This window comes from Pseudomonas sp. CC120222-01a (genome assembly GCF_003097235.1).
Taxonomy (GTDB): Bacteria; Pseudomonadota; Gammaproteobacteria; order Pseudomonadales; family Pseudomonadaceae; genus Aquipseudomonas.
Genome location: NZ_QEQQ01000008.1, coordinates 1 through 56570 on the forward strand (window position 1 = coordinate 1; position 56570 = coordinate 56570).

The 56570-nt window shown below is 63.9% G+C and carries 51 protein-coding genes and 2 pseudogenes (1 of these 53 running past the window's edge); 22 read left to right on the forward strand and 31 right to left on the reverse strand.

The window, feature by feature from the left end; all coding sequences use genetic code 11:
- The 11 genes from tssI to tssB all read right to left on the reverse strand — a co-directional run.
- Positions 1 to 1550, reverse strand: a 1550-nt coding sequence (gene tssI / locus N430_RS12410) for a type VI secretion system tip protein TssI/VgrG (RefSeq protein ID WP_116583641.1), incomplete at its 3' end; no start/stop codon positions are given.
- Between the two features lie 73 nt (positions 1551 to 1623).
- Positions 1624 to 2139, reverse strand: a complete 516-nt coding sequence (locus N430_RS12415; protein ID WP_110637686.1) for an Hcp family type VI secretion system effector — start codon at positions 2137 to 2139, stop codon at positions 1624 to 1626.
- A 112-nt stretch (positions 2140 to 2251) separates the two neighbouring features.
- Positions 2252 to 3097 carry a type IVB secretion system protein IcmH/DotU gene (icmH, locus tag N430_RS12420; RefSeq protein WP_110637685.1) on the reverse strand — a complete coding sequence of 282 codons (846 nt, stop codon included), beginning with the start codon at positions 3095 to 3097 and terminating at the stop codon, positions 2252 to 2254.
- Position 3098: 1 nt separating this feature from the next.
- Positions 3099 to 4436, reverse strand: coding sequence for a type VI secretion system baseplate subunit TssK (gene tssK / locus N430_RS12425; RefSeq protein WP_110637684.1), 1338 nt, complete (start codon positions 4434 to 4436; stop codon positions 3099 to 3101).
- A gap of 46 nt (positions 4437 to 4482) precedes the next feature.
- Complete coding sequence (tssJ, locus tag N430_RS12430) at positions 4483 to 5238, reverse strand: type VI secretion system lipoprotein TssJ (RefSeq protein ID WP_110637683.1); 756 nt, start codon at positions 5236 to 5238, stop codon at positions 4483 to 4485.
- Positions 5239 to 5240: 2 nt separating this feature from the next.
- The gene (locus tag N430_RS12435; protein ID WP_110637682.1) at positions 5241 to 5810 is read right to left on the reverse strand and encodes an FHA domain-containing protein; all 570 of its coding nucleotides are present in this window, start codon (positions 5808 to 5810) and stop codon (positions 5241 to 5243) included.
- Positions 5807 to 6823: a type VI secretion system baseplate subunit TssG gene (tssG, locus tag N430_RS12440; protein WP_110637681.1), complete on the reverse strand. Its 1017-nt coding sequence runs from the start codon at positions 6821 to 6823 to the stop codon at positions 5807 to 5809. Before tssG ends, N430_RS12435 begins: the two co-directional genes overlap by 4 nt.
- Positions 6787 to 8553: a type VI secretion system baseplate subunit TssF gene (gene tssF, locus N430_RS12445; RefSeq protein ID WP_110637680.1), complete on the reverse strand. Its 1767-nt coding sequence runs from the start codon at positions 8551 to 8553 to the stop codon at positions 6787 to 6789. The genes tssG and tssF overlap by 37 nt, the downstream gene beginning before the upstream one ends.
- A gap of 2 nt (positions 8554 to 8555) precedes the next feature.
- Entirely contained in the window at positions 8556 to 8966 is a 411-nt protein-coding gene (gene tssE, locus N430_RS12450) for a type VI secretion system baseplate subunit TssE (RefSeq protein WP_110637679.1), read from the reverse strand.
- Complete coding sequence (tssC, locus tag N430_RS12455; RefSeq protein ID WP_110637678.1) at positions 8963 to 10453, reverse strand: type VI secretion system contractile sheath large subunit; 1491 nt, start codon at positions 10451 to 10453, stop codon at positions 8963 to 8965. The genes tssE and tssC overlap by 4 nt, the downstream gene beginning before the upstream one ends.
- An 18-nt stretch (positions 10454 to 10471) precedes the next feature.
- Entirely contained in the window at positions 10472 to 10975 is a 504-nt protein-coding gene (tssB, locus tag N430_RS12460; RefSeq protein ID WP_110637677.1) for a type VI secretion system contractile sheath small subunit, read from the reverse strand.
- Positions 10976 to 11317: 342 nt separating this feature from the next.
- Here tssB and vasI point away from each other — a divergent pair, with 342 nt between their 5' ends.
- The 3 genes from vasI to tssM are packed head-to-tail and all read left to right on the forward strand — an operon-like array spanning position 11318 to position 16994.
- Positions 11318 to 11971, forward strand: coding sequence for a type VI secretion system-associated protein VasI (gene vasI, locus N430_RS12465; protein WP_110637676.1), 654 nt, complete (start codon positions 11318 to 11320; stop codon positions 11969 to 11971).
- Positions 11959 to 13425 carry a type VI secretion system protein TssA gene (tssA, locus tag N430_RS12470; RefSeq protein WP_110637675.1) on the forward strand — a complete coding sequence of 489 codons (1467 nt, stop codon included), beginning with the start codon at positions 11959 to 11961 and terminating at the stop codon, positions 13423 to 13425. The genes vasI and tssA overlap by 13 nt, the downstream gene beginning before the upstream one ends.
- Positions 13422 to 16994 carry a type VI secretion system membrane subunit TssM gene (gene tssM, locus N430_RS12475; protein ID WP_110637674.1) on the forward strand — a complete coding sequence of 1191 codons (3573 nt, stop codon included), beginning with the start codon at positions 13422 to 13424 and terminating at the stop codon, positions 16992 to 16994. The genes tssA and tssM overlap by 4 nt, the downstream gene beginning before the upstream one ends.
- An 18-nt stretch (positions 16995 to 17012) precedes the next feature.
- On the opposite strand, the gene N430_RS12480 is transcribed toward tssM, so the two are convergent.
- Genes N430_RS12480 through galB form a run of 3 tightly spaced genes read right to left on the reverse strand, consistent with a single transcriptional unit; the run spans position 17013 to position 19542 of the window.
- Positions 17013 to 18092 carry a 4-oxalomesaconate tautomerase gene (locus N430_RS12480; protein WP_110637673.1) on the reverse strand — a complete coding sequence of 360 codons (1080 nt, stop codon included), beginning with the start codon at positions 18090 to 18092 and terminating at the stop codon, positions 17013 to 17015.
- Positions 18093 to 18094: 2 nt separating this feature from the next.
- Complete coding sequence (locus N430_RS12485) at positions 18095 to 18811, reverse strand: 4-carboxy-4-hydroxy-2-oxoadipate aldolase/oxaloacetate decarboxylase (RefSeq protein ID WP_110637672.1); 717 nt, start codon at positions 18809 to 18811, stop codon at positions 18095 to 18097.
- A complete protein-coding gene (galB, locus tag N430_RS12490; RefSeq protein ID WP_110637671.1) occupies positions 18808 to 19542 on the reverse strand; it encodes a 4-oxalmesaconate hydratase in 735 nt (244 codons plus the stop codon). The genes N430_RS12485 and galB overlap by 4 nt, the downstream gene beginning before the upstream one ends.
- Before the next feature lie 150 nt (positions 19543 to 19692).
- Between galB and N430_RS12495 the strand changes: the two genes are divergently transcribed.
- Entirely contained in the window at positions 19693 to 20886 is a 1194-nt protein-coding gene (locus tag N430_RS12495; RefSeq protein ID WP_110637670.1) for a LysR family transcriptional regulator, read from the forward strand.
- 332 nt (positions 20887 to 21218) lie between these two features.
- Here the strand turns inward: N430_RS12495 and N430_RS12510 are convergent, their stop codons facing one another.
- Positions 21219 to 22475 (reverse strand): gallate dioxygenase, encoded by a 1257-nt coding sequence (locus N430_RS12510; RefSeq protein ID WP_110637669.1) that lies wholly within the window; start codon positions 22473 to 22475, stop codon positions 21219 to 21221.
- A gap of 21 nt (positions 22476 to 22496) precedes the next feature.
- Positions 22497 to 23846: an aromatic acid/H+ symport family MFS transporter gene (locus N430_RS12515; protein ID WP_110637668.1), complete on the reverse strand. Its 1350-nt coding sequence runs from the start codon at positions 23844 to 23846 to the stop codon at positions 22497 to 22499.
- A 330-nt stretch (positions 23847 to 24176) separates the two neighbouring features.
- On the opposite strand from N430_RS12515, the gene N430_RS12520 reads away from it, so the two are divergent.
- The gene (locus N430_RS12520; RefSeq protein ID WP_110637667.1) at positions 24177 to 25160 is read left to right on the forward strand and encodes a DNA-binding protein; all 984 of its coding nucleotides are present in this window, start codon (positions 24177 to 24179) and stop codon (positions 25158 to 25160) included.
- A gap of 125 nt (positions 25161 to 25285) precedes the next feature.
- On the opposite strand, the pseudogene N430_RS12525 reads toward N430_RS12520, so the two are convergent.
- Positions 25286 to 25417, reverse strand: a pseudogene (locus tag N430_RS12525) (DUF305 domain-containing protein); the annotation flags it as partial.
- A 2-nt stretch (positions 25418 to 25419) separates the two neighbouring features.
- Positions 25420 to 25926: a GNAT family N-acetyltransferase gene (locus N430_RS12530; RefSeq protein WP_110637666.1), complete on the reverse strand. Its 507-nt coding sequence runs from the start codon at positions 25924 to 25926 to the stop codon at positions 25420 to 25422.
- Positions 25927 to 26036: 110 nt separating this feature from the next.
- Here N430_RS12530 and dksA point away from each other — a divergent pair, with 110 nt between their 5' ends.
- On the forward strand, positions 26037 to 26444 hold the full coding sequence (gene dksA / locus N430_RS12535) for an RNA polymerase-binding protein DksA (protein WP_110637694.1): 408 nt from the start codon (positions 26037 to 26039) through the stop codon (positions 26442 to 26444).
- Here the strand turns inward: dksA and N430_RS12540 are convergent.
- Positions 26441 to 27154, reverse strand: coding sequence for an MgtC/SapB family protein (locus tag N430_RS12540; RefSeq protein WP_110637665.1), 714 nt, complete (start codon positions 27152 to 27154; stop codon positions 26441 to 26443). The two genes, dksA and N430_RS12540, sit on opposite strands and share 4 nt — an antisense overlap.
- Before the next feature lie 384 nt (positions 27155 to 27538).
- Between N430_RS12540 and N430_RS12545 the strand changes: the two genes are divergently transcribed.
- Entirely contained in the window at positions 27539 to 28012 is a 474-nt protein-coding gene (locus tag N430_RS12545) for a sterol desaturase family protein (RefSeq protein WP_110637664.1), read from the forward strand.
- Here the strand turns inward: N430_RS12545 and N430_RS12550 are convergent.
- The gene (locus N430_RS12550; RefSeq protein ID WP_110637663.1) at positions 27969 to 28856 is read right to left on the reverse strand and encodes a bile acid:sodium symporter family protein; all 888 of its coding nucleotides are present in this window, start codon (positions 28854 to 28856) and stop codon (positions 27969 to 27971) included. The genes N430_RS12545 and N430_RS12550 overlap by 44 nt on opposite strands.
- Before the next feature lie 192 nt (positions 28857 to 29048).
- Between N430_RS12550 and N430_RS12555 the strand changes: the two genes are divergently transcribed.
- The 9 genes from N430_RS12555 (at position 29049) to N430_RS12595 (ending at position 37572) form a co-directional block, all read left to right on the forward strand.
- Positions 29049 to 29930 carry a Dyp-type peroxidase gene (locus N430_RS12555; RefSeq protein ID WP_110637662.1) on the forward strand — a complete coding sequence of 294 codons (882 nt, stop codon included), beginning with the start codon at positions 29049 to 29051 and terminating at the stop codon, positions 29928 to 29930.
- A gap of 89 nt (positions 29931 to 30019) precedes the next feature.
- Positions 30020 to 30928 carry an aldo/keto reductase gene (locus N430_RS12560; RefSeq protein ID WP_110637661.1) on the forward strand — a complete coding sequence of 303 codons (909 nt, stop codon included), beginning with the start codon at positions 30020 to 30022 and terminating at the stop codon, positions 30926 to 30928.
- 4 nt (positions 30929 to 30932) lie between these two features.
- Complete coding sequence (locus tag N430_RS12565) at positions 30933 to 32231, forward strand: NTP/NDP exchange transporter (RefSeq protein ID WP_110637660.1); 1299 nt, start codon at positions 30933 to 30935, stop codon at positions 32229 to 32231.
- 112 nt (positions 32232 to 32343) lie between these two features.
- Complete coding sequence (locus N430_RS12570; protein ID WP_110637659.1) at positions 32344 to 32523, forward strand: general stress protein; 180 nt, start codon at positions 32344 to 32346, stop codon at positions 32521 to 32523.
- A gap of 62 nt (positions 32524 to 32585) precedes the next feature.
- On the forward strand, positions 32586 to 33914 hold the full coding sequence (locus tag N430_RS12575; protein ID WP_110637658.1) for an iron-containing redox enzyme family protein: 1329 nt from the start codon (positions 32586 to 32588) through the stop codon (positions 33912 to 33914).
- Complete coding sequence (locus N430_RS12580) at positions 33914 to 34867, forward strand: class I SAM-dependent methyltransferase (RefSeq protein ID WP_110637657.1); 954 nt, start codon at positions 33914 to 33916, stop codon at positions 34865 to 34867. The genes N430_RS12575 and N430_RS12580 overlap by 1 nt, the downstream gene beginning before the upstream one ends.
- Before the next feature lie 6 nt (positions 34868 to 34873).
- Positions 34874 to 35995 carry a carboxylate-amine ligase gene (locus tag N430_RS12585; RefSeq protein WP_110637656.1) on the forward strand — a complete coding sequence of 374 codons (1122 nt, stop codon included), beginning with the start codon at positions 34874 to 34876 and terminating at the stop codon, positions 35993 to 35995.
- A 51-nt stretch (positions 35996 to 36046) separates the two neighbouring features.
- Positions 36047 to 36637, forward strand: a complete 591-nt coding sequence (locus N430_RS12590) for a nucleosidase (RefSeq protein WP_110637693.1) — start codon at positions 36047 to 36049, stop codon at positions 36635 to 36637.
- Positions 36638 to 36723: 86 nt separating this feature from the next.
- The gene (locus tag N430_RS12595) at positions 36724 to 37572 is read left to right on the forward strand and encodes a Ku protein (protein WP_110637655.1); all 849 of its coding nucleotides are present in this window, start codon (positions 36724 to 36726) and stop codon (positions 37570 to 37572) included.
- Positions 37573 to 37816: 244 nt separating this feature from the next.
- On the opposite strand, the pseudogene N430_RS12600 reads toward N430_RS12595, so the two are convergent.
- The 4 genes and pseudogenes from N430_RS12600 to ligD all read right to left on the reverse strand — a co-directional run.
- Positions 37817 to 37903 (reverse strand): annotated as a pseudogene (locus N430_RS12600) (SAM-dependent methyltransferase); the annotation flags it as partial.
- 11 nt (positions 37904 to 37914) lie between these two features.
- Entirely contained in the window at positions 37915 to 38670 is a 756-nt protein-coding gene (locus tag N430_RS12605) for a PIG-L deacetylase family protein (RefSeq protein ID WP_110637654.1), read from the reverse strand.
- Positions 38667 to 39710, reverse strand: a complete 1044-nt coding sequence (locus tag N430_RS12610) for an acyl-CoA dehydrogenase (protein WP_110637653.1) — start codon at positions 39708 to 39710, stop codon at positions 38667 to 38669. The genes N430_RS12605 and N430_RS12610 overlap by 4 nt, the downstream gene beginning before the upstream one ends.
- A complete protein-coding gene (gene ligD / locus N430_RS12615) occupies positions 39707 to 42205 on the reverse strand; it encodes a DNA ligase D (RefSeq protein WP_110637652.1) in 2499 nt (832 codons plus the stop codon). Before ligD ends, N430_RS12610 begins: the two co-directional genes overlap by 4 nt.
- Positions 42206 to 42332: 127 nt before the next feature.
- On the opposite strand from ligD, the gene N430_RS12620 reads away from it, so the two are divergent.
- The gene (locus N430_RS12620; protein ID WP_110637651.1) at positions 42333 to 42794 is read left to right on the forward strand and encodes a phosphotransferase system, HPr-related protein; all 462 of its coding nucleotides are present in this window, start codon (positions 42333 to 42335) and stop codon (positions 42792 to 42794) included.
- Positions 42795 to 42934: 140 nt separating this feature from the next.
- Here N430_RS12620 and N430_RS12625 read toward each other — a convergent pair whose 3' ends face one another.
- From N430_RS12625 to N430_RS12635, 3 genes are read right to left on the reverse strand one after another with little or no spacing between them, the layout of a single operon-like run.
- The gene (locus tag N430_RS12625) at positions 42935 to 43882 is read right to left on the reverse strand and encodes a lysylphosphatidylglycerol synthase domain-containing protein (protein ID WP_110637650.1); all 948 of its coding nucleotides are present in this window, start codon (positions 43880 to 43882) and stop codon (positions 42935 to 42937) included.
- Positions 43882 to 45084, reverse strand: a complete 1203-nt coding sequence (gene clsB, locus N430_RS12630; protein WP_110637649.1) for a cardiolipin synthase ClsB — start codon at positions 45082 to 45084, stop codon at positions 43882 to 43884. The genes N430_RS12625 and clsB overlap by 1 nt, the downstream gene beginning before the upstream one ends.
- On the reverse strand, positions 45081 to 45866 hold the full coding sequence (locus N430_RS12635; protein WP_110637648.1) for an endonuclease/exonuclease/phosphatase family protein: 786 nt from the start codon (positions 45864 to 45866) through the stop codon (positions 45081 to 45083). Before N430_RS12635 ends, clsB begins: the two co-directional genes overlap by 4 nt.
- 170 nt (positions 45867 to 46036) lie before the next feature.
- Here N430_RS12635 and N430_RS12640 point away from each other — a divergent pair, with 170 nt between their 5' ends.
- On the forward strand, positions 46037 to 46411 hold the full coding sequence (locus N430_RS12640; protein WP_110637647.1) for a low affinity iron permease family protein: 375 nt from the start codon (positions 46037 to 46039) through the stop codon (positions 46409 to 46411).
- Between the two features lie 22 nt (positions 46412 to 46433).
- On the forward strand, positions 46434 to 46985 hold the full coding sequence (locus N430_RS12645) for an ATP-dependent Clp protease proteolytic subunit (RefSeq protein WP_110637646.1): 552 nt from the start codon (positions 46434 to 46436) through the stop codon (positions 46983 to 46985).
- A gap of 21 nt (positions 46986 to 47006) precedes the next feature.
- Here N430_RS12645 and N430_RS12650 read toward each other — a convergent pair whose 3' ends face one another.
- A complete protein-coding gene (locus N430_RS12650; RefSeq protein ID WP_110637645.1) occupies positions 47007 to 50771 on the reverse strand; it encodes a CheR family methyltransferase in 3765 nt (1254 codons plus the stop codon).
- Between the two features lie 310 nt (positions 50772 to 51081).
- Between N430_RS12650 and N430_RS12655 the strand changes: the two genes are divergently transcribed.
- Both N430_RS12655 and N430_RS12660 read left to right on the forward strand, forming a co-directional pair.
- Positions 51082 to 51297 (forward strand): general stress protein, encoded by a 216-nt coding sequence (locus N430_RS12655; RefSeq protein ID WP_103447403.1) that lies wholly within the window; start codon positions 51082 to 51084, stop codon positions 51295 to 51297.
- A gap of 137 nt (positions 51298 to 51434) precedes the next feature.
- Positions 51435 to 51704 carry a DUF6555 family protein gene (locus tag N430_RS12660; protein ID WP_110637644.1) on the forward strand — a complete coding sequence of 90 codons (270 nt, stop codon included), beginning with the start codon at positions 51435 to 51437 and terminating at the stop codon, positions 51702 to 51704.
- A 4-nt stretch (positions 51705 to 51708) separates the two neighbouring features.
- On the opposite strand, the gene N430_RS12665 is transcribed toward N430_RS12660, so the two are convergent.
- Positions 51709 to 52323: a response regulator transcription factor gene (locus N430_RS12665; protein WP_110637643.1), complete on the reverse strand. Its 615-nt coding sequence runs from the start codon at positions 52321 to 52323 to the stop codon at positions 51709 to 51711.
- Between the two features lie 116 nt (positions 52324 to 52439).
- Here N430_RS12665 and N430_RS12670 point away from each other — a divergent pair, with 116 nt between their 5' ends.
- On the forward strand, positions 52440 to 54101 hold the full coding sequence (locus tag N430_RS12670) for a hybrid sensor histidine kinase/response regulator (RefSeq protein WP_110637642.1): 1662 nt from the start codon (positions 52440 to 52442) through the stop codon (positions 54099 to 54101).
- On the opposite strand, the gene N430_RS12675 is transcribed toward N430_RS12670, so the two are convergent.
- Positions 54088 to 54387 (reverse strand): hypothetical protein, encoded by a 300-nt coding sequence (locus tag N430_RS12675; RefSeq protein WP_110637641.1) that lies wholly within the window; start codon positions 54385 to 54387, stop codon positions 54088 to 54090. The two genes, N430_RS12670 and N430_RS12675, sit on opposite strands and share 14 nt — an antisense overlap.
- A 212-nt stretch (positions 54388 to 54599) precedes the next feature.
- On the reverse strand, positions 54600 to 56570 hold the 3' portion of the coding sequence (gene paaZ, locus N430_RS12680) for a phenylacetic acid degradation bifunctional protein PaaZ (RefSeq protein ID WP_110637640.1). It continues 78 nt past the right edge of the window; only the last 1971 of its 2049 coding nucleotides appear in the window; its start codon lies beyond the right edge, outside the window — the gene reads right to left on this strand; the stop codon is at positions 54600 to 54602.

Genomic DNA, 56570 nt, shown 5'->3' on the forward strand with positions numbered 1-56570 from the left:
TCCTGCCGCCCCAGTTCATCCTCGAAACGCAGCTCGTTGTAGCCATCACCCTTGTGGGTCTGGCTCTTGATGGTCATGCGGGTCTTGTGTTCCGGCAGGTCGTATGGCGGCAGCTGGTTACCGCAGTAGGTGCGACCGGTGATGATCGGCTGATCAGGGTCGCCGTTGAGGTACTGGACGATCACCTCCTGGCCGATGCGTGGGATGGCCATCGATCCCCAGCTGCCGCCAGCCCAGCCTTGTGACACGCGTACCCAGCAGGAACTGAACTCGTTGCTTTTGCTCTCCCGGTCCCAGGGAAAGCTGACCTTGACCCGGCCCCACTGGTCGCAAAAGATCTCCTCGCCGGGCGGACCGACCACGGTGGCCATGTGTGGGCCGTCGACACGCGGACGGGGCAAGGGCGCCGGCCGCCATTCGGCCATGCCGGGGACCAGTACCGCGTTTTGCACGTAATGGGTGCCTTGCTTGGCGTCGGCGGCGCCTTCCTGCAGGCTGGTGAACTGGCTGCCTTCGTGGTGGGCGCTGATCACCCGCCAGAGCACATTGAGGTTTTCGCGCGGGTGGCCGGTGAGGGTGAAGGCCTGGCCTGGTTGCAGGCGTACGTCGTCGCCTGTGACTTCGGCAATGCGGGCGTCGTGGCGCAAGCCGGTCAGACGGGTCTGGGTGAAGGAGATGCCGACTGCTTCGCGCTTGTAGCGCCCGGGGTAGTCGAAACGCTCGTAGTCCATGGACTGATGCACTTCGCCCTTGGCGCTGGCTTGCTGATCCAGACGATAGGCCGGGTGGGTGAAGGTATAATCACGCTGGGCCTGGCGCGCAGTGCGCACGTTCTCGCTGTAGTAGAAGCGCCGCAGGCAGGGCTGCGCCTGGTCGCCACCGCTGTTGACGTGGTAAAGCACAGGCTCCGAGTGGATTGCATCCTCTGCTTCGTAGGCGCCTTTGTGCTTGTCCTTGATCTGAATGGGACCCTGTCTGATCAGGCCCAGTGATAACAAGCAGTCGGTGATGATCAGCTTGTGCTGCTTGGGGCTGTGCTCGAAGCTGTAGACAAAACCTTCCTCTGCAGCGAGGCGGGCAATGAAATCGAGGTCGGTCTCCCCAGCCTGGACGCAGAACTCGCGGATCTGGTGCTCACGGACTGTGCTCAGGTCGAAGCGCAGGATGCCCTGGCGCTGGAGCATCAGTTCGAGAATCTTCGGCACGGTCTTCTGCTGAAAGATGCGCCAGTTCGAGCGCAGCCCGGCGCGGGCCAGCTGTGGTTCGACCAGGGCGTGATAACGGGTGCGGTGGAAGCCGCTATCGCCCTGGCGGAAACTGCTGATCAGGCCGTGTACGTAACGCACCGGGCGGTCTGCGTCCCAGATGGTGAACAATGCAGGCTTGTCGAGCAGTTGAGCGAAGTCGATGTCGTCGTAGAAACTGATGAGTTCCAGCGTTAACTGGAAAGGGGTACCCAAGGCCTCCTTGAGCTCGAACGACACCACTTCGAGTTCAATATCAGCCGCCAGGGGCTGGAAGCTGTAACGCAGATCCGATTGGCTAGGCATGAGAATTCCTTATCCGCCGTCTCCAAAGGCAGAATGCCCGGGCGGAAGAAACCACCCGGTGCATTTTTGAATATCAGGAAGCCGGCGCTCGCCAGTCATCTGAGCTTTCAGTGTTTGCAATATCGTGGGCCCAGGTAATCTTCCGATAGGCCAGCGAGACCTTGATCAATTGCGTGTAGTTTTCGTTGTCCTTGTCTTGAGCATGGGGGAGTACTGTGAGGATGTTGACGATGGTGGCGTCTTCGAGTTTGGTGGTGAAAAAATGCTCTTGCTTGCCCTGCGCTGAAGTTCGATACCAATTGATTTCGACTTTGGTGAGCATTTCTCCAGTTGCCAGTGCTTGATAGAGGAGCGGTATCGCCTTGTTAAGCGCACAGGTGAAGGTCAAGGGTTTATGCACCCGTTGCCCGGTCGGTTGGCCGCTCTGTGGGTCCGTTGGCGTAGAAACTTCGTGCTTGATTTCCTGTACCAGAATCTCGTCTTCGTGGCCTTCGACATAGACATTGCCGACCGAGTCGGAGGTGAAGGCGCCAGCGGTAATGTTCCCCTGTTTCAGACCTTCGATCTTGATGTAAGCGGGTGTTGGCATGGCAGTTTCTCCTGCATCCAAGTGGATAAAACACGCGCACCACAGGTGGCGTGGCCATCGGTATCGATGGGCTTGTCAGCGAGGCCGGGACCTCGTCAGTTCGTGGAAAATTTCACTGCTGCAGAATGCCGTTGAGCGACTCCAGTACTTCAGCGGTGAGCAGGTGCAGGCGATAGCTGTAAACCCCGTACACCACTGCCATAGCCGCAGCGCTGATCAGCAGCGGGCTCCACCATGGCCACTGCCGGTGCATGCGGAAGTCGCTAGGCGCGACATTGCTCAGTGGGTCGCAGACCTGTTCCGGGACCGGACCACGCACTTCGCGGATTAGCGTGTGGATCTGCTGGAGCAGGGCGTTCACAGCCTCATCACCCTCGGGCGCCAGGCCGTATTTGCCCTTGAGGCCAAGGCACAGACACAGGTACACAAACTCCAGCACGTCGATATAGCGCTGGGGCTCCTGCATCAGGCGCGACAGCACCGTGTAGATCTTCTCCCCGCCCCAGGTCTCATGATGAAAAATGCTCAGCAGCGACTCCTGGCTCCAGCAAGAATTTCTGCCCCAGGGTCGACTCATCACGGCCTCGTCCAGGTACAGGCACAGGGCATAGGAGTAAGCCAGCAGTTGCGCGGACTCATAGCCGCGCTGGCGCATTTCCTCGACGATGTTGTCGACCTGGGTGCGCACCTGATGGTGCACGTCCTGGATGTTGGGCAGGCTGTCCAGCGTGCGCAGGCGCATCACCAGACCGAACAGCGGCATCGCCGCATCGATCATGGGGTTCTGGAAGGTGCCGCGCAGCTGGAAGTCCGGGTCCGCCAAGTAGCCTGCGCAAGCGGCTTCGGCATCAGGTGCATGCGCATCTTCAGCCCCGTATTTTGAAGGGTGAAGCGCCGTCTCCAGCGGTTCGCGTTTCGTTGGCGTTGTATCAACAGCCTTGCTACCAGACGCATCCATTTCATTCACTCCTGATTGCCCAGAATTGCAGTTCAAGGCCCGGGATTTTCCCGGCGATGTGGATGCCAAACCCGTGGCTGTCCTTCATGGATGCCCAGGCCGGGCTGCGCCGGTCGAGCTCGAAATAGCTGAAACCGGCATGGAAGGGCAGGTCGCGTGGCGCCACCGGCAACGCCACCAGCGCAATGCCTGGCAAGTGATGCAGGACCATTTCGTTCATCGCTTCCAGCGCACTGACCTTGACCGTGTGCACGAAGGTCTGACGCAACGATTCGACGGGCTGGTTGGCGCGCACCGCGAGGATGAAGTCGGCCTCGTCGATCAGGCGGCGATCTTCCAGGGTTGTAGTCATCACACCCCAATCGAGGGCCTGCAGCGGCAACGACACCGCCCGCGGCTGCAGCACCGTGCTCAGGGCGCGGCGCAGCGTGTCTTCCAGTGGTTTGAAGGAAGTACGCAGGGCGTTGTGGTAATACGCCGGGTACTCCTGCGGCAGGCGGTTCTCGTCGGTGAAGGTCACCAGCTCACCACAGGCCTGGCTCATGCAGAGATAGAGTTGTTCCGGGTGGGTCTGCGGTTGCCGGGCCAGGTGGGCGAAGCAGGGCCACCAGCGATTCAGGGCCTGCAACAGGTTGAAGTCACGGATATCGGCGATGCCGGACTGACCTGACGAGCCGATACGCGCCGCCAGGTTACGCGCACGTTCGCGCAAGGTATTGCTGATCTCTTCAAGGAAGCGCTGCAGTGCCGGCACTGCCCGCACCGACACGCTGGTGGGGTAGAACGATTCGTCCAGCTGCAGGCTGCCATCGGGGCGACGCTCGAGGATTCTTGCCAGGGCGAGGCGGGTATAGGCACTGCTGTCTTCACGTTGCCGCCGTAGTTGCAGGTTCGGTACGGCGAGGTCCACCCGCACCATGTCGCCATCGGCGGTGTGGGTGTCCTTGATTTCCCGGGCATGCGCGACATAACGCAGGTTTGCCACGCTGTCTGGCCAGCTCACTTCACGGCCGCCGTCGGTGCGCAGCGGCAGGCACAGGTAGATCTCGCTGTTCTGCGCGCCATCGTCGCTGATCTCCAGCGGTGGCGGCGGGGGCAGGTCGCCAGGGATATCGAAGACGGCCCCGTCGGGCATGATGCCCCTGGCCCGGGTGATAGCGATCTTGCCAAGGCACAGGTATTCATCGTTCAACTGCAGTTCGCTGAAGCCGTAGAACGCCGCATTCAGGCTGCTGAGGCGGTGATGTAGCGCCGCCTCGCTGGCCCGGGCCGCTTGCTGGAAATGCTGCGGTTTGACGAACAGGCCTTCAGGCCATAGCACAGGGTTACGTGAACTCATGGGCACTCCATGTCAGGGAAGAGGGTATGGCAGGCCGGCTGATCGATCATCGGTCCTCTTCCTTGAGCTCGATTTGCGCGTCATGGACTTGCAGCGAGAGCACCACCCGGCGGCCTCGCGGGGCAATGCGCAGTACCTGCTGCCAGGTTGCGCTCTCAAGGCTGCGGTAGTCGGCAATCACTGCAATGAAGCGAGTGTCGTCATGAAGGGGTTCGAACGGCACGAACTTGAACTGGCCGGGCGACAGCAGGTAATCGTCATCGCGGATGTAGGTGCTGCGCAGCGCTTTGGCCGGGTCCGGCGCCAGTTGCTGGTAAACGCTGTTGAGCAGCAGTGAGTCGTCCCGCAGTTGCAGGACCTTGACGGCGATGGGGCTGGCGAGCTGGTGACCTTGGCTGGGCGTTGCATCGGGCCGCTCAAGCGCTGTTGTGGCTACCTCGTAGGCCCCGAGCGCAGTCTCATCGGCAGGTGCTGATTCGGGATACTGCGACTGCAGGTAGCTGAACAGGCTGGCGACTTTCTCGGTGAGCGCATGTGGGTCGTCTGCGCTCAGGCTGACCGTGTAAGGGCCAGGCTCGAGTTCGCCTGGTGCTGCTTCAGCGGATTCGCCGTTGTCGGCAACACCATTGAGCGTAGGGCTGACATGGATGCTGATGGCAAGTTCGGTCGGCACATCTTCCGGTGCGCCCACAGGGATAGACGGGTCTTTCAGCACCTGGAACATTTTGCCCAGGGCAGTGCAGCCAGCGGTGGTGGTGAGCCCAAGCGACAGTGAAGCGCAAAGCATCAGGCGTGGAAGCATGATCACGGTCCTGTAATCAGATCTTGCAGAGGATGCTGGTCTGCAGGGCAAGCCTGTAACCTCGCATCGAGGGCAGCCAAAGGGTCGTGCCCGGGGAGCGGGTCGAATGCCGAGCACACATCCGTAGCGGCAAGGAGTGGCAAGGCATCGATGGCGCTGTCTCGCGGGCGGGTCGAAGCGCTCGCCTCCAGGGCCTCGTGCACGTCCTGACTTGGCACGAAGACTTTCTCCAGAGAGCGTCTGATTGCCTGTTCCGGCTGCAGATCGACCCTTAACCGATAGGCACCGACCCGCAGGATGTCGCCATCCCTGAGGCGCATGGGTGGGTGTTTTCCGAGGCAGCGCGTGCTGTCATTCAGGTACGTCTGGCCGCTGCGGTCGATGGCGCAGTAGCCGCCTTCCGTCCAGCGGATCTCGCAGTGGATGGGCTGCACCTTCAGGCTCCTGTCGACCAACAGCCAGTCCGCACCCTGGCTGCCGAGGGTGCCGCCACTGCGGCCGAACCGGTGCTGGCGACTCACGCCGTGCGGTAGCTGTTCGAGGTTGCTGACGTGCAGGGTCAACGTGCTCATGCCCGCCCCCTGAACCGGACTACCGGGCTGATCACTCCGTGACGGTCATCGATGAAGCTGGTCCAGCCCAGGTAGGCGCCCTGGCTCCGGTGCAGGCTGAACGGCGTCAGCGCGTTAAGCTTGAGGCGCAGTTCGAGGTCATATGCCAGCCCATCCCGCAGCAGCACGTCGATCAGTGCACGCAAACGGCCGAAGTTGATGCCACTGGGCAGCAGGTCGCGAAACTGCGCCTGGTCAAGCTCGCTGATCACGATCGTGAACTTGCTGCTGCGGGTTCGTGTTCGGCTGCCAACCATGAAGCTGCTGCCCAGTTCGCCGTTGGCCCGGCCAAGTCGCACCCGTTGGCGGGTGGCAGTGGTCACCGAGCGCGTTTCGAACTCGCGGATGTGTACCTGCGAAAGGTCGAAGCAGTGGCCAATGATGCCGGCCACGGTACCCGGTGAACGGCTGCGGCTGGCGATCACACCGGCGAAACTGAGCAGGCGGCTCCAGGGCAGTGCGGTGTCACCGCGCAATTGCCGATCATTGAGGCCGATCAGCGCGAAGACGTATTGGGAAAACTGGTCGTTGGCGCCAGGTTGAAAGCGAATGTAGTAACGATACTTGCGCCAGGCACGGTGCAGCAGGCTGAGCAGGTAGTGGTTGAAGAAATCGAGGAACGCCGGACGCACACCAATGCCCTGGACATGTTCATGGGCGATCTGCTCCAGGTAGTAGGTTGGCAGCGGCGAGTCGCTGCCGTGCAGGCCCATGAAGGTGGTGCAGATTCGGTAGCGGGCATCACGGCCAGGCATTCGCTTGGCACTCAGCACATCGCTGGCAGGAAAGCGCAGTCGTGGATCGCAGCCCAGGCGTACCCGCAAGCGCGTGGCAGCATCGGGCCAACGCGCTTCCAGATTGTCACCATGCAAGCCGTGCAGATGCTCTAGCAACTGGAAGAAATCGAACCGATGCGCCTGTGCGAGCAGCGAATCGGCTAGATCAGGGGCTGTTTGCCAATCAGCGGAGGCCATGTGTAGTGCTCGTTGTTGGTGGTGTTGGTCACTTCCAGTTGATGGAAGGAATTGATGCTGGCGTAGAGGGCAAAGAAGTGCGCGAGCACACAACTGAACAGGTACAGGTCGCCCTCGCAGAGGAAGCCCTGCTGGTCGAGTTGCAATCGGGTGTGCAGGCCACGCACGGGTTGCCCGTTGATCAGCCAGTCCAGGGGCTCGGTCTGCACGTCACAGATAGCGTCCAGGCGCTTGCGCGTGGTGCGCGCCTGCTGAATGTCATGCAGGGCCGTGAAGTCATAGGCGCGGATGACCGCCTTCAGCGGGTCAGCCGACAGCAGCGACAGATAATTGAGCGACAGGTTGGAAATCAGCGCCCATTGCAACTGGCCGTCGAGCACAGGGCGGTACGGACGGGTCGGGCGCCGGAGGTTGCGGTAGGTGGTCAGCGGTGGCGTGAATTCGTTGATGGTGCAGATGTCGCCGGCATGCAGCGCCAAAGGCAGGTCGCGGTTGGTGCATGTCAGGTCGATGGAAGCCGTTTCCAGCGCACCGCGGTATACGCTGGTGTCAGCGCGTACGAAAGCGATGCGGTGGATCACGCCATCTCCGAGCAAAGATTCTTCGAGTTGGCAACGGTAGTACAGCGTGGCCCGGCCTTGGACATGCTCGATTTCATGGGCGAACGACTCGAAGGGCAGGAATACCCGCAGCGGCTCGCCCGCCTCGCCATCGGCCATGGTACGCGTGCTGATCACTCGGTCGACGCTGAATATTTCGTAGCCGTGCGCTGCGCTGCAGCTTGGTTTCAGCAATGCGTGGGCGTGCTCGCCAGACAAGTCGATCGGGTCGGCACCACAGTGCAACAGGTTCACCGCTGGCGTACAGAACAGGCAGAAGTCGTCGACGCCAACAGGCATTGCGCCAGGCAGTGGGCGGCTGAAATGGAAGTCGATGCTTACCTGCCCGCTGCTCTGGGCCGGCCAGCGCTCGCCCAGGCGGGTGAGGGTAAAGAAGTGGAAGCGCTGAGGGAAAACGAAATACTCCTGCAGGATCCGGTAGCCGTCGAAGACATTCTGCGGGTAGGGCAGCAGGGCTTCTTCGCGGCGGAAACCGGGAAAAGCCAGGCTGCTGGCCGGTAGCCGGCGGACCTCCCCGTTGATCGTCACGCTGATGTGCTTCAGATACTGCGACAACCACAGGTACAGGGTCTGCGCGCAACCGTCATCGCCACTGAGATGAACGTCCAGGCTGTCGCAGCCCAAGCTGTTCAGCGGGCGTTCGACCAGTGTTTCGAGTTCGATGCGCACCACGGAATGCTCCGGCGTGTGGGTCGCCTGGACGTCGCTGATGGCAAAAGGATGCAGCGCTACTTCGGTGCAGGTCCGGTACTCGCAAGCGATGCCATCCACGGGCACGGAGAACAACCGTGTCCCCTTGGGAATGCTGCGGGACTGGCTGAGCGCTTGTTTTTCCGGTGAGAACTGGATGATCGTCGCGCTCGGCAGGGGGCGCAGGTAATTGGGCCAGAGCAGTTGCAGCATGGGGTGTGTCAGCTCCGGCAGGTCGTCCTCGAGCTTCAAGCGCAGCTTGGCAGTCAGGAACGCGAAGCCCTCAAGCAGACGTTCCACGTCAGGGTCGCCACTGTCTTTGCCGAGAAATCGCGCCAGCTGAGGGTTGTCCTTGGCGAAATCCGCCCCTAACTCGCGCAGGTAGCGAAGTTCTTCGCTGAATCGATCCTTTAATGACATGGCTACCTTACTCGGGTGTATCGGCTAAGGCCGTTGACCAGCAACTCGACCTGCAACAGCTCGGGGTGATCGTTTACCTGCACCACGCAGTCGAGCCGCAAATGCAGTTCAAGCGGTGCGTAGGCATCGGGCACGGCTTTCATTCCACGGATCTGGATACGTGGTTCGAAGCGCTGAAGGGTCTGACGGATGTCTTCACTGACTTGCCGCACGCGATCACCGATGCTCAGGTCGTATCCGTTGAAGTCGCGCAGGCCCAGCTCAGGGCTACTTCGGGAGCAACCCTGGCGGGCGTTGAGCAACGTTTCGAGGTGCCGCCTGATCACCTCGAACTTTTGCCCAGCCTGTTCTCGCCGGGAAGGCGTGCGACGGGTCTGGCACTCGGCGATCAAGCGTTCGAACAGGCCGCTCATTGCGTATCGAGCCGCCCAACCAGCGAAATCTCGAAGTTGGCGCCCATGTATTTGAAATGCGGGCGCACGGCGATGGAGACCTGATACCAGCCCGGATCTCCGGCGACATCCGTGACGGTGATTGCGGCGGCGCGCAACGGGCGACGACTGCGTACATCGGCCGAAGGGTTTTCCTGGTCGGCGACGTATTGCTTGATCCACTTGTTGAGCTCCGACTCCAGGTCGCGACGCTCCTTCCAACTGCCGATCTGTTCGCGTTGCATGACCTTGATGTAGTGCGCCAGGCGGTTGACGATGAACAGGTACGGCAGTTGGGTGCCGAGCTTGTAGTTGGTCTGGGCCTGCAGGCCTTCTGGGGTCTTGGGGAAGCTTTTGGGCTTCTGCACCGAGTTGGCCGAAAAGAACGCCGCGTTGTCGCTGTCCTTGCGCATGGTCAGGGCGATGAAGCCTTCCTCGGCCAGTTCGAACTCCTTACGGTCTGAGATCAGCACCTCGGTGGGGATCTTTGCCTGCAACTGGCCCAGTGATTCGTAGAGGTGCACCGGGAGGTCATCCACAGCGCCACCCGACTGCGGACCTATGATGTTCGGGCACCAGCGGTAGCGGGCAAAGCTGTCGTTGATGCAGCTGGCCAGGAGGAACGCGGCGTTGCCCCACAGGTAGTTGCCGTGGCGAGCGTCCATGTTCTCGTGGTAACTGAAGCTTTCAGTCGGCAGCTCTTCAGGGTGGTACGGCGCACGCAGCATGAAGCGCGGTGCGACCAGCGCGGTGTGGCGAGCATCTTCGCTGTCGCGGAACGCTCGCCACTTGGCATGGCGGGGGCCGGCAAAGATGTCCTTGATTTCTTTCAGGTCAGGCAGGTCTTCGAAACTGCTGAGATTGAAGAATTCCGGTGCTGGCGCTGCGAGAAACGGTGCGTGGGCCATGGCACCCACTGATGCCATGTAACTAAGCAGTTTGATATCAGGTGATGACGGACCGAAATGGTAATTGCCCAGCATGGCGGCAATCGGCTCGCCACCGAACTGGCCATAACCGGCGGTGTAAACATGTTTGTAGATACCGCTGCAGGTGATATCGGCTGCGTTTTCGAAATCGTCGAGCAACTCCTCCTTGCTGGTATGCAGGAACTCAAGCTTTATGTTCTCACGAAAGTCCGTGCGGTCTACCAGCAGTTTCAGGCTGCGCCAGGCAGACTCCAGTTGCTGGAACTCCGGTTGATGGAGGATGGCATCCATCTGTTTGCCAAGTACACGGTCGACCTCGGCAATCATCTGGTCGACGCGATGCTTGTTGATCGATTGCTCCAGCTCATCACTTCGCAGAATCTGCGTAATGAATGCGGCTACGCCTTGCCGGGCAACCTGATAGCCTTCCTGGGTCGGGACCAGCAGGGTTTGCGCCATGATCTGGTCGAGCAAGGTAGCCTCGCCCAATACTTCGGATGGAACTTCGGCCGTGGTGGTCGTGTTGTGCTGGGTCGGCATGCTGACGCTCCGTTGTCTTCAGTCTTTTCGTGGTGCGTCGAGCACCAGGTTCAGTTCTTGTGCCAGTCGCTGGCGAGCCTGACCGTCACCCAGCAACTGCTGGAGCTGCTTGCGGAACGCCGGGACGTTGCCCAGCGGGCCTTTCAGGGCCACCAGCGCCTCGCGCAGCTCGATCAGCCGGTTCAGCTCTGGTACCTGGCGCGCGATTCGGTCTGGCCCGAAGTCCTTGATCGAGGCGAACTGCAGGTTGACGGCCAGATCGGTGTCCGAGTCCTGGCCGAGCAGGGAGGGGACCGACAGGTTCAGGCTCACCTGAGCGTCTTCCAGCACACTGTCGAACGAATGCTTGTCGATCCGCAGGACGGGTCGGTCTTCGAGCGCACGGCTGTCGTTCAGTCCGAAATCACCGATAACCAGCATCTTGTGGGGCAATTCGATTTCAGCCTGCTCGCCGCCTGTAGCGGGTACGTAACGGATGTTGATGCGCTCTTTTGGCGCCACGGAGTTCGTATTCTTTGACATATTTATTCAAACTTCCTGCTGTATTTGTAGGGCGTTTCGTACAAGTGCCTAGTGTGGAGGCTTTATATTTGTAGGATGTTTCTCGTGACTGTCCGTTTTGTGTAGGAGTCGTCCTACATGGGGATGATTTGTTGACGGGAATGCTGGTCGGCAAGTTTTCCTTCTTTAAAAACATGCGCAGGAAGCTTGTTGTTGGTCGAGGCTTTTAGTGTAAGTAAATATTTATTTGAATATCTCGTTGGTCATGAATAGTCTTTCTGAAGTTTGGCTGTGCCTGGTGCTGTTAACTTGGTTGCAAGTGCGGGGTCGAGCATGGATTTTTAGAGGGAGAGCTAACTTACGATGATTGCCCGCAGTGCATTTGCCGCTGGTCTTTCGTTGCTGTTCGTTTTGCAACCGGCGTTTGCTGGTGCCGTACGGGACTGCCCAAGCGTGGTATCCAACCTGGAGCGCCTGGCCTGCTTCGACGAGGCCGCCGGCACGCCTGCCCGGGCGCCCAGTCAGGCATGGTCGGCACCGGAGCAGCAGGCTCCAAGCGTGTCACGCGTGATGGCCAACGAGGCCGGCCGCCCCATCGAGGACCTGACCTTCCGCCTCGGTAATGCCCACGAGGAGGCTGGAGCAGCGCAGCCGTGGCTGGTGATATCAGCACCGGCGATAGCTTCAGCCGAGCCACGCAGCTATCTGGTGATCAGCTGTATCCAGAACATTTCCAGGCTGCAGCTGATCACTGGGCAGCCGCTCAATGTCAATCGGGTCAAGGTGCAACTGCAGGGAACGCGTGGAGTCAGCACGGCAACGGCTTGGCAGGTGATGGAAAATGGCCAGGTACTCGATGCGGGCCGCGGACTACCGGCCATCGAACAGATCAAGCGCTTGATAGGTGCCCATAGGGTTCAGGTAGTCAGCGATGACCCGGCCGTCGATGGGCTGACGTTCGATGCTCAGGGGCTGGACCCACTGATCGACCAGGCGCGAAAAACATGTCGCTGGTAGCGGAGGTGTCGGCGCAGGACATCGAGCGGTTGCTTGCGCCCATCGACCCCGAAACACCGGCAGGCCTGTTCGACATCGAGGACGATAGCTATCAGGCGGTCGACCAGGAAATGGTCAAGCTTGGCGGCCTGCACGAAGCGACCATCGATTGGCCGTACATCGAAGAGGCATCCCGCGAGTACTTGAGCCAACGCTGCAAGCACTTGCGCATCGTCGCGCACCTGAGCGCCGCTTGGCTGCGCAGCGGTTGTTGGGCGCGCTGGGGCTTCACCGCCGGGCTGCTGGCCGGGGTGCTCGACCGCTACTGGGAGTCCGCACACCCCAAGCCCGGGCCCAAGGGCTTGCTCGTCAAGCGCAAACTGGTGGTGCTGGTGCTCAACCGCTTGCTAGAGGCGCTGCCGCGCCTGGACCGGTTCACCTTCGGCCCCACTCAGGCAGCGGCGGCGCGCCAGGCAATGGAATGCCTGCAACGGCAGACGCACAAGGCGCAACTTGAACCGAGCCTGCTCGACACGTTGCAACGGCAGTTGTTCAAGCAGCTGGAATGTGCCGTCGGCAACGTCGAAAGCGTACCTGCCACGGTCGCCGCGCCTCGGCCAACGCCCGCACCGCTGGGCGACGCTTTCGCGATGCCCAAGGCCAGCTTGTCTCTGGGCAACGAGCGCGAGACCCGGCGGGCATTGTTGAACATGGCCGAATACATCAACCAGCAGGACCATTACGACCCAACGGGTTACCAGCTGCGCCGCTTTGGTCTGTGGGCGCCAATCAAGGCGGCACCGATGTCCAGGCAGGACCATCGCACCGAGCTGATGGCAGTGCCGACCGATATCGTCGGTAGCTACGAAGACGCCATCGCCAGCCACGCGACGGACCTGACGCTGCTATTGCGCATTGAAAAGAGCGTGGCGGCCTCGCCGTACTGGATCCGCGGCAGTTTCCTGGCCGCGACGGTGGCAAATCGCTTGGCGATGGGCGAGGTGGCCGAAGCCATTCGCGCCGCCTCCGTCCGATTTGTCCAGCGCCTTCCGGCCCTGCAGCGTTTGTGTTTCAGCGACGGCACGGCGTTCGTCGACGAGCCATGCCTGGCATGGCTCAAAGGTGCGCAAAGGCAGGTCGATCGGGGCGCGCCTGCCCATGAGTTCGGGGCGCTTCGTGAAGAGCTGGCCAACCAGTTGGAAGCGAGTGGAATCGAGCCGGTGCTGCTGCGCCTGCAGGCACTGCAAGCGGACTTTGGCGCACCGCGCGAGCGTTGCCACAGCACGCTGATTGCCGCTGATCTGCTGGCGGCGCGCGGGGTTTCCTGGCTGGCCCAGGACCTGTGCAGCAGTGTCGCCCTGACGATGCAGCAAACCACGGCGGATGCCTGGGAACCTGATGTGTTCCAGAGGCTTCAGCAGTACGGCGCTCATGCCGAGCTGACCGATCAGAACAAGGACTGGAAACCTTCATGAGTCAATTCTGGAAGCTATTCAAACGTTGGGGCTTGCCGCTGGCCATGCGAATCGGCCTTGCCATGCCGCTGCTGCTTGGGTTGGGCGCATTGTTGATGTTGGTCGCCATCTGGTGGCTGGGTCCGCAGTGGAGCTGGCGTGAGCAACAGCCCTTGGCCAGTGTTGCGCAACGCAGTGTGGCCAGCCTGCTGCTGGTCCTGGTGCCGCTGTTGTGCTGGATCGCTGTACTGCGCAAGCGCTTTCGTAGCCTGCAGGCGGAACGCCGCCAGGACGCAGCGGCCCAGGCCGATCCGTGCTTGCCGTTTGTTCACGCCCAGCAACAGGCGCTGGATCGCCAGCTGGCGAACTACCTGAGCAATGCGGGAGGACGACGGGCACTGTACCGTTTGCCCTGGTACCTGATGCTGGGCGACAAGTGCGCAGGCAAGAGTGGTTTTATTGAGGGTACGAACCAGAGGTTTTCCTTGACGCGTATCGGCAATGTCCAGGCGCGTGGGCAGCAACTTGAGCAGACTGCTTTTCCGGTGGGCTGGTGGGTCAGCAATGAGGCGGTGATCCTCGATCCGCCAGGCGATCTCATCATCCACGACGCCATAGACGCACAGCAGCAGGATGCCGAGCAGGGACCGTCGGCGGGGCTACCTGCGGGTATCCAGGCCAGGCTCTGGAGCGACTTGCTGGCCTGGTTGTTGCGCAATCGCAGCCGCCGGGCGCTCAATGGCCTGTTGCTGGTCGTGGACCTGCCCGCGTTGCTGCATGGGACACCGCAGCAACGTACCGCGCTGGCCTATGTATTGCGCACCCGTCTGCATGAGGTGAGCAGCCAGCTGGGCGCCCGGCTGCCGCTGTACGTGGTACTGAGCAAATTCGACTTGCTGGACGGCTTCGGTCCGTTTTACAACCGTCTTTCACCGGCCCAGCGCGAACAGTTGCTGGGCTTCACATTCAGGCTCGATGCGCTCAGCCGTTTTGATGCCTGGCAGGACGAGTTGGTCGAGCAATATGATCGCCTGATCCTCCAGCTGCAGGCACAAACCCTGCAGCAATTGCTGCTTGCGGACGGCCTGCCCCAGCGCACATCCCTCGTATCACTGCTTGCACAGCTGGGCGGGCTGCGGCCGATCCTGACTGGCTTCCTGCGCGAAGTGCTGGCCAGTGATCGCTTCACCACGCCGCCACTGGTGCGCGGCGTGTTCTGGTCCTCGGTGCAGCAGCAGGGAGAGGTCAGCAACGCGTTCGTACGCGAGGCGGCGCAGCCCTACAACACACCATTGCCACCGCGCGAGAGCACGCGACAGCCCAAGGCGCAGCGCTTTTTCGCCCAGCAGGTCTTCCAGCAGGTCGTCTACAAGGAAGCGGGCCTGGCCGGCGACAACGTACGGGTTTCGCGAGGCAAACGCCAGTTGCTGTGGGTCGGCTCCGCCGTGGGCGTGCTGGCATTGGCTGTGGCAACCGCCACCTGGCATCGCTACTTCGACCTCAACGGCGCCAAGGCGGCTGGGGTGCTGGACAAGAGCCGGTCGTTCAGCCAACAGGCCGTGGACCCACGCCTGGACCCCACCGGCCGCAACCTGCTGGAACCGCTCGACCAGATCCGCGACGCTGTTGCGGTGTTTGGTGATTATCGCGCCGCATGGCCGCTGGTGGCGGATGTTGGCCTGTATCAGGGGCGGGTCATCGGACCCCGGGTCGACGAAGCCTACCTGAGCCTGCTTTCGCGGCGCTTCCTGCCAGCCTTGGCCAGCGGCGTGGTTGATGCAATGGATGCAGCGCCGGCTGGCAGCGAGCAACAGATGGCTGCGCTCAGGGTCTACCGCATGCTCGAAGACCGCCAAAACCGTCGTCCGGAATGGGTCGAGGAGTGGATGGCGAGCCAGTGGCAACAGGCGTTTCCCGGCCAAGGGCAGGTACAACGGGAACTCATGCGACATTTGCAGTATGCCCTGGCTTATGCCGATGCCGACCTTCCGCAATACCAGGCGCGCGTCGCGAGCGTTCAGCAGGCTTTGCGCAAGGTCCCGTTGCCACAACGGGTGTATGCCACGCTCAAGCAGCAGGCCCTGGAGCGGCTGCCTTACGGGCTGGATCTGCGTCACCAGGTGGGCCCGGTCTTCGACATCGTCTATCAGCCAGCCGACCGCGCCACAGAGGACATCTACCTGGCGCGCCTGCTCACGGCGAAAGGGCTTGGCGAGTACTTCGAGCCGCAGAGTCGGCACATCACCGACATGGCCTTGATCGACCAGTGGGCGCTGGGCGAACGCAAAGCCCTCGATTACTCCGATGCCGACCGCGAAGCCCTGACCGAGCGAGTACGCGCCCTTTACAGCGCGGACTACATCGCCAGCTGGCAGCGCGCGCTTCAGGCATTGGCCATCGCAGATTTCCGTGACCTCGACCATGCGGTGAAGGTCCTTGAGCAACTGACCGGGCCGGCGGCGCCATTGCGACGGTTGCTGGAGACCGTGCGTGACAACACTGTCATCCAACCTTTGCCGGAATTATCCAGCATGCCCGATGCCGTAACGGGCAGCCCGCTGCCACTGCAGATTACCGGGATCAGCCGGGCATTTTCCGGGCTGAACGCCATGCTCGACGCGAAAGGTGAGAAGCCCAGCTACTACGACGAAACACTCGGTGCGATTATTGCCGTCCATGAATATGCGAGGACAGTGCAGGTCAGTCCGGAACGAGGCAATGCAGCGTTGCAGGCGGTGCTGCAGCGCTTCTCGATGCAGGGCGCCGACCCCATCGGTACGTTGCAGCGAGTCGCGACCGGCCTGCCTGAGCCAGTCAGGCAGCAGGTCAGGGCGGTCGCCGAGCAGACCGCTCGCGTGTTGAATATCGAGGCCCTGCGAGAACTGGAGCGCCGCTGGGACAGTGAGGTGTACAGCTTCTTCCAGCAACGCCTGGCTGGCCGCTACCCCTTCGTGGTGAAAGCGCCCGATGCCTCGCTGGACGACTTCGAGGCCTTCTTTGGGCCGAAGGGCCGATTGCAGCAGTTTCAGGATCAGTACCTCAAGGTCTTCCTGAAAGACAATCTCGAGGCGTTGCGCTCGGACGGGCTGGGCACTTCGCTGATTCGCGAGGATGTCATCGGGCAACTGGAAGCCGCCGACCGCATCCGCGAGACGTTCTTCGACCCGCGTGGCAACCTCAGCGTGCAGTTCAGCATCGAGCCCTTGGGCCTCAGTGCCAACCAGCGCACCAGCCTGCTCGACCTCGATGGCCAATTGATTTCCTACACCCACGGGCCGCGCCAGATCGTCGGGGTGATCTGGCCCAATACGCTGGGGCAGCAGGTGCGCAGCAACCTCACCCTGCTCAGCCAAGGTGGCAACAGCAGCAGCCTCGATTATCGCGGCCCTTGGTCGATGTTCCGTCTGCTCAGCCGCGGAGCGCTCAATGGGCGCACCGAGAGCAGCGTGGACCTTAGCTTCCGTGCCGGCGATGGGGTGATGCGCTACCGGTTGAATGCCGAAAAAGCGTTCAACCCCATTACCCAGCAACCGTTCAAGGGGTTCAAGCTGCCGCGCGGGTTGTTGCAGGTGGCGCAGCAGGTCAACTGATTCGGTGCCTATCGTCTTCTAAGCACCCGACCATAGCCCCCGAGGTACGCACACCTGCCCGTCGAACAACAGGCGGGCGGTGCGTACCAGCCCGCATCCGCTCAGCGCTCCCTGCAACAGCGTAACTTCGATACTGAACTCGCCACTGGGGTGCTCCACCGACAGGCGCTGGTGGTCGCCCGTGCCAGTGACGGCAATGCCCTGGGTCACCGTACCTTCGATCAGGCAGGCAGTCGCGGCACTGACCGCGCCGAACACGCCGATCGAGGCATGGCAGCGGTGCGGAATGAACGAGCGGGTACTGATCGTGCCGCCCTGGCGAGGCGGGGAGACCAGGCACATCTTCGGCACGTTGCGCTGGCTGACGTCACCCAGGTTCATGCGCGGCCCCATCTGCAGGCGGATCGACTCCAGGCGCGCCTTCAGCGCATCATCGGCGTCCAGCGCTTCACGGCTTTCCTGGCCGCTCAGGCCCAGGTCTTCGGCGCGCAGCAGGATGACCGGCATGCCATTGTCGATACAGGTCACCTCGATGCCATTGACCTGGTCACGGCTGTTGCCGGTTGGCAGCAGCGCTCCGCAACTGGAGCCGGCGATGTCGGTAAAGCTGATGACCAGAGGGGCGCCGTACCCGGGCACCCCGTCGATGCGCGTATCGCCGGCGTACTCCACTTGCCCGTGGGGCGTGGGTACCTGGGCGATCGCCAACTGGCCGGTGTTTTCCATGAAGATGCGCACGGCGGTGACCGGGCCATCGACCTTGACCAGGCCACGTTCGATGGCGAACGGCCCGACCCCGGCCAGGATGTTGCCGCAGTTCTGGCCGTAGTCGACCCGTGCCTCATCCACCAGCACCTGGGCGAACAGGTAGTCGACATCGGCCTCTGCGCGCTGCGAGGGGCGGATGATCGCCACCTTGCTGGTCAGTGAGTCCGCACCGCCGATGCCGTCGATCTGGCGACTGTCGGGCGAGCCCATGACCGCCAGCAGCACGCGATCGCGCAGGCCGCCATCGCTGGGCAGGTCGTCCTGCAGGAAGTACGCGCCTTTCGAGGTGCCACCGCGCATGAGCAGGCAGGGGATGCGGGTCTGGCTCATGTTCACTGCTCCAGGTCGGCAAGCTGGTCGACGTAGCGCAGGCCTTTGGCGGCCAGGCGAGGGCGCATCTGGTAGATGTCCAGGCCCAATTCACCGGCCGCCAGGCGCAGGCGTTTGCGCTCTTCCAGTTCGGCGCGCTCGGTCGCTGCGCGCAGCACGCCTGCCGCTTCGCCATGGCGCACCACGACCACGCCGTCATCGTCGGCAACGATGATGTCACCGGCATTGACCAGTTGCCCGGCGCACAGCAGCGGCAGGTTCACTGAACCCAGCACTTCCTTGACCGTGCCCTGGGCATTGATGGCCCGCGACCACACGGCAAAGCCCATGTCGCGCAGGGTCTGGCTGTCGCGCACACCGGCGTCGATTACCAGGGCGCGCACACCGCGGGCCTTGAGCGAGGTTGCCAGCAGGTCGCCGAAGTAGCCGTCACAACATGGCGAGCTGGGCGCAACCACCAGCAGGTCGCCCGGGCGACACTGTTCGACGGCGACATGGAACATCCAGTTGTCGCCCGGCGCCACCAGCACCGTCACGGCTGTGCCGGCCACGGCCACGCCTTGCTGGATCGGGCGCAGGCCACAGTCGAGCAGGCCTTTGCGGCCTTGGGCCTCGTGCACCGTTGCCACGCCCAGGCGGCCCAGGGCTTCGACCACCTCGGCCGGTGCCCGGGGAATGTTGCGCACGACCACGCCGGTCTTGCCGATCAGCGCGCTCATGCCAGGTTCTCCGTCACCCGCGGGAAGACACTTTGCAGGCCTTCGGCATAGACGATGTTGCGGGCGCTGGTGATGCCGACATTGCGCTTGGCCTGCACACCACGCTGCAGGGCGACGCGGGTGTAGTACTCCCACAGGTGTTCCTGGCCGGCCATGCACTGGATGGCCGCATATTTCTTGTCCCACACCGGGGTAATGTCGAGGAAGGTGTCCGGGCGCCATTCGCACTGCTCCGGCTGGTGCGGCTCGAAGGCATACACCGGCGGTGCGCAGACGATCTGCTCACCCGGTCTGTAGCCTTCGGCCTGGGCGATGATGCGCGCTTCCTGGGCCAGGTTCATGGCCAGCGGGTGGTCGTAGTTGTACGGGTCCTTGAGCGAGTGGCTGAGGACGAATTCAGGCTGCACCCGGCGATAGACATCTGCCAGGCGCAGCAAGGTGTCGCGGTCGGCGCGCATCGGGTAGTCGCCGATGTCGAAGAACTCGACGCTGGCACCGAGAATCTCGGCGGCGGCCAGGGCTTCATCGCGGCGCGCGGCCTTGACCTTGGCTTCGGTCATCTGGCCCTTGCGCCACAACTTGGCGGACTCGCCACGCTCGCCGAAGGACAGGCAGACCACGTGCACGGCGTAGCCTTGTGCGGCGTGGAGGGCGATGGCGCCGCCGGCGCGCCAGACGAAATCGGCAGAGTGGGCGCTGACCACCAGGGCGGTTTTTTGTGCTGCGTTCATGGGGTTTGGCTCCTGCGAGGGGTGAACGGCAGGATGTCACTGGCGGGTACGGCGGACTAATGCGTTCAACTGCTTCAGGTATACGTTTTACTTATTGCCGGGTGGCTGGGCATAGTCGCCACAATAGCGCGCCGACTAGCGGGAGTGCCCATGAACGAGCAGGAATTGCCCAACCTGATGCAGGTGCGTGCCTTTGTCCGCGTCGCCGAGGCAGGCAGCGTGTCGCGTGCAGCAGAGCTGTTGTTCAGGGCGCAATCGGTGGTTACCCGGGCGATCGCCGAGCTGGAATCGCGCCTGGCCGCGCCGCTGTTCGAGCGCCATGCCAACGGTATGCGCCTGACTGATTACGGCCACTGCGTGTTGCCCCGGGCGCAGCGCGTGCTCGCGGAGCTGGGCAGTGTGCCGCAGGTGCTGGGTGCCGCGGCGGTGGAGCCGCTGTATCTATTCCAGGCGCGGCGGCTGGAAGTGTTCGTCAAGCTCTGTGAAACCCGCCACATGCAGACCGTCGCCAGCCATTTCGGGCTCAGCCAGCCGGCGGTGAGTTCGGCGCTCAAGGTGCTTGAAGGGGGCTGTGGCCAGGCGTTGTTCGAACGGACCCCGCGCGGCCTGCAACCCACGTCTGCCAGCCAGGACATCCTGTTCCCGATCCGCCGCGCACTGAACGAGCTGCGCCATATCGACAGCGACCTCAGTGCGATGCAGGGCAGCCTGCAAGGTGTGGTGCACGTGGGGGCGTTGCCGCTCGGGCGCTCGAGCATCCTGCCGGCGGCCATCCTGCGCTTGACCGCAGCGCACCCGCAGGTACAGGTGATCACCAATGAAAGCCCGTTCGACCTGCTGGCGACCGAGCTGCGTGTGGGCGATGTGGACTTCGTGCTGGGTGCGTTGCGCCCTGGTGACTATGCCAGCGACCTGACGGGGGAGCCGCTGATCACCGAACAGATCGTGCTGCTGGCCCGGCGTGGCCACCCGATGTTGCAGCGGCAGCTGAGCCTGGCCGCCGTGCGCGAGGCGCGTTGGGTGCTGCCGCGCTCGGGCTCGCCGGCCCGTTACCAGCTTGATGCCTGTTTCGCCGCCGCTGGCCTGGCTGGCCCACGGCCGGTGGTGGAGAGCGCGGACCTGGCGATCATTCGTGGCCTGTTGCTGCATTCGGACATGCTGGCAGCGGTGTCCGAGCATCAACTGGCCCACGAGATCGCCAGTGGCGAGCTGCAACGTTTGCCGCTGGCGTTGGCCGATACCGAGCGGGCCATCGGCCTGACCTGCCGCAATGGCTGCCTGCATTCACCGGCGGCGGCTGCATTGATGAGCTGTATTCGTGAGGTGGTGGGTGGGGTGGAGTAGAGGCTGAGAAGTGCCTGGCTTGGGGTGTGTAGTGGTGCGTAAATCGAGCGCCGCCCGCGCGGCGCATCGCGGGCAAGCCCGCTCCCACATTTGTTTCGGGCCAGTCTTTCCTGTGAAGTCAACAGGGACCGCCTTGTTTGTTCCCTTCGATATCGAGGTGGGCACAGTTGCTTTCCATCAATCTCCAGTCATGCACCAAGGCGGTTCCTGTTGGCCTGACAGGAGTGACTGGCCCGAAACAAATGTGGGAGCGGGCTTGCCCGCGATGCGCCGCGCGGGCGGCGCTCGGTCTCACAGGCGCTGAAAGACCCTCGTCGGTCCCTAAGGCCTCTTCACCGCTTCCCCACCACCGAATACCGCACCTGCTGATTACGCGTCTTCATGAATTCCTCAATGTTCTGCCCGCGCATGGCGGCGTAGATGTCCAGATTGGAGACGCCCACAACCGCGCCGAGCTTTTCCAGCACGAAGAAGATCACGCCGTAGTGGATCAGCCCGCGCCAGTCGCGGCGTCGCAGCAGGTCACGCTCCTCCTCGCTGAGCCCGGCCTCGCCAAACAGCGCCTCGGGCTCGGCCAGAAAGCGCTCACGCCACTGCGGCTCGATCAAACGGTGCAGGCACTTGTTCAGGCGGTAGCCGCGGGCACTGCGTTCGAGGGTGTAGGGGTAGGTGCCTGTCAGTTGCTCGACGCCTGCCAACTGATGCTGCATGTGCTGGCGGTGGCGCTCGTTGACCGGTGCCGGCAGGCCCTGGTCGAGGTTTTCCAGCAGCAGGGTGGCAATACCGGTCATCGAGGGCAGGTAATAGCTCTGGTGCTTGCGCTCGACCTTGGCCGACAGCGCGCCGCGCATGATCAGCCAGGTGATCACCTCCGCGCCTTCCATGCCGCCGAGGGTGGCGTATTCGGCCAGGGTCATCTCGGTGAGCTGCTGCGGGTCGTTGACCAGCAACTCGATGAACTGGGCATCCCATTCCGGGTTATTGAAGCCGCAGCGCTCGCCGTGCACCTGGTGCGAGACCCCGCCAGTGGCGACGATCGCCACCTTGAGGTCTTCCGGGTAGCTCTCGATGGCCCGGCGCAGGGCCTGGCCCAGCTTGTAGCAGCGCCGCGCCGTGGGGATCGGCAGCTGCAGCACGCCCACCTGCAAGGGCACGATCTGCACCGGCCAGCCCTCGTCGCACGGCAGCAGTGCCGACATTGGCGAGAAGAAGCCATGGTCCAGCGGCTTGTCGCGGAAGAAGCTCATGTCGAACTCGTCGGCCATCAGGCTCTGGCCGATGTGCCGCGACAGCGCCGCATGCCCGCCGACGGCAGGCAGGTCGCGTGGGTTGCCACCTTCATCCGCCACGCCGTACTGGTCGTCGACCCCCAGGGTGAAGGCGCTGTAGTGGTCGAAGAAGAACGAGGTGACGTGGTCGTTGAAGATGTAGAACAACACGTCCGGCTGGTTGGCCTGCAACCACGTGCGGATCGGTTCGAAGCTCTGGAAGATCGGCGCCCAGGCGGCTTCCTGCTGTTTGTCGTGATCAACGGCAAAGCCGATGGTCGGGGTGTGGGAGACGGCCAGGCCACCAATGATGCGAGCCATGTAAAGGTCCTCTGTTTCAGGTTATTGCGCGGTAACGGCCGAGTTGGCGCGGCGCCGGGCGTGGCCGTTGGCCAGGATCGCCACGGCAGCGACGAACGCCGGCAGGCCAAGGAAGGTGAACAACAGTGGCAAGCCCAAGCCCAGGCTGAGCACGGCGCCACCGATCAGCGAGCCGAAGATGGCGCCGAAGCGGCCGATGCCGAGCATCCAGCTTACACCTGTGGCGCGGAACTCCGTGGGGTAGTAGCCCGGGGCGAAGGCGTTCAGGCCGGTCTGCGCGCCGCTCATGCAGAAGCCGGCCGCAGCCACGCCAACCACCAGCAGGCTCGACTCCAGGCTCAAGGCGCCCAGGCTGACGATGCACAGCCCGCCCAGGGCGTAGGCGACGGCGATGACCCGGTTGGGGTTGCGCCGGTCCATGATCCAGCCGACCACGATCGCGCCCACGGTGCCGCCGATCTGGAACAGGCCGGTGATGGTCGCGGCGCGCTCGATCGACAGGCCGCCATCACGCAGCAGCGTCGGTAACCAGCCCATGGTCAGGTAGATCACCAGCAGGCCCATGAAATAAGTCGCCCACAAGGCCAGGGTGCCGAAGCGGTAGCGCTCGCTGAACAGCTGGCGAGCCGGGGCCTTGTGCTGCACGGCCGGTTCGCTGACGGTAAAGCGGGTACCCTCGGCGAAGCGCCCGCCGAGTTTGGCCAAGGCAGCGGCAATCTGTTGTGCCGGCGCCTGGCGGGCCGCCAGGAAGCGGGCGGACTCCGGCAGCAGCCACAGCAACAGGGGCAGCAGCGCAAGCGGCAGCACACCGCCGGCCAGCAGCACCGACTGCCAACCGTGCTGGGGAATCAGCCAGGCCGCCAGGAACCCGCCCAAACCCGAGCCCATGTTGAAGCCGGTGAACATGAAGGTGATCAGCAGCGAGCGGCTGCGTTCAGGCAGGTATTCGGCCAGCAGGGTGGTGCTGTTGGGCATGGCCGCGCCCAGCGCGATGCCGGTCAGCAGGCGCAGCACCGCCAGCTCATAAGGGTTGCGGGCGAAGGCGCAGGCCAGGCTGAGCAGGCTGAAGCCGGTGACGGCAATCAGCAGCACCTTCTTGCGCCCCAGGCGGTCGGCGTACGGGCCGGCCGTGAGGGCGCCGAGGGCCAGGCCGACCATGCCGGCGCTCATCACCGGGCCGAACGCTGCACGCGACAGCCCCCAGTCCTGCATCAGCGAAGGGGCGATGAAGCCCATGACGGCCACGTCGAAGCCATCGAACAGCACGATCAGAAAGCACAGCGACAGGATCAGCCACTGATAGGACGAGACAGGGCGGCTGTCGATCCAGTCTTTGACGTCGACGCTGGCGTCGACAGAGGGCTTGAGCATGGGGGATCACCTTTTGTTCTTGTAGTGGTGAGTAGTCCGGATGGAGAACCACCGCGCCGGATTTCGGCGGCAGGTGACTGTAAGGCGCGCCCGGCAGCGGGCGCCTCTGGGAAATGCTTAATGGGATATCGAATCTGCTTATCGGCCACATTTCGCGGCCGGCGTACTGGCTGCACCGATCAGCGACGGGGAGTGCTGTTTTTTTCCATTCACATGCGATAAGCCGTGATTATTAAGCCTTAGATTTAACTTGAAATTTTGCGTGGTAAGGAACAAAATTCCCGCGTAATTACATGGTACGTATCATGTTACGAAATCGTAGGAGCAAACATGGCCCGGGGCGGTATCAACAAGGCGGTAGTGCAGCAGGCGCGGCAGGTGCTGATCGCCCGGGGCGAGTACCCCAGCATCGATGCGGTACGTATCGAGCTGGGCAATACCGGGTCTAAGACCACCATCCATCGCTACTTGAAGGAGCTTGAAGGGCACAAGCCGGTGGCCCTGCAGGGGCAGGCTGCTCTCAGCGACGCGCTGACCAAGCTGGTATCGCAATTGGCTGCGCAGGTGCAGGAGGAAGGCGACGCCCGCATCGAGCAGGCTGAAGCCGCGTTCAACGAGGAACGCGAAAAGCTTGAGGCGCAGTTGCAGCTGGCGCAGCAGGCACTGGCGGCCGCTCACCAGCAACAGCAGATCCAGGCCGCTGCGCTGGCTGTCGAATCAGAGCGTCTGGTGACCGCGCAGAACTCGCTGCAAGCCGAGCAATTGCGCAGCGCCAGCCTCAATCAGTCGCTGGGTGAACTGCAGGTGCGCCTGACCGACAAGGACGAGCAGGTCCGTTCGCTGGAAGACAAGCATCGTCACGCCCGTGAAGCGCTGGAGCATTACCGCAGCGCCAGCCGCGAACAGCGTGAGCAGGAACAGCGCCGTCACGAAGCGCAGACCCAGCAGTTGCAAGTGGAACTGCGCCAGTTGCAACAAGGGATGATCGTCAAGCAGGACGAACTGACCCGCTTGCACCGCGACAACGAACGGATGCTCGGCGAGCACCGTCAAGCCAGCAGTGAATGCAAAGTCAAGGATGAACTGCTCGAGCAGCGCGACGCGCAGATCCAAGGCCTGCGGACAATCCTCGCGCAGGCACAAGGCGCCAGCGATGAGATGCGCCGGCAGTTGCAGGCGCAATCGCAAAGCCTGGAAGACAAGCGTGCGCAGTGTGCCGAGCAGGGCAGGCAATTGCAGCACTTGCAGGATGAACTGGTTGGCCGCGACGAAGCGCTCAAGGCCTGTCAGGCGCATCTGAAGGCGGTGAATTGAATCAAACTTGCTCAGCTGCCTGTGTTCTTCCTCAGACATCACCGGGAGAGCGCAACATGAACAAGCCCGAGCAGCACCGGCAGGGGCCGCATTTCTCAGAGCAGGCGGGCAAAAAGCATGACCTGGGCGTCGAACTGATTATTGACGTAGGACTTGTCGAACGACTCGTCACGCCATTCGAGGATCATTTTCTTCACCTTGTCAGTCAGCGCGGCTTCGTCCGGTACGCTGATATCCAGCTTGCGGGCAATATGACCGCTCAGGCCAGAGCCAGGCGCATTGCACACCGTCCAGGCAAACCATGGGCACGCTCTGTTGCCAGAATGCCCCGCAATCTTGCGTCGAGCTGCTGATCATCGAGCACTTCGAACCCGTATCGGGCATAGAAGGGGCCATTCCAGGCCACTTGCGCAAAGGTGGTCAAAGTCAGCGTCAGGGCACCCCGATCTCGCGCCACGGCACACGCCTGGTCGAGCAACTGCCTGCCGATACCTTGCCCCTGCGACTGCAACCGTACCGAAAGCTCGTGAACATGCAGCGCCTGGCGTTCCAGGCGCATGCACACAAAGCCCAGGACTTGCCCTTGGTCATCCTCGGCCAACCAGCTGCCATGATCGTCAATGAAGGCCTTGTGCGCCCTTTCGTCCAGCCCCTGGGCACTGGCCAGCCAGGCCAGTTCGGGCAGCCGCAAGAATGCGTGTGCGGCGGATTGCTCGACTGCAATCAACTGGGCGATGTCAGCGGGCAGGGCGGGGCGTATGCGCATTAAATGTTCCTCCGTAGGCGGGCAATAGTCTGCGGCGAGCTGGGCGGGGCTTGCAATGATTGGGTTATAACGTAACATTTATGGTTTCCCAGCTACGCGAGACTGCCTTGATGACTGAAGAGGAACTGCTGCGCCAGGCTCCCGCAGCCTACATGAACGAAGTCCAACAGCAATTTTTCCGCAAGCTGCTACTTGGCCAGCGCTTCGACCTGCAAGCGCGTATCGACGAGGAGTTCCAGGCCCTGCGTGAGCAGGAAGTGCACAGCGACCCGGCTGACATCGGCAGCGCCGAAGAGGAACGGCAGTGGCGGCTGCGCTCGCTGGAGCGGGAAAAGAAGCTGCTGGACAAGATCGACCAGGCGCTGGAGCGCCTGGCCCGGGGTGAATATGGCTGGTGCGAGGAAACCGGCGAGCCGATCGGCCTGCACCGCCTGCTGCTGCGCCCCACGGCAACGCTGTGCATCGAAGCCAAGGAGCGCCAGGAAAAGAAGGAGCGGCACCTGCGCGAAGCGCGTTAGTCCGCCGCCAGTGCCTGCGGCTGCAACTGCCAGCGCACCGAGCTGACACCTTTTTCCAGGCTCACCCGACCCACCAGCCGCTCCAGCTGCGCCGGTGCCTGCGGGTTGCCGAGCAGCTCGGCGCGCACTTCCAGGCGGGCCGGGTTGGCCAGGTCTTCGCTGTGCAGCGATTGCAGGCGCAACTGCGGGTCGCCCAGGCTGTGAAGCATCAGGCTGCGCACCTGGATCTCATCTTCGGCACGGCAGACGATGCGCACCTCGAAACGTTGTTCGACCTCGCTGGCGGGCAGCACGCCCTGGCGATCGAGACGCTGGGCGATGTCGCGCAGCAGGATGTTGGCACACAGCACCATCAAGCTGCCCAGCGTTGCCTCGAGCAACAGCCCGAGGCTGCACAGCACACCGACGGCCGCGGTGCACCAGAGCGTGGCGGCAGTATTCAGGCCACGCACGTTGAAGCCGTCGCGCATGATGACGCCGCCACCGAGAAACCCGATACCCGACACCACGTAAGCGGCCACTCGCGAGGCATCGTTGGGTGCCATGCCAGGCACCGCCTGGGTCATCAGCACGAACAGGCAGGCACCGGTGCTGACCAGCGCGTTGGTGCGCAGCCCGGTCAGGCGTTGGCGCAGTTGGCGTTCGGCACCGATCAGGGCGCCGAGCAGCAGGGCAATGCTGACGCGCAGCAGAAAGACTTTCCAATCCATAGCAAACCTCTTCCACGGGCACACGCCCGCACGGTTGAATAACCAGAAAATGCGCAGGACCACGAAAGGGAAGAGGGGGGAAAGCCTTCAAAGGCTGGAGAATTCCACCGCCTGGCCAATGGCGAGACAGTGGCAGGAAGCTGCCGGACTAGCTCGCCGTGTGGGCCTGTCGCAAGCGACTGGGGCTACTGTCCAAAGCAGGACTCCTGTTCAGGGATGCGAAATTGCGTCGCGGACCTTACGCCGCCGTCCGCACGGGGTCAAGGGCAAAAACATGACAAGGGATTCATCAGGAAATGCCCTACGGCCGGTCACGCCTGCATGGAAATAAACCTGGGTAATCGGTACCCTTGCGCCATTCTCCGCCATACCCCGGACCGTTACATGCTGTTCAATCTCGCCGTGCTGCTCGGCACCCTGGTGGCCATGGAAGGTGTCGGCACGCTGGCCCACAAGTACATCATGCATGGCTGGGGCTGGTGGCTGCACCGCTCGCACCACGAGCCGCAGCTGGGCATGCTCGAAACCAACGATCTGTACCTGGTGGCGCTGGGCCTGATCGCCACGGCGCTGGTCGCCCTGGGCAAGGCCGGCCATGCGCCCTTGCAGTGGGTGGGCGCTGGCGTGGCCGGGTATGGGGTGCTGTACGTGCTGGCCCACGACGGCTTCTTTCACCGGCACTGGCCGCGTAAGCCGCGGCCGGTCAACCGCTACCTCAAGCGCCTGCACCGTGCCCATCAGTTGCACCACGCCGTGAAAGGGCGCACGGGCAGCGTGTCGTTCGGCTTTTTCTATGCGCCGCCGCTGAAGGTGCTCAAGCGCCAGCTGCAGGCGCGGGTGCCACGCGACCGCGGCTGACCCACCAGCCAAAGCCTGCGGCGGTGAAGAACATGATCAGGCTGTACAGCGCAGCGGGCACGGCCATGGTGGCGTTGTTCAGCAGCGACGGGCTCAGCGCCAGGGCGATGGCCAAGGTGCCGTTATGGATGCCGATTTCCATGCCGATGGCGATGGCCTGTCGCTTGGGGATGCTCAGCAAGCGTGGCACCCAGTAGCCCAGCGTCAGGCTGACCAGGTTGAACAGCAAGGCCGCCAGGCCCACCACTGGGGCATATTCGACGACGGTCTGCCAATCCTTGGCCAGTGCCAGCACGATGGTGAATGCGAGGAACAGCGCCGCCACCAGCTTCATCGGTTTTTCCATGCGCGCAGCAAAGCGTGGGGCCCAATGGCGGATCAGCATGCCCAAGGCCACCGGCAGCAGGACAATGGCAAACACCTGCAGGACCTTGGCGAATTGCAGTGGAATGGCCTGGTCGGACGTCATGAACCAGGCCAGCGACAGGTTCACCAGCAGCGGCATGGTCAGGATCGCGATCAACGAATTGACCGCCGTCAGGGTGATGTTCAGCGCCACATCACCATGGGCCAGGTGGCTGAACAGGTTGGCCGTGGTGCCGCCCGGGGACGCGGCCAGCAGCATCAGCCCGACCGCCAGCGCCGATTCCAGGCCAAAGCCATTGGCGATCAGGAAGCACACCAGCGGCAGCAGCAGAATCTGGCAGCACAGGCCGACCACCACCGGTTTCGGGTACTTCACCACGCGGGCGAAATCGGCCAGCGTCAGGGACAAGCCGAGACCGAGCATGATGATGCCCAGCGCCAGGGGGAGGAACGCAGTCAACAAGGGTGAGGCGGTCATGGGCAGGCACTCGGGCAAGGGATGCAGGCAGTCTAGGCCGGCCTTGCGGGCTGGCTAATCGCAATGCGCCAGTACTTGGTAACCGTTTGTTACCGGATTACCGGCAGCCCTTGCCGCACAGCGTCTGCATGCCGCGTTGCGATAGGCGCCCCGGCGCAGTAGCATTCCGCTTTTGCCGAGGATTCGCCTGTCATGCCGTTCCAGCAAGGTCTGCTTGCCACCCCCGTGCCGGCCCATGCCCGTCACCTGTTCTTCGCCCTGCAGTCGCCCGAGGCACTGCCTGCCGTACTGGATGTATTGCTGCCGCAGGTGGATGGCCAGACGCTGATCCTCGGTATCGGTGCGCCGTTGGTAAAAGCCCTTGGCCGCGACATCCCTGGCCTGCGCGCCTTCCCGCAGCTCGATGCCGCAGTGGAAAACCCGAGCACCCAGCACGCCCTGTGGTTGTGGCTGCGCGGCAACGAGCGTGGCGACCTGCTGCTGCAGGCCCAGGCGCTGGAGCAGGTGCTGGCCCCGGCATTGCGCCTGGCTGACAGCGTCGATGGTTTCCTGCACCGCGGTGGCCACGACCTGACCGGTTACGAAGACGGCACCGAGAACCCGGTGGACCAGGATGCAGTGGATGCCGCCATTCTTGCCGGCGAGCAGCCAGGCCTGGCCGGTTCCAGCTTCGCCGCCTTCCAGCTGTGGAAGCATGACCTGGAGTACTTCAAGTCACTGCCCCAGGCCGACCAGGACAACATCATCGGCCGCCGCCTGAGCGATAACGAAGAGCTCGACGACGCGCCGGAGTCGGCCCACGTCAAGCGCACCGCCCAGGAAAGCTTCGAGCCGGAAGCCTTCATGGTGCGCCGCTCGGTCGCCTGGGCCGACAGCCGTGGCGCCGGCCTGGCGTTCGTCGCCCTGGGCCACAGCTTCGATGCCTTCGAAGTGCAACTGCGGCGCATGAGTGGTCTGGAAGACGGCATCATCGATGGCCTGTACCGCTTCAGCCGGCCCCTGACCGGCGGCTACTACTGGTGCCCGCCGATGGCCGAAGCGGGTCTGGACCTGAGCGCGTTGCTGCAGGCCTGATCACAAAACATCCAGATACAGAATCACCTGTCAGCGCGAGGTAGAGCGGCTAGCCTTGAAAGTTTCCGACTTATGACGGGAGCTTTGCCATGTACAAGCGTCGCGATGTCCTACGCGCTGGTGCGGCTTTGGGCTTGCTGGCCGCCAGCCCCTGGCTGCAGGCCGCCGGCTCTGGCGGGTTGCTGACGCGCAAGGTCCCGTCCACGGGCGAGGCCTTGCCAGTGATCGGTGCCGGTACCTCAGGCAGCTTTGAGGTCGAGGCCGGCTCCGCCGAGTACCAGCAGCTCAAGGTGGTGCTCAAGGCGTTCTTCGAGGGTGGCGGCAAGGTCATCGACACCTCGCCCAACTATGGCGGCGCCGATAGCATTCTCGGCCAGTTGCTGGAGGAGGGCGGCTGGCACCCGCAATGCTTCATCGCCACCAAGATCGCCGCCGACAGCCGGGACGATGCCGAGGCTCAATGGGCCGGCACACTCAGGAGCCTGCGTACCGACAAGGTCGACCTGCTGCAGATCCACAACCTGCGCGACTGGCAAACGCAACTGCCCTATGCCCGTGAGCTCAAGCAGCAGGGCAAGACCCGCTACGTCGGTATCACCCATTACCTGAACAGCGGCCACGAAGACGTGGCGCGCATCGTGCGCAGCGAGCCGCTGGACTTCATCCAGATCAACTATTCAGTGAATGCCCCGCATGCGGCACGCGAACTGCTGCCGCTGTGCCAGGACAAAGGCGTCGCCGTGCTGATCAACCGCGCCTTCGACGATGGCCGGCTGTTTGCCAGGGTCAAGGACCAGGCCCTGCCGGCATGGGCCGCCGAGGCCGGGGTCGGCAGCTGGGCGCAGCTGTTTCTCAAGTTCGCCATCAGCCACCCGGCTGTGACCACGGTCATCCCCGCGACCGGGCGCCCGGACCGCCAACTTGACCAGCTCAAGGCAGGGCATGAACCGCTGCTGACCGAGGCGCAACAACAAGCGCTGATCAAGCAGTTCGCCTGAGCCCATGAACCGCTGGAGCAGGCGTCTTGACCGGGGGCTGAACATCCAGCCCGGAGAAGGGCCGGCAGTGATCGCGGGGCTGTTGCTGTTCTACCTGCTGTTCACCGGCTACTTCATGCTGCGCCCGGTGCGCGAAACCATGGGTGTGGCAGGCGGCGTCGACAACCTGCAGTGGCTGTTCACCGGCACTTTCATCGCCACCCTGGTCTGTCTGCCATTGTTCGGCTGGCTGGCTTCGAAGGTGCGTCGCCGGCATATCCTGCCCTGGACCTACGGTTTCTTCGCCAGCAACCTGTTGCTGTTCGCGGCACTGTTTGCCGTGAACCCGGAAGGCCTGTGGAACGCCCGGGCGTTCTACATCTGGCTGTCGGTATTCAACCTGCTGACCATTTCGCTGGCCTGGAGCGTGCTCACCGACCTGTTCTCCACCGCACAAGGCAAGCGCCTGTTCGGCCTGCTGGCCGCCGGGGCCAGCCTGGGCGGCCTGAGCGGGCCGATCCTGGGCACACTGCTGGTGGCGCCGCTGGGGCACGCCGGGTTAGTGCTGTTGGCCGGGTTGTTTCTGTTGGGCAGCGTGGTCGCCTGCGTCTTCCTGCAGCACTGGCGCGATCGCAACCCATTGCCGAATGAACAGCCCACATCGCGACCCTTGGGCGGCAATCCTTTCGCCGGCGCGACGGCCGTGCTGCGCTCACCCTATTTGATGGCGATCGCCTTGTTCGTGATTTTGCTGGCCAGCGTCAGCACCTTTCTGTATTTCGAACAGGCCCGCATCGTCAGCGAAACCTTCACCGATCGCACCCGCCAGACCCAGGTATTCGGCATCATCGACATCGTGGTGCAGGCGCTGGCCATCCTGACGCAACTGTTCATCACCGGCCGCCTGGCCAGGCGCCTGGGCGTAGGCGTTTTGCTGGTGGCGGTGCCGCTGGTGATGGCTGCCGGGTTCGTGTGGCTGGCCCTGGCGCCAGTGTTTGCCGTGTTCGTGGTGGTGATGGTGGTGCGCCGGGCCGGTGAGTATGCGTTGGTGCGGCCGGGGCGCGAGATGCTGTTCACCGTGTTGCCGGCCGAAGACAAGTACAAGGCGAAGAACTTCATCGACACGGTGGTTTATCGCGGTGGCGATGCCCTGAGTGGCTGGCTCAAGCGCGGGCTTGATCTGCTGGCCGATCATCCTCAAACAGCCATGCTGATCGGTGCCGCGCTAGCCATGGGCTGGGCGGTGACAGGCGCCTGGTTGGGAAGGCGTCAGGGCCAGGCTGAATCGGCCGTCGCACCAAATAAACCGCCGCCGCTTATTTAACGCCACCGGTCCGAACCCTTCGCAATAAAACGAATCCCCCGATATCGCCGAACTCCGAACCTATGTACGGCGCCATGCCGTGCATTCCGAAGTCACATGAGGTTAGAAGACCATGGCCAACAAAGAGAACAGCCGTACCGGCAGCCAAGGCAGCCAGGGTGGCAACAAGAACCCGGGCAACTTCGCCAATGACCGGCAAAAGGCGTCCGATGCCGGGCGCAAGGGCGGCCAGTCCTCGGGGGGCAACATGCACCAGGACCGCGAGTCGGGCCGAAAGGGCGGCCGCTCGTAAGTGACGGCAACGCAGTGCCGGGGCTTCCTGGCACTGCAAACACATTGATCGAAGGAGCCCGCATGACGGTCATGACCCGCAAGACCGCCGCACACGCGCCGCTCCCGGCCACACGTGACAGCCTGATCAGGCGTTATCACGCGCTGCTGTCGGGCGATGAACGAGGCACCCGGCAGTGGCTGGCGGCGCTATTGGCCCAGGTCAGCGTCGAGGCCGATGACCTGCCGGCGACCCCCGATCAGCTCGATGCCTGGAGTGCGGCGCACGCAACCGCAGTCGCCCAGGCCCATGCCCAATACCTGGAGCAGCGCCGCCAAGGCGGACCACGGCGTTACTTTGCCAATCGCTCCCAGGCCCTGTGGTTCCTGCAGCAAGTGGCACCGACCAAGGCCGTTGATGGCGCTTGGCTGCACGCAAGCCTGCGCCACTGGCAGGACCCACGCTTCCACGGCCTCATTCGTACCTACCTGGAAGAACTCGGCGAGGGTGACCCACGCTGCAATCATGTGCTGATCTACCAACGACTGCTGAGCCGCCTGGGTTGCCTCGAAACGCCCGCGCTGGATGACCAGCGCTACCTGCAGGGCGCGGTGCAACTGGCGTTGGGGTGTTGCGGCGACGACTTTCTGCCTGAAGTGATCGGCTACAACCTGGGCTACGAACAGCCCCCGCTGCATTTGCTGATCACCACCCACGAATTGGCCGAGCTGGGTATCGATGGCCACTACTTCCAGCTCCATGTGACCATCGACAACGCCGCCATCGGCCATGCCAGCAAAGCGATTCGCGCCGTGCAGCAACTGTGCCCGGCGCACGATCCCGAAGTGTTCTATCGCCGTGTGCGCCACGGCTACCGTCTCAACGACCTGGGCCTCGATACACCGAGCCTGATCGGCCGCTTCGATCTCGATGCCGAGCTGCTGGCCGCGTTGGAACGCAAACGGGCGTTTGGTCAGTTCATGCACGCCGACCGTTGCCGTGTACAACAGCGCACGGTCAATCAATGGCTGGCCGAGCCCGGCGCACTACCCGCATTCCTGCAGGCGCTGCAGTCACAAGGCTGGATCAGGCGCGGGCAAAACCCGTCCGACAGCCGCTGGTGGTCACTGATCGATGGGCCCCATGCCCCTATGTTCGGCGTGTTCAGTGCCTATGAGAAGCAACTGTGGCATGACTGGATCGCCGCAGACTGGCAGCAACCGATCCGCCCGGTGCTGCCAGGTAGCTGGCAAGCGGCGCCAATGCCTGGCTACGAGGGTGAAGCCAGCGAGGCCTGCATGGACACCCTGATCACACGCATGGCCGGCAATCGCCATGCCTTGCCAGAAGGTTTGCAGGCTACCCGTGCCTATCTGCGCGCCACCGGCCTGGCCCAGGAGGGCCCGCACTGATGATGCTCACCCCGCAACAGGTCCAGGCTGACGAAGCGCTTCTGCAACTCGGCCGCCGCCTGCGCGCCGACGGCTATCGCTTCACCTGCGTGACGCCCGCCACCCAGGCGCGCAACAACGCCAGGCATGGCGCCGAGCGGGCCACCAGCCTGCGCGACGTGTTCGGCTGGAGCCGGCCGTTCAGCGAGGGCTTGATTTCCGCTGACGAGTTGCAGCAGCTACGTGCCGCACAGGTATTGCACGAAGAGCAGGGCCTGTTACGCAGCCGGGTGCGCTGGTCGAACCTCGACGACTTGTTGCTGGTCCACTCGGCCTATCCCACCGAGGCCAGCGACGCCGTGTTCTTCGGCCCCGACAGCTATCGCTTCGCCCAGGTCATCCATGACCATCTGCAGCGCAGCCCGACCCGTGTCCAGCATGCCGTCGACATTGGCTGCGGCAGCGGCGTCGGCGCCTTGCTGATCGCCCGGGTGGCCCAGCATGCGCAAGTCAGCGCGGTCGACATCAACCCATTGGCACTGCGCTATACCGCGATCAATGCTGCGTTGGCCGGGGTCGGCAATGTGTCGGTCGAATCGAGCGACCTGCTCGATGGCGTCAGCGGCCAGTTCGACCTGATCGTCGCCAACCCGCCCTACATGCTCGACGCCGGCCAGCGGACCTACCGCCATGGCGGTGGTGCACTGGGCGCGGAGCTGTCGCTGCGCATAGTCGAGCAGGCCTGCGAGCGCCTGAGCCCGGGTGGTTCGCTGCTGCTGTATACCGGCGTGGCCATTGTCCAAGGCCGCGACGCTTTGCTCGAAGCCATTCGCCTGCGCCTGGCTGGCCCGGAATGGGCCTGGGTCTACCGGGAAATCGACCCAGACGTGTTTGGCGAGCAATTGCTCGAGCCGGGCTACGAACGGGTCGAGCGCATCGCGGCCGTGGCCCTGACCGTAAACCGCAGCGCCTGACCTGGCATGCACCGGCCCTGCACGTTCGGGATCGAGGAGGAATACCTGTTGCTGGACCTTGCCAGCAGCCGCCTGCTGACTTCGCCGTCACGGCGTGTTGCCCGGCGCTGCCGGGAGGTGGCAGGCGAATACTTTGCCGAAGAGATGTTCCGCAGCCAGATCGAAGTGGCCTCACCGGTGTTCAGCAACCTGCACGACGCACGCGGCTTCTTTCAGGATATGCGCAAGCGCCTGGCCGCCAGCCTGGCCGAGGAGGGCGTGGGCCTGTACTGCGCGGCCAGCCACCCCGATGCGCCCTGGCTGCGGCAGAAGGCCAGGGCCAGTGCGCACTATCGGCAGGTGTTCGACGACTACCAGCATGTGGCGCGGCGTAGCCTGCTCAATGGCCTGCACGTGCACGTCGGCGTGCCGCCGGGTTGTGACCGCATGCAGCTGATCAATCGCCTGTTGTACTGGTTGCCCTTGCTGCTGGTATTGAGCACCTCGTCACCCTTGTGGGCCGGGCAGGTGACCGGCTACAAGAGCTATCGGCGGGTGATTTGCGCGGAGTGGCCGCACATGGGGTTGCCCGAGGCATTGCCCGACTGGGGCGCCTATGAGCGCTATCGGGCGCTGCTGCAACGCACTGGGGCGCTGGCCGAGGACGGTGATTTCTGGTGGGCGATCCGGCCGTCCAGGCGCTTCCCCACCGTGGAGTTGCGCATCTGCGATGCCTGCCCTGAGCTGGAAGATGCGCTGTGCCTGGCAGGTCTGTTTCGCCACCTGGTGGAGCTCAGTCTGCCGACGCACCCCGATGTGCCTGCACTCAGCCGTGAACTGCGCTGGATCACCCAGGAAAACTACTGGCGAGCGATGCGCCATGGCCGCTGTGGCGAATTCATCGGCATCCATGCCCAGCAACCGGTGACCGCGCTGGCCTGGTTGGGCCAGTTGCAGGCGCAATTTGCGCCGGATACGGTGGACGCCGAGCGTTCATACCGGCATGCCCGGTCCATTCTGGAACAGGGCACCAGCGCCGACCGCCAGCTGGCCACGCGGGAGCACGCCCTTGCCAATGGCGCAAACCCTGCCCAGGCAGGCCAGGCCGTGGTCCGGCAGGTGGTGGCGGCCGGGCTTGCTTTCAGCTGACGAATGCCGACAATGGCTGCGCCCATCGCAAGCCATTCGGACCCCCGCGCCATGATGCTGATCAAGCAGTTCCCTGACATTTCCCTCGCCGACACGCTGTTCGTCTTCGCCCTGGAGGCAGAAGCAGGTGATGTTTTTGCCGGGGTGAACACCGTGTTCACCGGCATCGGCAAGGTCAATGCCGCCATCGCCCTGACCAAAGCGATCCAGCAGCGCCGCCCGAAGCTGATCGTCAACCTCGGTTCGGCCGGCAGCCAACGCCATGGCAAGGGCGAAGTGGTGTGCTGCACGCGCTTCGTGCAACGCGACATGGACGTGACGCCCCTGGGTTTCGCCCGTTACGAGACGCCGCTGTCGAACGTTCCGGTGCTGCTGGAGCAGGGTCATGTAATTCCTGGCCTGCCAGTGGAAACCTGCGGCAGTGGCGACAGCTTCGAGATCAACCACGGCGACGCGCCCTACGATGTGGTGGACATGGAAGCCTACGTGTTCGCCCTTATCGCACGGGATGAAGGCATTCCGTTCGTGTGCCTGAAGTACATCTCCGATGACGCCGGCAGCGATGCGGCGGACGACTGGGCGGTGCAGGTGCACCTGGCGGCCGAGGCGTTCAAGCGGGTGTTGTTCACCGAGGCCGGCTGACCATCAGGCAACTCGAATAAACCTTCATCGCGCCGGGCAGTCACTTCAGGTATGAGGCCCATTCCCGGGCCGGGGAGGTGCTGCCAATGGCCAGGGCTATCTGGAAAGGCGCGATCAGTTTCGGGCTGGTCCATATCCCGGTGTCGCTCAACACCGCCGTGCGCAGTGAGCGGGTCGACTTCGACTGGCTCGACAAGCGCAGCATGGAGCCGGTGGGCTACAAGCGGATCAACAAGGTCACCGGCAAGGACATCGACAAGGACAACATCGTCAAGGGCGTGGCGTACGAGAAGGGCCGCTACGTGGTGATCAGTGAAGAGGAGATCCGCAAGGCCCGCCCTGAAGCCACGCAGACGATCGACATCTTTTCCTTCGTCGAAGCTGCCCAGATTCCCCTGCAACAGTTCGACACCCCGTATTACCTGAGCCCCGACAAGCGCGGCGGCAAGGTCTATGCGCTGCTGCGCGAAACGTTGGCCAGTACCGGCAAGGTGGCGCTGGCCACGGTGGTGCTGCATACCCGGCAGCACCTGGCGCTGTTGCGCCCGCTGGAGGATGCTCTGGTGATGATCACCCTGCGCTGGCCGGACGAGGTGCGTGGGCTGGAAAGCCTGGAACTGGACAACAGCGTGACCGACAGCAAGCCCGACAAGCGTGAACTGGACATGGCCAAGCGGCTGGTAGAGGACATGAGCGGGTCGTGGGCACCGGACGAATACCACGATGCATTTCGCCAGACCATCATGGACCTGGTGGAGGAGAAGGCCAGCAAGGGCAAGATCGCCGTGGTGGAAAAGGCCGAGGGTGGGGCTGGCGAGAAAGGCGCCGATATCATCGACCTTACCGAGCTGCTCAAACGCAGCCTGGGGGGCAAATCAACCAAGAAGGCCGCCCCTGAGAAGAAACCGGCCAAGCGTACCCGCAAGGCCTCTTGAGCTGGCGAGATCCCTGTGGGAGCCGCGCTTGCCGGCGATGGGCCGCGAAGCGGCCCCGGCGATTCATGCAGCAACCTTGAAATCCTGGGGCCGCTTCGCGGCCCATCGCCGGCAAGCGCGGCTCCCACAAGTACAGCGCTCGCCTGGCAGCTAAAGACTCGCCAGGTAATCGCCGAATCCTTCCCGTGCCCGGCTGTCGGCATCGGTGCAGGCCAGCCAGCTTGCGCCACGCTCCAGCATCCATGCGCTTTTCGTACCAGCGGCTGCGAAAGGCCCACGGGTCGTCATTGCTGGCGTATAGATCGGCGAAATACTGCGCATCAAGGCTCATGACGACTCCGTTTACAGAAACACCAGTTCGAAAGGTTGCAGCAGGCAGTCCAGCAAGCTGGCTGGCAGCACCGGCGGACGCGGGCCGTCCGGCTGCAGCTGGCTGACATGCGCGGCCAGCGCCTGGCGCTTGCGCGCCAGGGTGGCCTCGTCGAGTTCGATGCGGTGGGCGCGGGGCCAGGGCAGGCGCGGGTCATCCGGTTGCGCCCAGTGCCAGGCCCACACCGGCACCTCGATCAATTGCGCCTTGCGCGCCAGGGCGGCCTGGGCTGCCGCCCTGCCCACAGCCTCGTGATCGCAATGGCCATCGCCGCGCCAGGGAGCCATCAGTACATCATCGGGCCGTAACGCCTGGGTCAGGTGATTGACCAGGAAGGCTTCCTCGCGGGGCAGGGCGCCGTCCTTCAGGTTGAGCCGGCGCCAGTCCAGGCGGTTGAGGTCCAGGTCGAGCTGCTGCAGGGCTTGACGGCTTTCCAGCGGGCGCTGCCGACGCAGGCGATGCTCGGTCCAGCATGCCGAGCCTGGATGGCTGCCTTCACCGTCAGTGGCGGAAATCAGCAGCAGGTCCTCTTCGCGACCGCGAAACTGCGTCAGCAGCCCGCCGGCCATGAGCACTTCATCGTCCGGGTGCGGTGCAATCAGCACCAGGCGGCGCCCGGGCGGGCACAGTTGCCGGGGGCTTATCCAGGTTGCACGTGCCAGGTGCGCAGCGTGCTGCCACTCGGCCCATGGGGTACCTTCACTGGACTGGATCAGGTTGGCATTCATAGCTTCCAGGCTCCTGCGGGGACTTGTGTCAGTTGCTCACCCAGTGCGGCCAGGTCGCGCTCTGCATGGCTCTGGCGGAGGAAGACCGGCAAGTCGGCGCTGAGCCTGGCGAAGTGGCTGTTGCGGCAGAACGGTGTAGCGCCCAGCGCCCGGCCCACGTGGTGGATCACCTGCTCGACCGCCTGTTCGACCTGGGCGCGCGTGCGCCGCACCTCGAAACTGGCGTCGGCATCGGGTTGTCGGTCTATCCAGGCTGCGCATTCACGCAGCGCCGCGCGGGCGCCGAACAAGACGGCGTCCACCGCTCCGAGGTGGGCATTGGCATGGGCGTCGGGGCGGGGCTTGCGACAATGCGCCCGCAAGTAGTCGGCCAAGGCTTCAGCAGCGCCGTACCAGCATGCAGCAATGCCCGCGCCGCCGTGCCAGAAGCCGGGGCGCGACAGGTATTGCCCGGGCTGGCCGATGGCGATGCCGGGGGTGTTGGCGAACTCCACCTCGATGCTCGCGGTAGTTGCCATGCCGACGGCTTGCCAGCGGTCGATGCTCAAGCCCTGGCTCGGCTGGGCCAGCTCGATGGCCACCAGTTGCGGCTGGTCGTCATCGGCCCAGGCGGTAATCAATGCCCGGTCGATCTGCAGTGCGCCGGAGCACCAGGCCTTGCGACCGGTTAGGTGCACCTGGTCGCCATCGCGCGCGACAATCCGCGCCCGGGCGTCGGGGGGCTCGGCTGCCCAGACGCCCCAGATGCCCTCGGCCACCCGATGCGCCGCGCCACACTCGGCGAGAATCGCCAGTGCGTCGGTATGGCCTTCGTAAAGCTTGGCCAGCGCCAGGTCGCAGCCGGCCACCCGCGCCAGGGTTTGCCAGCGGCGCAAGGTGTTGCCTTGCCCGGGCAAGGGCAACAGGTCCAGGTGGTCGGCCTTGAGCGCCTGGACCAGTTGCGGCAGCTGGGTGTCGAGGTTCAGCGGTTGCGGCCGTTCGCCAAAGGTGCGCAGCAGCCGGTCGAGGTTGTTGAGGTCGAAATCCTGGATGATGCTCATGCCATCCCCATTTGCTTGCGCATGCGTGCAGTGATCGATTGGCGAACCTTGGCCATGTCGGCCCACGGGTCGTCGACTTCGGCCAGGCGTTCCCGCAGGTTGCCGATGTGCCACTGGTTGGCGCCTTGGAGCTGGGCCAGTTCTTCACGCCAGATCGGCACCGACACCGGCAGGCCTTCGCGGGCGCGCAGGGTATAGGCGCACACCGTGGTGGCGCCTTTGCCGTTGCGCAGGTAATCGATGAAGATCTTGCCGACACGGTTCTTCGGCCCCGACACTGCACTGAGGCGGTCGGGGAACAGCCGGGCCAGGTAATCGACGATGGCGTGACTGAAATCCTTGACCTCATCCCAGCCGGCACGGCGGGTGAGGGGCACGACCAAATGCATGCCTTTGCCGCCACTGGTCTTGAGGAACACCTTCAGGCCCAGTTCGTCGAGCAGGGTGAGGGCCAGCTGCGTCGCTTCGAGCATGGCCTTCCACGGCAGCGCCGGGTCGGGGTCGAGGTCGAGCACGAAGCGGTCAGGCTTGTCGAAGTCCTTGTCGGTGGCATTCCAGGTGTGCAGCTCCAACATGTTCATCTGTACCGCGCCCAGCAGCGTATCGGGGCGGTTGATGACCATGGCGGCCTGGCCGGCTTCGGCCTTGTCGTAACTGAGCACATGGGGGATGTGCAATTGCCCGGCGTTCTTCTGGAAGAACAGCTCGCCAGCCAGGCCTTCCGGTGCCCGCACCAGGGCCACGGGGCGGTCCTTGAGCTGCGGCAGTATCCACTGGCTGACCTCGGCGTAGTACTCGGCGACCTGCCGCTTGGTGGCACCGAGGGTGGCGTCGATTACCCGCTCGGGATGGGTCAGGCGCAGGTCGCCGAGGTCGTCCGGCAGGTCGGTGGGTTTGCGTTTGGATGCGGACTTGCCGGGCATGGCACGCTCCAGGTCGATGGCGGTGGCCGGCTTGTCGTCGCGCAACCCATGGAATACCGAGTGGCGCACCACGCCATCGCGGGTCATCTGGGCATAGGCAACCTCGGCCAGCAACTGCGGTTTGAGCCAGTGCACGCCGCGGGCTTCGGCGCCAGTGGGCGGCTTGGGCAGGGCCGGCTTGGCAATCTCCAGGGGTTTGAGCCGGGCGTGGATGCTATCCAGCGTGGTAGCGCTGAAACCGGTGCCGACTTTGCCGGCATACCGCAGTTGGCCGCTGTCGTTGTCGTGCAAGGCCAGCAGCAGGGCGCCAAAGCCAGTGCGGCTGCCCTTGGGGTCGGTGTAGCCGACGATGACGAACTCCTGGCGCTGCTTGCACTTGAGTTTCACCCAGTCGGCGCTGCGCCGGCCGACGTAGGGGCTGTCGGCACGCTTGCCGATCAGGCCTTCAAGTTCCAGGCGGCAGGCGCTGTCCAGCAGCGAGTCGACCGGCTCGTCGAAATCTTCGGAATAGCGCAGCACATCTGATTCATCGTGCTCGAGCAACGTGCGCAAGGCCTCGCGGCGCTCTTGCAGCGGCACTTGGCGCAGATCCTGGCCCCCCAAGTACGGTAAGTCGAACAGGTAGTAGCTGATCTGTTCGTCGTGTTCGGTGTCGAAAGCGTTCTGCAAGGCCTGGAAATCGGCCTTGCCACTCTCGTCGTTGACCACCATCTCGCCATCGAGCCAGGCCGAATCCACATCCAAGGCCCGCAGTGCTGCAATCTGCCTGGGCATCTTGGCGCTCCAGTCGTGGCCGTTGCGGGTGAACAGGCGGATATCGTCACCCTCGATGCGGGCCAGGATGCGGTAGCCGTCGAACTTCACTTCGTAGCGCCAGTCGCCGCCGGGGGGCGAGTCGACCAAGGTGGCGAGTTGCGGTTGCAGGTGTTCGGGCAACGCGGCCTTGACGGCGCTGCTGGCCTTCTTGCGGCTGGTACGGGCAGGTGAGCGTGTGGCTTTGGCGGCGCGCCGGGGCACCAAGGCCCGGTCGCTGAGCACACTGTCCGGCTGGGCCTCGACGATGCTGTACTCGGCTTCGCTGCGCGCCTCGCCGTCGTGTGACTTGACCAGCATCCATTGTTCCTTCTTGCCGGCCAGGTGGGTGCGGAACAGGTTCCACACGCCGTTGAGCTTTTCGCCCTGCAGGCGAAAACGCAACTTACCCTTGGCGTAGGCCTGGAGGGCATCGCCTTCGGGTTCCCAGATACCCCGGTCCCAGACGATCACGTCACCTGCACCATAGTGGCCCTCGGGGATATTCCCCTCGAAGTCGGCATAGTCCAGCGGGTGGTCTTCGACATGCACCGCCAGGCGCCGCACTTTCGGGTCAAGCGACGGGCCTTTGGGGATGGCCCAGCTTTTCAGCGTGCCATCCAGTTCCAGGCGAAAGTCGTAGTGCAGGTGACTGGCGTCGTGTTTCTGGATGCAGAACTGCAAGGCGTGGGCGCGCTTGCCCCGCTTGAACTGCCCGCTGGGCTCGGGCGAGGCGTTGAAGTCACGCTTGCGCTCGTATTCTGCAAGGGGCTTGGCCATGGCGGCCTCCGGGCATTCGCTGTCTGTAGATTGGGAGGCGGCCGCCTGCACGGTAGTTCAAAAAAACTCTGAATCATCCGCAGCTTGGCGGAGTCGACCGTGTGTACCGCACCGATGGAGAACGGCAATGACCCGACCCGATGACCCCAAGCCCTACACACCGAGCGAAATCGACACCACCGAAGACCGCATGGGCAGCGTTCATGAACTGGACTTCAATGACCAGGACGACCACCCAGGTCGGGCCGGTGATGAACGGCCGGCAGCAGAGGTCGCGCAAGAGTTCCCGGCCCGCCGCGTTGCCGAAAGCGGCATGACCGGCGGCGAAGCCTTGAGCGACAGCCTGCATGAAGACGGCGTTACCTACGACGACCTGAGCCCGGACACGCTGCTGGACGAAACCGGCGCCCGCGACCCGCATGAGCCCGGCAGCGGCGGGCCGGCGGACCAGGCCCTGCGCCACGTGGATGCCGACGAAATTGGCGGCGGCATTGGCCTGGACGAAGCTGAACTTGCCCGTTCCGCCCCGCTGGATGGCGAACCGTGGACCGATGACGTGATCGAGGATGACGAGGAGAAAGCACTATGAACCTGTGGGAGATTACACAGCCCTGCAGGCTGCGCTGTCGCACAGGGATCGCATCAACATTCTGAGAATGAGTAATACAGTTGCTCGGCATCAATGCGTCAGCCAGATGCCTTAGTTACGTTTGCAGCCGGCGCGGCCAATCAGGCCGGTTTGTCGCGCCGGCGCATGGCTCTGGCGCGCTTTTCCAGGATCAGGTAAGTGAGTACGGCGACCACCAGCGGGATCAGGTAATACAACGTCCGGTAACCCAGCAGCGCCGCCACCAGCGTGCCCTGGCCGATCTGCCCGTGGAGCAGGGCGAGGAACACCATTTCGAGCACCCCAAGGCCGGCAGGAATATGGGCGACCACCCCCGCGACACAGCTGATCAGCAGGATACCGAGGATCGACGGGTAGAACGCCTCGCCAGGCAGCAGCCAGAAGATCAGCAAGGCCATCATGGCCCAGTTGCTTGCACCCAACGCCACCTGGCACAGGGCCAGGCGCAGCGAGGGCAGGGTGACTTCGTGCTCGCGCCAGCGCCAGGTGCGCTTTTTCGCCAGGCCACAGGCCAGCAGGTAGCCGATGGCGATGGCCAGCAGCAACACACCGATCAACCGCAGGCCGCTGGCCCCGACCGCCCAGTTCGCCGGCAACCTGACCAGGCCCAGGGCGAACACGCTGCCGGCCAGCAGCATGTAGCCCATCCAGTTGGTCAGCAGGCCCAGGGTGAGGATGCGGGTGATGGTCGGTGTGTCCAGGCCCAGGCGACTGTACAGGCGGTAGCGCAAGGCAACGCCACCCACCCAGGTGGTGAAGTTGAGGTTGAACGCGTAGCACACGAATGCCACCGGCAGCACCTGCCGGGCCGGCAGGCGGTGCCCGGTATAAGCGCGGGCCAGCAGGTCGTAGCAGGCGAAGATCAGGTAGCTGCACAGTGCCAATACCAGGCCGATGGCCAGCGTGCCCGGCTTGTAGGCCAGCAGCGACTGGCGTACCTCGTTCCAGTCCAGGTTGCGGGCCAGCACATAGAGCAAGACCGGGATCAGGATCAGGAACGCCACGGTGAACAGCCGCTTGCCCCAGATTTGCCAGGCTTTCTGCGCCATCAGGTGTTGCCCTCATGCAGGTCGCCCTGGGCCTCGACCTCCGGCTGGAGCGAGCGCAGGCGCTGGCGGTGGGCTGGAAACCAGCCGGCGATCCGTGGGAAATGCCGGATAACGTGGAAACACACGAAGATCAGCGGTGCTCGCCACCAGTAGCCGCGCACCATCCGTTCCAGGGTCACCGGTTTGCACTGTTCGACGGCCAGTTGCTGCAGGTGTTCGAACAGTCGCTGATTGAATGCCGGGTCACGGATGAACAGGTTGGCTTCCAGGTTGAACGACAGGCTCAGCGGGTCGAGGTTGCTGGAACCGACCGTGGCCCACGCGTCATCGACCAGCGCCACCTTGCCGTGCAGCGGTCGCTGGCAGTATTCGTGGATGCGCACGCCATCACGCAGCAGGTAGTTGTAGAGCAGGCGCGACAGCGCGCGCACCCAGCGCATGTCCGGCTGGCCCTGGAGAATCAGTGTGACCTCGACGCCACGGCGCGCGGCGTTGCGCAGCTCACGCAGCAGCCGGTAGCCAGGGAAGAAATAGGCATTGGCCACCACCACCCGCTGGCGTGCCATGCGCAGGGCCTGCAGGTAATGGGCTTCGATATCGGTGCGGCGCAGGCGGTTGTCTCGCTCCACCAGCACCGCCGTGCTGGCGCCTGTCGGTGCGGTCATGGGCCGTATTTCGCTGGGCGGCTCGAGCACCGGGGCCATCAGCCTGCGGCTGGCGGCATGCACCTGCGCCACCACCGGCCCGGTCACCTCCACGGCATAGTCCTGCTTGGCCATGGGGCCAAAGTCACCCAGGTGGTCGGCGCTGTAGTTGATCCCGCCGATAAAGGCCCGTTCGCCATCGATCACCACGATCTTGCGGTGCAGGCGCCGGAACAGGTTGGTGCGCATGCCGGCCAGCCGGGGTTGCGGGTCGAAGGCATGGAAGCTGACCCCGGCATCGGTCAGTGCCGCCACGAAGCCATCGGGCAGGTCGGCGGTGCCGTAGCCGTCCACCGCGACCTCCACCCGTACGCCGCGCCGGGCGGCATCGATCAGCACCCTTTGCAATTGCTGGCCGACCTTGTCGTCGAAGATGATGAAGGTTTCCAGCAGGATCTCTTCCTGCGCCAGGGCCATGGCCTCGAACACCCGGGGGTAATACTGCTCGCCATTGATCAACAGTTCGACACGGTTGCCGTCCACCCAGGGTCTGTTCACAGGTTGATCTCCGCAGCCAGTGGGGCATGGTCGGACAGATGCGACCAGGGATACATGGACAGCACCTGCGCCTTGGTCGGCATGGCATTGCGCAGGTAGATGCGGTCCAGGCGCAGCAACGGCAAGCGCGCCGGGAAACTGCGCGCCGGGCTGCCAAAATGTTCGCCAAAGGCCTCGATCAGGCGCTGGGACAACACGGCATCGGCTTTCATCCGCCAGTCATTGAAGTCGCCGGCGATGATCACCGGTGCCTTGGCCGGCAGGCTGTCGAGCAGCTTCAGCAGCAGTTGGACCTGGCTTTGCCGGTGCGCCTCGCGCAGCCCCAGGTGTACGCAGATCGCGTGCACCTGCTCATGGCCCGGCACTTCCAGGCGGCAATGCAGCAGACCGCGCTGTTCGTTGCCGTGGACCGAAACGTCGAGGTTCTCGTGCTGCACGATGGGGAACTTCGACAGCAGCGCGTTACCGTGGTCGCCATGGGGATACACCGCGTTGCGGCCATAGGCGAACTGCGGCCACATGCTGTCGGCGAGAAACTCGTATTGTGGCGTCTCTGGCCACGCCGGGTGGCGCACGGCGTGCTGTTGATGACTGCCGTGGACTTCCTGGAGAAACACCAGATCCGCATGGGTGGCGCGCACGGCTTCGCGCAGTTCGGGGAGGATGAAGCGCCGGTTGAACAAGGTGAAGCCCTTGTGCACGTTGATCGTCAGCACGCTCAGGTGGTGCACTGCGGTCACCTTGTCGATGATGCGGCGCGGCGCGGGCAAGGTCTTGTTCACGCAGCTGTCCTCATGGCCTGATCCTTTGAACATCACTCAACGTGCGACCGGAGCAGGGTTGTGAGGGTTCAGCCCAATTGATCGAAGGCAGCGCTGCCACCCCGAGTTGAACTTTGCCGGCGCCAGCGATTCCACCGCATAGCGGATATGCAGCGCAGGAGACCGTCGGGATGAAATTCGATCGTTTCTGTCAGTGGCTGGCGAACTGGACCGGGCGACCGCTGGCGTTCGGTGTCGCCTTCCTGTTGATTCTGGTCTGGGGCATCACCGGGCCGCTGTTCGATTTCAACGACACCTGGCAACTGGTGATCAACACCTCGACCACCATCATCACCTTCCTGATGGTGTTCCTGATCCAGAACACCCAGAACCGCGACAACGACGAACTGCATATCAAGATTGACGAATTGCTGCGCACCACCCGCAAGGCGCACAAGGCCTTGCTCGACCTCGAGGACATGGACCCGGCCGAGCTGCATGCCTTGCGCAAGCAGTACCAGCAGATGGCCGGGCGCGGCGACGATGGGCAGAAAACCAAGGAATGACCTGCCACAACCGGAGGCAAGCATGGCCAGACATATCATTCACTTTACCGGGCCGATCAACTCATCCACCTGCGGCAACCTGATCAACACCTGCTCGCGCGCCCTGCAGCAGGGCGCCGACGTGCTGCAGTTGAACATTGCGACCATGGGCGGCGAGTGCAGCTATGGCTTCACCCTGTACAACTTCCTGCGGGCCCTGCCGATCAGGCTGCACACCCATAACCTCGGCACTGTCGAGTCCATGGGCAATATCCTGTTCCTGGCAGGTGAGCACCGCACGGCGTGCAGCTACAGCAAGTTCCTGTTCCACCCGTTCCACTGGACGCTGCATGGCTCGGTGGACCATGCGCGCATGGCCGAATATGCCATGAGCCTGGATTACGACTTGCGCCTTTATGCGCAGATCGTCGCCGAGCGCACTGAAGGCAGCAGCGAAGTGCTGGATGTGCCGCGCTACCTGATGGCCTACCCGCGGATACTGGGGCCCAAGGAGGCGCTGGACAGCGGGATGATCCACGCCATCGACGAAATGCCGATCGAACCGGAGGTCAATCAGTGGAGCGTGCATGCCTGAGCGCCGAACCCTTGTGGCGGCTTAGTAGGGCACCGATCCGCTAAGCGCCTCGATGGCCTCGACCAGTTCGTCATAGCCCACGGGCTTGTTCAGGTGACGATCGAAGCCGGACTGCCGTGACTTGTACTGGTCGGCGCTGGCACCGTAGCCGGTGAGGGCGATCGCCGGCGTATGGCGCAGATGAGCATGGCCGCGCAGGGCCTTGATCAGCGCGTGACCGTCCATGCGCGGCATGCCGATGTCCGAGATGATGACGTCATAGTGGCCGCTGGCCGCCGCTTCCAGGGCTTTCAGCGGGTCGCTGTAGGCAGCGACTTCAGCGCTTTCCATCTCCAGCAACTCCTGCATCACCTCCAGCACGTCGGGCGAGTCGTCGACCAGCAATATCACGGTGCCTTGCAGCCGCCCCTCGCTGAACGCTTCGGGGGCGTCGGCGCGCAGCGGCAAGCCGGGGTCGCACAACGGCAGGCGGACGGTAAAGGTGCAGCCCTTGCCCAGCCCCGCCGAGCTGGCCTCGACACTGCCGCCATGCGCTTCGGCGAGCTGGCGAACCAGTGACAGGCCAATACCCAGCCCTTCGCGGCCATGGCTGGGCAGTTGCGGCGTGGCCTGGCTGAACAGGTCGAAGATATGCTCCAGGTCGTCTTTGTTCAGGCCCACGCCCTGGTCGATCACCTGCAGGCGTGCCTGGGTGTCGTCGTGGCTCAGCACGAGGCGAATGTCAGTGCCTGGCGGGCTGAACTTCAGCGCGTTGTTCAGCAGGTTCCAGATGATCTGCTCCAGCCGCGTCACGTCGCCATCAATCAGCAGAGGCAGGTCATCGGCAGGCATCTCCAGGCGCATCGGGCAAGGGTGCTGCTCGCTCAATACCACGGCATGGATGCCCCGGACGATGGCGCTGAGGTCCACCGGTTCGGTCTTGAGTTTGAGCTTGCCGGTACGAATGCGCGCTACGTCGAGCAAGTCATCGATGATCCGGGCCTGGCTGGAAACGGCTTCGCAGATGGTGCCAACGGCCTTGCTGGCAGCGCCGATGCTCTTGATCGTGGGCAGCCGGCGGAGGATTTCGGCATTGAGCTGAATCAGGTTGAGCGGGTGTTTCAGTTCGTGGGACATCACCGCGAAGAACTCGTCCTTCATGTGGCTGGAGCTCTGCGATTCGGCCAGTTGCTTGCTCAGGCGCTCTTCACCCAGGCGCACACGTTCTTCGGCGGCGTGGTTCTTGCTGATGTCGATGAACGTCAGCACGGTGCCGTCGATCTTCTGCTCGCTGGAGCGATAGGGCAGCAGGCGCGCCAGGTACCAGTGGTTGTCCTGGGCGCCGATCTCGCGCTCGATGGTGGTTTCGCCCTTGGCCACGGCGCGGGCGTCATCGGCCAGGGCCGGGTAATCGAGACGGTGGGTGATGTCCAGCAGCGAACGGCCGGTATCCACCGGCAGCATGTTGAACAGGTCGGTGGCGCGCGGGGTGAACCAGCGAATGTGCAGGTTGCGGTCGACGAACACCGTGGCGATGTCGGTCGAGGCGATCAGGTTGCTCAGGTAGTCGTTGACCTTGTCGGTCTCCTCGACTTTGTTCTTGAGCTCGTAGTTGACGGTGAGCAGCTCCTCGTTGATCGACTGCAGCTCTTCCTTGCTGGTTTCCAGCTCTTCGCTGGCCGAGCGCAGCTCTTCGTTGATGGCCTGCATTTCTTCGTTGGAGGCGGTCAGCTCTTCGCTGGAAATTTCCGACTGCTCGATGGTTTCCTGCAATTGCAGGCGAGTACGCTGCAGTTCGCGCTCCAGGTTGTTCAGGACCATGCTGTCGGTCTGTCGGATGACGCCCGGCAGTGGCAAGGACGGGTCGGGTGCACGCTCTTCGAACACCACCAGCAGGCACTCGCCGGGGCTGAGGTCGTCCTTGAAGGGCTGCACGGTGATCTCCACCTGCTGCCGGTGTTCACCGTCGCCAAGGTCGACCGGCCGCGAGGTGACCGCCTCGGTGCCCTGGCGGGCCTGGAACAGCGTGCTGCGCAAGGCCAGGCGCAGGCTCGGCAGCACCAGGTTGAGCAGGTTGCGGCTCGGCTCGCCGGCGGCCAGCTGCAGGTAGCGCCCGACACCGTCGCTCATGTGCAGGATATTGCCGTCGCCATCGATGATCAGGCTCGGCGGCGTGCGCCGGGCCAGGGCCCGATGGTGGATCTCGGCATAGGACGGCTTGCGCCCGGGCTTGGCCTTGTCCTGCAGGTCCTGGACGATATTAGCCAGGTTCGCACCGGGCAGCTGCCGGCCTGAGCTGCGCCCGGCCGAGCTGACCTCCCGGGCGCGGAAGATGCGGTTGCGCTTGTCCACCGGGACGAACAGCTCACCGGCCACATCGGCCGACTCGGACGTGCCGAGGAACAGGTAGCCGCCGCTGCGCAGGGCATAGTGGAACATCTGCAGGATGTCGTGCTGGACTTCGCGGTCGAGGTAGATCAGCAGGTTGCGGCAGACGATCAGGTCGATCTGCGAGAACGGCGGGTCGGACAGCAGGTTGTGGCGGGCGAACAGCACCTTCTCCCGGACCTCCTTGCGCACCCGGTAATGCTGGTCTTCCTTGACGAAGAACTGGCGCAGCCGGGTGGGCGGCACGTCGGTGACGATCGCCTCGGGATAGGCGCCCGTGCGGGCGATGCCGATGGCGCGTTCGTCGAGGTCGGTGGCGAACACCTGGACCTTGCTGGCACGCTGTTCCAGGGCCAGCTGCTCACACACCAGCATGGCCAGGCTGTAGGCCTCTTCGCCGGTGGAGCAACCGGCAGACCAGACGCGGATCTCGCGATTGTCCTCACCTTCGCTGACCAGTTGCGGCAGTACATGGCGCTCCAGCGATTCGAACGCCTCGCGGTCGCGGAAGAAGTTGGTCACGCCGATCAGCATGTCGCCCAGCAAGGCCGTGGCTTCGCTGGCGTGTTGCTCCAGGTAGCGCAGGTAGCCGCCCAGGTCGGTCTGCCCGGTCACGTGCAGGCGGCGTTCGATCCGCCGCAGCACGGTGGCGCGCTTGTAATGCTGGAAGTCGTGGCCGGTGGCAGTGCGCAGCTGCAGCAATATCTCTTCAAGCAAGGGCTCTGCGGCCTGGGCATCGCCGGCCCGGGTGCCCAGGGGTGGCGGCAGGGTATCGTCTTCGATCTCCGGCAATTTCACCTGGCGCGCCGTGCGCCACAGTTCCGTCAACTTCTGCGGCATCTCGGCAGCCGGCAGCACCAGGTCGACCATGCCGGTTTCGATGGCGGCGCGCGGCATGCTGTCGTACTGGGCGTCATCCGGGGTCTGCACCAGGGTCACGCCGCCTTGTTCCTTGATTCGCGACAGGCCGACCGCGCCATCGGCACCAGTGCCCGACAGCACCACGCAGAAGGCGTGGTCCTTGTGCACGTCGGCCAGGTCACGGAAGAACAGGTCGATGGCCACATGGTCACCGCGCCGGCGGTTGGCCGGGGTGACACGCAGGTAGCCATCGTTGGTGGAGAGGCGGTTGGCCGGGGAGATCACATAGACATGGTTGCGTTCGATCGGCACTGGCTCGGTGACCTGGCGCACCGGCATCGGCGTGGCTTCCTGGATGATCCGGTCGGCCACGCTCTGGTGGTCGGGCGACAGGTGCAGCACCACCACGAAGGCCATGCCGCAGTCACTGGGCATCTGCTGGAAGAAGGTGCGGATGGCCTCCAGCCCGCCCGCCGAGGCACCGATGCCGACCACCGGAAAATCCAGGTGGCTGGGGCTTAGCGCGGGGTTTTGCGGCGATGCCGGTTGCTCAGTCATGGAGATGCCTTGTGCAGACCTCAAAGGTGGCCCGTTGAAGCATCGCCGGGCAGATGAGCGGGCATTATAGGCCGCTCGTCGGCTCTGCCGCGAGGTATTGCAAAGTGGGGCCGCTTGAGGGTGTGACCGTTGCCATCGAGAAAAATTGCCTGGCCAATACCTGCTGCACAAACAGCCGTGCCAAGAACCTTTCGCGCCACCGGTCAGCCACACGTAATTCGATTGAGCAGTCCCACCCATCGCCGGTTCGGAACTAAGGCATGGCACCGTTTCATGCGCCCAACCTATCCGCATCGCAAGGAGAAACGACATGGCTGGTGATCAACAACGGACCGGACAACGTGGCGGCACCAAGGAAACCAACCCAGGCAACTTCGCCAATGACCGCGAACGGGCCTCCCGTGCCGGCCACAAAGGTGGCCAGGCATCTGGCGGCAACTTCGCCAACGATCGGCAACGGGCATCGGAGGCTGGCCGCAAGGGCGGGCAGAACAGCCACGGCGGCGGCCGCCCGCATCAGCAATAGCGCCAGCGGCGTTCGCGAGGCCCGCCGGCGCCGCTGGCGGGCCGCTCTCAGTGAATGGTTCGACAATCTTTTTGAATCTTTCCCGAACGGCATCACTCAATGAAATAGTCATCCATGGAGAAGAGGAGGGCCGCGTGATGCCGAGTCCCCAGCTGTACATTATCGATTACCTGCTGCACGGCGAGCCGCGCAGCTTCATTATCCGGCTCGAGAAAATCGATAACGCCGAGGCCTGGCACTGGGCGAGTTGTGATGCAGGGATCGGCATCATCCCGAAATTCGGGCGAGAGAAGATCAAGAAAGTCAGCCGGCCGATGGCTGAACGCTATGGGATAACCGCCGTGAGTTGGCGGCTTTCCGGCAGCAAGCCCAGCCAGGCGGTCAGTGATTCCAGCGTGACCAGCTGAAGCGTCAGGTACCGCTGTATTTCACCGCCGCCGCCGTGCGCGATGTGACATTGAGCGCCTTGAGCAACGATGACACGTGAATGCGCACGGTGAATGGCGAGATGTCCAGGGCGCGGGCGATTTCCTTGTTGGTCTTGCCCTGGGCGATCAGCCGCAGTACCTCGTGCTGACGGTGGGTGAGCTGTTCCAGTTCGCTGGCGCTGCCCAGGCTCGGCAACAACCCCGAAGGGCTGTACCTAACCAGCACCTCGCCGTCGCGGATGGCCAGGATCGCTGCGCCGAGCTCGTCTGGCGCGACGCTTTTGCCGATGAAGCCGTCCACGCCACTGGCCATGACATGTTCGATCAGCGCCGGGTCATCGACCATCGACACGATAATCAGGGTGGTACGGCGTAACAGCTGACGCAGTTCGGCCAGCCGCTCGAGGCAATCGAGCCCCGGGAAGCGCAGGTCGAGAATCAGTGTGTCCGGTGCTTCGCCCTGGCGGGCCAGCGCCAACACCTGCTGCAGGTCGCCAGCCTCTTCGAGCTGCGCCTGCGGCAATACCCTTTGCACGGTGCGGACCATCGCTTCCCTGAACAATGGATGGTCGTCCGCCACGATGATGCGGCACGTCACGTCCTGGCACTCCCTGTGAACGGCGGTTCTTCCGACCATGCTAAGTTAGCACCCGACAACGGCAAGCGCTGCGCCAAGCGGGCGTTTATGCGACCCCGTGCACAAGGACGTCGACCATGGACTACAACAAGAACAACGAACTCGACCAGGCCAACCTGCGCGTCATCGTCGCCAGTTGCGCGCTGGTCTACATCACCGTACTGGGTTTCCTGCCGGGTGAATCGATCGACAGCTACCTGCCGGTGATCTACTACATCATCAGCTTCATCGTGCTGTCGATCGGCCTGCGCCAGGCCATCGCCCGCTGGCCGGGGCATTACCCGTGGCGGCGGGTACTGGGCATCGTGCACGACTACACCGGCACCTGCTTCGGCCTGGTGCTTGGCGGCGAAGCGGCGCTGCCGCTGTATGCGGTGATGGTCTGGGTCAACCTGGGCAACGGCATGCGCTTCGGCACCCGTTACCTGGCCATCGCCACGGTGCTGGCGCTGACCGCCCTGGTGGCGGTGTACCAGCTCAACCCTTACTGGCAGGCCAACCCGTTCATGGTGCTGATGCTGCTCACCACCAGTACGGTCATCCCGCTCTACGCCCATATGCTGCTGGAGCGCACGCGCAAGGCCTCTGAGCTGGCAATGGCCGCCACCCGGGAGAAATCGCGCTTCCTGGCCCAGGCCAGCCACGACCTGCGCCAACCGATCCACTCCATCGGCCTGTTCACTGCCTGCCTGCGCGAAGCGCCACTGGCGGAGCAGGAGCGGCGCCTGGTGGACAGCATCGACCGCTCGCTGCTCAACGTGTCGCAGTTGTTCCGCTCGATCCTCGACCTGTACACGCTGGACAATGGCCGGGTGCAACCGAAGTACGAGGCCTTTGCGTTGCATGAGTTTCTTGCCGAACTGCTGCGCCAGAACGCCGAGGCGGCGCGCTGGGCGGGCGTCGAGATGCACTTGCGCCCTTGCGCGTACTGGACCCACGCCGACCGCGGCATGCTCGCCACCATGGTGCAGAACGTGCTGTCCAACAGCTTCAAGTACGCCGCCCAGCGGCCGCTGCTGATCGGCGTGCGGCGTCAGGGCCAGGCGCTGGCCATCGTGGTCTATGACCAGGGGCGCGGGATCGATGAGGTGCATCAGGGTTTGGTCTTCGAAGAGTTCTACCGGGTGCGCCAGGTGCGTGACAAGGACGTCGAAGGGGTTGGCCTGGGCCTTTCGATCGTCAAGCGCCTGGGGCGTCTGATGGGGTTGCAGGTGCAGCTGCGTTCTCGCGTAGGCCACGGTACGGCCGTCAGCCTGCAGGGCTTGCCGCGGCTGGCCGCACAGCCATTGCCACAACGTAGCGAACAGCACCTGTTGCAGGGTGCCATGCTTGGCGGGCTGAAGGTGTGCCTGGTGGAGGATGATCACAACGTGTTGCGTGCGACCTCGGCGCTGCTGCAGCGTTGGGGCTGCGAAGTTGAAGCGCATGGTTCACCCATGGGATTGGTCAGCCAGTGTGACGTGATCGTCGCCGACTACGACCTGGGCCAGGAGGCCACCGGGGTCGATTGCATCGACAGCTTGCGGGCGCAGCGGGGCAGGGAAGTGCCGGCCTTGATCATGACCGGGCATGACCTGGAGAAGATCCAGGCGATTGTGCAGGGGCGCAATATCGCAATCTTGTCCAAGCCGGTGCGCCCGGCGGAATTGCGCGCAGCCCTGCGGGCCTTGCGCGAGGTGCCGGCGGCGCCGGAGCTGGAGCGCGGCGCCGGGGGCAGCGGCAGCATCACTGCAGGATGATCGCCTGGCCTTCCTTCAGGCAGGACGGGGTGGGCTCATACAGGCCCATGCTGCCGACCGCGACGATGGCGCCGCTGGGCATCTGGCAGTTGTATTCGCCCTTGGCGGTGGTGACGGTGTAGTAGGTGAGGGTGCTGTCGTTGCGCACGTTGGCGACCTTGGTAACCGGGGTGTTGAGCGCGAATTCGGCGCGTTCCTTGAGGGTCTGGTCGGAAGGTTTGATGGTCTGGCAGCCGGCGACGGTGAACAGGACGGCAGCGCTCAGCAGGAGCTTGGCGGGTTTCATGGTGGAGGCTTCCTTGGCGTGGGGTGTGGCGGATGGCCGGACTATAGCGCCGAGGAGCGGACAGGGCATTAGGGCGGATGTACGAGGTGGCTATGTGCCTCTATGTGGCGCCTGTGCCGGCCTCTTCGCGGCTAAAGCCGCTCCCACCGGGTGAGCGCGATCCCTGTGGGAGCGGCTTTAGCCGCGAAGAGGCCGGCACAGCCAACCCGTTGTTACTTCTTCAGCACCAGGGTCAGAATGTCATAGCTAGCCACCAGCTCACCCAGCTGGTTGGTCACCTCCACATCCCACGCGACAACGCCTTGCGGCTGCCCCAGCGGGCTGGTCTTGCCCTGGTCGATCTTGCGCTTGCAGGTCAGCCTCGCCTGGATGGTGTCACCGATCCCCACCGGGTTGATGAAGCGCAGGGTGTCCAGCCCGTAGTTGGCCAGCACCGGCCCAGCACCCGGTGAGACGAACAGCCCGGCCGCAGCGGAGAGCACGAAGTAGCCATGGGCGATGCGCTTGCCGAACTGCGATTCCTTGGCCGCGATCTCGTCGAAGTGCATGTAGAAGTGGTCACCCGACAGGCAACCGAAGTTGACCAGGTCGGCTTCGGTCACGGTGCGACGGTGGGTCAGCAGCGATTCACCGATGCGCAGGTCGTCGAAGTAACGGCGGAACGGGTGCACTTCGGTCTCGATCACTTCGGCGCCACGCACGTATTCACCGGTGACAGCGGTCAGCATGCTCGGCGAGCCCTGTACCGCGGCACGTTGCAGGTAGTGCTTGACTGCGCGCAGGCCACCCAACTCTTCGCCACCCCCGGCGCGGCCCGGGCCGCCGTGCTTGAGCTGCGGCAGCGGCGAGCCGTGGCCGGTGGATTCCTTGGCGGCTTCACTGTCGAGCACCAGCAGGCGCCCGTGCCAGGCAGCCGCCGCAGGGATGGCTTTGGCGGCCACGGCGCGGTCGGCGGTGACCAGGGTCGCCACCAGGCTGCCTTTGCCGCGGGCGGCCAGGGCCAGGGCCTCATCCAGATCGCCATAGGCCATCAGCGTGCTGACCGGGCCGAACGCCTCGATATCGTGGGCACCGCCTTCGGCATGCGGGTCGCGGGCCAGCAACAGGGTCGGGGCGAAAAACGCGCCCTCGGCGACGCCTTCACCACGCGGGGCAAAGCCATCGCTGGTACCGAACAGCTGGTCACAGCTCTGCAGCAGGCTGCGCACGCGCTCGCCGACGTCGCGCTGCTGGTCATGGGAGGCCAGCGCACCCATGCGCACGCCTTCCACTGAAGGGTCACCGACCACGACCTTGCTCAGGCGCTCGCGCAGTCGGGTAGCCACCGCGTCGATGTGCCTGGCCGGGACGATGGCGCGGCGAATGGCGGTGCACTTCTGCCCGGCCTTGGTGGTCATTTCCCGCGCCACTTCCTTGATGTACAGCTCGAACTCTTCGCTGTCCGGGCTGACATCCGGGCCGAGGATGGCGCAGTTGAGCGAGTCGGCCTCGGCGGTGAACGGTACCGAGTTACGGATCAGGTTGGGCGTGACGCGCAGCTTCGCGGCAGTGTCGGCGGAGCCGGTGAAGGTCACCACGTCCTGGCCCTGCAGGCGGTCGAGCAGGTCGCCGGTGCTGCCGATCACCAGTTGCAGGCTGCCTGCCGGCAGCAGGCCGGAATCGTTCATCAGGCGCACCACGGCTTCGGTCAGGTAGCTGGTCGAGGTCGCGGGCTTGACGATGCACGGCATGCCGGCCAGGAAGGTCGGCGCGAATTTCTCCAGCATGCCCCAGATCGGGAAGTTGAAGGCGTTGATGTGCACGGCCACGCCGGCGCGCGGCACCAGGATGTGGCTACCGGCGAAGTGGCCCTGCTTGCCCAGCGGGATCGCCGGCCCTTCGTGTACCAGGTTGCCCGACGGCAGTTCACGGCTGCCGATGCCGGCATAGCTGAACAGCGTGGCGTTGCCGCCCTCGATGTCGATCCAGCTGTCGGCGCGGGTGGCGCCGCTGTGGTGCGACAGGGCGTAGAGCTGTTCCTTGCGCTCGGCCAGGTACAAGGCCAGGGCCTTGAGGCGCTGGGCGCGTTGCTGGAAGTCCATGGCCATCAGCTCGGCCAGGCCACGCGCGCGGGCAAAGTCCACGGCTTCGGCGAAATCCGGGCGTTCTTCGTGGCTGTAGGCCAGGACGTGGCCGTCCAGGGC

Coding starts and splice junctions, on each gene's coding strand:
- N430_RS12415 (WP_110637686.1), bottom strand. CDS start 2,139: ATGCCAACACCCGCTTACATCAAGATCGAAGGTCTGAAACAGGGGAAC.
- icmH (WP_110637685.1), bottom strand. CDS start 3,097: ATGGATGCGTCTGGTAGCAAGGCTGTTGATACAACGCCAACGAAACGC.
- tssK (WP_110637684.1), bottom strand. CDS start 4,436: ATGAGTTCACGTAACCCTGTGCTATGGCCTGAAGGCCTGTTCGTCAAA.
- tssJ (WP_110637683.1), bottom strand. CDS start 5,238: ATGCTTCCACGCCTGATGCTTTGCGCTTCACTGTCGCTTGGGCTCACC.
- N430_RS12435 (WP_110637682.1), bottom strand. CDS start 5,810: ATGAGCACGTTGACCCTGCACGTCAGCAACCTCGAACAGCTACCGCAC.
- tssG (WP_110637681.1), bottom strand. CDS start 6,823: ATGGCCTCCGCTGATTGGCAAACAGCCCCTGATCTAGCCGATTCGCTG.
- tssF (WP_110637680.1), bottom strand. CDS start 8,553: ATGTCATTAAAGGATCGATTCAGCGAAGAACTTCGCTACCTGCGCGAG.
- tssE (WP_110637679.1), bottom strand. CDS start 8,966: ATGAGCGGCCTGTTCGAACGCTTGATCGCCGAGTGCCAGACCCGTCGC.
- tssC (WP_110637678.1), bottom strand. CDS start 10,453: ATGCCGACCCAGCACAACACGACCACCACGGCCGAAGTTCCATCCGAA.
- tssB (WP_110637677.1), bottom strand. CDS start 10,975: ATGTCAAAGAATACGAACTCCGTGGCGCCAAAAGAGCGCATCAACATC.
- vasI (WP_110637676.1), top strand. CDS start 11,318: ATGATTGCCCGCAGTGCATTTGCCGCTGGTCTTTCGTTGCTGTTCGTT.
- tssA (WP_110637675.1), top strand. CDS start 11,959: ATGTCGCTGGTAGCGGAGGTGTCGGCGCAGGACATCGAGCGGTTGCTT.
- tssM (WP_110637674.1), top strand. CDS start 13,422: ATGAGTCAATTCTGGAAGCTATTCAAACGTTGGGGCTTGCCGCTGGCC.
- N430_RS12480 (WP_110637673.1), bottom strand. CDS start 18,092: ATGAGCCAGACCCGCATCCCCTGCCTGCTCATGCGCGGTGGCACCTCG.
- N430_RS12485 (WP_110637672.1), bottom strand. CDS start 18,811: ATGAGCGCGCTGATCGGCAAGACCGGCGTGGTCGTGCGCAACATTCCC.
- galB (WP_110637671.1), bottom strand. CDS start 19,542: ATGAACGCAGCACAAAAAACCGCCCTGGTGGTCAGCGCCCACTCTGCC.
- N430_RS12495 (WP_110637670.1), top strand. CDS start 19,693: ATGAACGAGCAGGAATTGCCCAACCTGATGCAGGTGCGTGCCTTTGTC.
- N430_RS12510 (WP_110637669.1), bottom strand. CDS start 22,475: ATGGCTCGCATCATTGGTGGCCTGGCCGTCTCCCACACCCCGACCATC.
- N430_RS12515 (WP_110637668.1), bottom strand. CDS start 23,846: ATGCTCAAGCCCTCTGTCGACGCCAGCGTCGACGTCAAAGACTGGATC.
- N430_RS12520 (WP_110637667.1), top strand. CDS start 24,177: ATGGCCCGGGGCGGTATCAACAAGGCGGTAGTGCAGCAGGCGCGGCAG.
- N430_RS12530 (WP_110637666.1), bottom strand. CDS start 25,926: ATGCGCATACGCCCCGCCCTGCCCGCTGACATCGCCCAGTTGATTGCA.
- dksA (WP_110637694.1), top strand. CDS start 26,037: ATGACTGAAGAGGAACTGCTGCGCCAGGCTCCCGCAGCCTACATGAAC.
- N430_RS12540 (WP_110637665.1), bottom strand. CDS start 27,154: ATGGATTGGAAAGTCTTTCTGCTGCGCGTCAGCATTGCCCTGCTGCTC.
- N430_RS12545 (WP_110637664.1), top strand. CDS start 27,539: ATGCTGTTCAATCTCGCCGTGCTGCTCGGCACCCTGGTGGCCATGGAA.
- N430_RS12550 (WP_110637663.1), bottom strand. CDS start 28,856: ATGACCGCCTCACCCTTGTTGACTGCGTTCCTCCCCCTGGCGCTGGGC.
- N430_RS12555 (WP_110637662.1), top strand. CDS start 29,049: ATGCCGTTCCAGCAAGGTCTGCTTGCCACCCCCGTGCCGGCCCATGCC.
- N430_RS12560 (WP_110637661.1), top strand. CDS start 30,020: ATGTACAAGCGTCGCGATGTCCTACGCGCTGGTGCGGCTTTGGGCTTG.
- N430_RS12565 (WP_110637660.1), top strand. CDS start 30,933: ATGAACCGCTGGAGCAGGCGTCTTGACCGGGGGCTGAACATCCAGCCC.
- N430_RS12570 (WP_110637659.1), top strand. CDS start 32,344: ATGGCCAACAAAGAGAACAGCCGTACCGGCAGCCAAGGCAGCCAGGGT.
- N430_RS12575 (WP_110637658.1), top strand. CDS start 32,586: ATGACGGTCATGACCCGCAAGACCGCCGCACACGCGCCGCTCCCGGCC.
- N430_RS12580 (WP_110637657.1), top strand. CDS start 33,914: ATGATGCTCACCCCGCAACAGGTCCAGGCTGACGAAGCGCTTCTGCAA.
- N430_RS12585 (WP_110637656.1), top strand. CDS start 34,874: ATGCACCGGCCCTGCACGTTCGGGATCGAGGAGGAATACCTGTTGCTG.
- N430_RS12590 (WP_110637693.1), top strand. CDS start 36,047: ATGATGCTGATCAAGCAGTTCCCTGACATTTCCCTCGCCGACACGCTG.
- N430_RS12595 (WP_110637655.1), top strand. CDS start 36,724: ATGGCCAGGGCTATCTGGAAAGGCGCGATCAGTTTCGGGCTGGTCCAT.
- N430_RS12605 (WP_110637654.1), bottom strand. CDS start 38,670: ATGAATGCCAACCTGATCCAGTCCAGTGAAGGTACCCCATGGGCCGAG.
- N430_RS12610 (WP_110637653.1), bottom strand. CDS start 39,710: ATGAGCATCATCCAGGATTTCGACCTCAACAACCTCGACCGGCTGCTG.
- ligD (WP_110637652.1), bottom strand. CDS start 42,205: ATGGCCAAGCCCCTTGCAGAATACGAGCGCAAGCGTGACTTCAACGCC.
- N430_RS12620 (WP_110637651.1), top strand. CDS start 42,333: ATGACCCGACCCGATGACCCCAAGCCCTACACACCGAGCGAAATCGAC.
- N430_RS12625 (WP_110637650.1), bottom strand. CDS start 43,882: ATGGCGCAGAAAGCCTGGCAAATCTGGGGCAAGCGGCTGTTCACCGTG.
- N430_RS12640 (WP_110637647.1), top strand. CDS start 46,037: ATGAAATTCGATCGTTTCTGTCAGTGGCTGGCGAACTGGACCGGGCGA.
- N430_RS12645 (WP_110637646.1), top strand. CDS start 46,434: ATGGCCAGACATATCATTCACTTTACCGGGCCGATCAACTCATCCACC.
- N430_RS12650 (WP_110637645.1), bottom strand. CDS start 50,771: ATGACTGAGCAACCGGCATCGCCGCAAAACCCCGCGCTAAGCCCCAGC.
- N430_RS12655 (WP_103447403.1), top strand. CDS start 51,082: ATGGCTGGTGATCAACAACGGACCGGACAACGTGGCGGCACCAAGGAA.
- N430_RS12660 (WP_110637644.1), top strand. CDS start 51,435: ATGCCGAGTCCCCAGCTGTACATTATCGATTACCTGCTGCACGGCGAG.
- N430_RS12670 (WP_110637642.1), top strand. CDS start 52,440: ATGGACTACAACAAGAACAACGAACTCGACCAGGCCAACCTGCGCGTC.
- N430_RS12675 (WP_110637641.1), bottom strand. CDS start 54,387: ATGAAACCCGCCAAGCTCCTGCTGAGCGCTGCCGTCCTGTTCACCGTC.